This window comes from Tepidicaulis marinus (assembly GCF_000739695.1).
Classification (GTDB): domain Bacteria; phylum Pseudomonadota; class Alphaproteobacteria; order Parvibaculales; family Parvibaculaceae; genus Tepidicaulis; species Tepidicaulis marinus.
Window position 1 is genome coordinate 1 of record NZ_BBIO01000021.1, and the last position, 44,234, is coordinate 44,234.

Consider the following 44,234-nt stretch of genomic DNA (forward strand, 5'->3'; position numbering starts at 1 on the left):
TCATCGAGGACGGGGTTTACACGAGGCTCACCGAGCCTCAGCGCCCGCTTGCCGCTTTCACGCCGGAGCGCGCGCTTCTCGTTTCCAGCCTGTCGAAAACCGTGGCGCCGGGGCTGCGCTACGGCATGGTGCTCTGCCCGCCGCGCCTTGCAGAGCGCGCCCGCGCCGCCCAGCACGCGCTTGCCCAGGGCCTGCCCGCCATCACCATCGCCATGGGCACGCATCTTTTGCGCAGCGGCGAAGCCGCGCGCCTTGCGGGCCTTCAACAGAAAGAATGCCGCGCCCGCAATGCGCTCGCCCGCGAAACGCTGGGCGCTTATCTCACACGCCCACATCCCGACAGCCCCCATCTTTGGATCGAATTGCCGGAACCCTGGCAGCGCGAGGGCCATGCTTATGCCTTTGTGGAAGCGGCAAGAGAGCGCGGCGTCGCGCTTGCCGCCGATGCTGATTTTGCCATTGCCGCCCCGCCGCCCCGTGCGCATATCCGCTTGGCGCTCGGCGCGCCGGAAAGCCGGGCGCTTCTGGAAGAAGGCCTTGCCCGCATCAAAACCTTGCTGGAAGACGGGCCCCTTGCCCGCCGCGATTTGACGTAAAAGCGCCTCACTCGCCTTGCGAAAACGTAAAGCCGTGATTGAGCGGCCCATGCCCGCCGCCGAAACCGGGGGCAAGGGCAATCGCCTCATGCACATAATCGCGCGCCTGAAGAACGGCCTCCGTTAGATCGAGCCCGAAGGAAAGCCCCGCCGCAATGGCCGAGGCCAGCGTGCAGCCCGTGCCGTGGGTGTGGCGCGTGTCGATGCGCGGGCTTGTCATGACTTGAATGGTCTCGCCCGTCACGAGCACGTCCTGCACCGTCTCGCCCGTGCCATGGCCGCCTTTGACGAGGACGGCGAGCGCCCCCATTTCCAAAATCGCCTCGCCCGCGCGTTTTTGCTCTTCCACGCTTTCCACCTGAAGGCCCGTCAGCGCCGCCGCTTCGGGCATATTGGGCGTGACGATATCGGCAAAAGGAAAGAGCGCTTTTTTAAGCGCATCGATGGCGGAAGGTTCCAAAAGCGGGCTGCCGCCCTTCGCCACCATCACCGGATCGACGATGAGCGCGGCGGGCGCATCATAGGCATCGGCTTCTTCGGCCACCGCTTCGATCACCTCCGCCGTTGCCAGCATGCCGGTCTTGATCGCATCGGCGCCGATATCCCCCAGCACCGCCTTCATCTGAGCACGGATGATATGAACCGGCACGGGAAAGACGTCCTTGACGCCGTGCGTGTCCTGCACGGTCAGCGCCGTGATCGCGGTTGCCGCATAAGCGCCAAGCGCCGTGATGGTCTTGATATCGGCCTGAATGCCCGCGCCGCCGCCGCTATCGGACCCGGCCACCGCCAGCACCCTGCCTTTGAATTCATCGTTCATGAATGCCTGCTTTGCGAAGAGTTACCCGAGGCTAGACATAGCCGATTACGCAGGCATTGCAATGCGGCGCATTTGGAACAGAAGCGGGTGCCCTCAGACCGTCACCCTCGGGCTTACACACGCATCGTCATGCCCCGCTTTATGCGGGGCATCCACGGGCAGCTTGGAAAAGCGGTCAGTAAACAGTCATGGATGGCCCGGCCAAGCCGGGCCATGACAGTGTCTAAAAACCCGCCCTGCCTCACGCCGCCGCCGCATCCTCGATGGCGCTCACGATGTCGTTCACCACGGCCTTGACGAGTTTTTCGTCGTCGCCCTCACCCATCACGCGGATCAGCGGTTCGGTGCCCGATTTGCGGATCACGAGACGGCCCTGGCTTGCCAGCCGCCGCTCGCCCTCGGCGATGGCTTCTTTCACCAGTGCGTTTTCCAAAGGCTCGCAATTGCGGTAGCGCACATTGCGCAGGAACTGCGGCAAGGGTTCGAAGACGTTGCAAAGCTCGCTCATCGGCTTGTCGCCGGCGCGCAGCACGGCAAGCACCTGCAGCGCCGCGATCAGCCCGTCGCCGGTGGTGGAGAAATCGGAGAGCACGATATGGCCCGACTGCTCGCCGCCGAGATTGAAGCCGTTCTCGCGCATATGCTCGACCACATAGCGGTCGCCCACTTGCGTGCGCGCCAGATTAAGCCCGAGCCCTTTCAGATAACGCTCCAGCGCCAGGTTCGACATGATCGTCGCCACAATGCCGGGCGCGGAAAGCTGGCCTTCCTTGTGCCAGCTCTGGGCCACGAGCCCCATGATCTTGTCGCCGTCAATCACTTCGCCGTTTTCATCGCAAATGATCACGCGGTCCGCGTCCCCGTCGAGGGCGATACCGATATCCGCGCGCCGCTCGCGCACCAATTGGCCCATGCGCTCCGGCGCGGTCGAGCCGCAGCCATCATTGATGTTGAACCCGTTGGGATCGACGCCGAGCGTCACGACTTCCGCGCCAAGTTCCCAAAGCGCCGTGGGCGCCACTTTGTAGGCAGCGCCATTCGCGCAGTCGATCACGACGCGCACGCCTTCCAGGCTCAGCTGTTTGGGGAAAGTGCGCTTGGCAAATTCGATATAGCGGGCCTGGGCATCGTCGATGCGCTTTGCCCGGCCAAGCTCGCGCGGCCCGGCCAGATAATCGTTGAGCCCATTATCCATCATATGTTCGATCTCAAGCTCCACCTCATCGGAGAGCTTGTAACCGTCGGGCCCGAAAAGCTTGATGCCATTATCTTCGAAGGAATTATGCGAGGCGGAAATCATCACCCCGAGATCCGCCCGGAGCGAGCGCGTCAGCATCGCCACCGCAGGCGTCGGCACCGGGCCGAACTGGAAAACGTCCATACCCGCCGAGGTAAAGCCTGAGACCAGCGCCGATTCCAGCATATAGCCGGAAAGGCGCGTGTCCTTGCCGATCACCACCCGGTGGCGGTAATCGCCGCGCTTGAATTTACGCCCGGCGGCAAGCCCGACGCGCAGCGCCGTTTCAGCAGTCATCGGCTTTTCATTCGCCTTACCGCGGATTCCGTCTGTACCGAAATATTTGCGAGACATCCCCACTCAACTCGTTCTTACAATTTCCCCCCGGCCCGCTTTCACCGGCCGATTTGAGGCACAGTATACCCACGCAGCCATGAGCGCACACTTAACGTTTTATTGCTGAATATGTCTCAATCCGCCTTATTTTTGGCTGATTCCAACGCGTTTTGCACCAAAAGTCCGTCTTTGAGCGCACCTGCGTCATGGGTGCGGATGTAATCGGCCCCGGCGCGGGCGGCATATAGCTCGGCGGCCAGGCTCGCCGGGCCCGCCTCGCCCACGGCCCGGCCCGTCATGGCTCTGAGGAATGATTTCCGCGAGACGGAGACAAGCATCGGCAGGCCGAAGCGTTCTTTGAGCCGCCCCACCATGGCGAGCGCCCTGATCGACGGCTCGGGCGCATTGCCGAGGAAAAACCCCATGCCGGGGTCAAGGATGATTTGCCCGCGCGCCACCCCGCCTGCCTCCAACGCCTCCAGCCGCGCCTCGAAAAAACGGCAGATGTGATCGAGAATATCCCCTTCCGGCGCCGCTTCCCGCGTCGCTTTGCTTTTTACTTGCCCCTTTGCCTGGATCGCATGCATGAGAATGAGTTTGGCTTTCGAGGCGGCAAGCTCGGGATAAATCGCCTCATGGGCAAAGCCGTGAATATCGTTGAGAAAGGCCGCGCCCTTCGACAGCGCGAAAAGCTGTACCTCAGGATGGAACGTATCGACGGACAGCGTCGCCCCCGCCGCCGAAAGCGCCGCCATCACCGGCTCCAGGCGGCGGATTTCTTCCTCCGGCGAAACATCGCCTGCATCGGGATGGCTGGAAGCCGCGCCGAGATCGAGAATATCCGCCCCCGCCGCCATCAGCGCGCGCCCATGGGCGATGGCCTTTTCCGGATCGAGAAACTTGCCCCCGTCGGAAAAAGAATCCTCCGTGATATTGACGATGCCCAGTATCCCCGGGCGCTGCGCTGCCTTGCTCATGCCAAGGACCTAGCACGGCTCCCGATACGGCGCCATATGGCTGAGCACCCCCTCACCCAACCCTCTCCCCCAGGGGAGAGGGCTTTAGCAAACCCCCTCGCCCCCTTTAGGGGGAGAGGGAGGGGCCCATCGCGCCAAGCGATGGGAGGGTGAGGGGGCCCGCCACAACTTAAAGAGGGGGTCCAAAACAAAAAAGGCGGCGCCGAAGCACCGCCTTTCTCAATCACTCGATAGAACTTATGTCCGCTTACGTGCCCTGCGGCTCCGGCCCCATCGGCCCGTCCGTCACGGGTCCGCTGACCGGCACCGAGGAGGCGGGCGCGGGCGCGGAGGGCTTGTCGCTCGGGTCTTCCCGGTGCGGCGGCTCGCCTCTGAGCAGCGCTTTGATCTCGTCGCCCGAGAGCGTCTCATATTCGAGCAGGCCCTTGGCGATCGTATGCAGCTCGTCGATATGCGTGCGGATCACTTCCCGCGCTTTGTCATACCCGCTTTCCACGATGCTGCGCACTTCGGAATCGATCAGCCGCTGCGTGTCTTCGGACATATTCTGCTGGCGCGAGACCGAATGGCCGAGGAACACTTCTTCCTCGTTCTCGTGATAGGAGAGCGGGCCCAGTTTCTCGGACATGCCGTATTGCGTGACCATGGCTTTGGCCATGCTGGTTGCCATGCGGATGTCGGAAGAAGCGCCCGAGGTCACTTTGTCATGGCCGAAGATTTCTTCCTCCGCCACACGCCCGCCCATCGCAACGGCCAGGTCCGCATACATTTTAGCGCGCGTCACCGAAAGCTGATCGCGTTCGGGCAGGCGCATCACCATGCCGAGCGCGCGCCCGCGCGGAATGATCGTGGCTTTGTGGATCGGGTCGGAATGCTCCATATGAAGCGCGACCAGCGCGTGCCCGCCTTCGTGATAGGCGGTCAGTTTCTTTTCTTCCTCGGACATGACCATGGAGCGGCGCTCGGCGCCCATCATCACTTTGTCCTTGGCATCCTCGAACTCGTGCATCGTGACGAGGCGGCGTCCGCGCCGCGCCGCCAACAGCGCTGCCTCGTTGACGAGGTTCGCAAGGTCCGCGCCGGAAAAACCGGGCGTGCCGCGCGCAATCACTTTCGGCTCGACATCCGGGGCAAGCGGCACTTTTTTCATGTGCACTTTCAGGATTTTCTCGCGCCCGATGATGTCCGGGTTCGGCACCACGACCTGACGGTCGAAACGGCCGGGACGCAGCAGCGCCGGGTCGAGCACATCCGGGCGGTTCGTCGCCGCGATCAGGATGATGCCTTCATTGGCTTCAAAGCCGTCCATCTCCACAAGGAGCTGGTTGAGCGTCTGCTCGCGCTCATCATTGCCCCCGCCAAGGCCCGCGCCGCGATGCCGGCCCACGGCGTCGATCTCGTCGATGAAGATGATGCAGGGCGCGTTCTTCTTTGCCTGCTCGAACATGTCGCGCACACGGCTGGCGCCGACACCGACGAACATTTCAACGAAGTCGGAACCGGAAATCGTGAAGAACGGCACATTCGCCTCGCCCGCAATGGCGCGCGCCAGAAGCGTCTTACCGGTGCCCGGAGGGCCCACAAGCAAGGCGCCTTTGGGGATGCGCCCGCCAAGGCGCTGGAATTTCGCCGGGTCTTTCAGGAATTCCACGATCTCCTGCAGATCGTCTTTCGCCTCGTCGATACCGGCCACATCGTCGAACGTCACGCGGCCATGGCGTTCGGTCAGAAGCTTGGCTTTCGATTTGCCGAAGCCCATCGCCTTGCCGCCGCCGCCCTGCATCTGGCGCATGAAGAAAATCCAGACCGCAATTAAGAGCAGCATCGGGAACCAGGAAACCAGCACGCCCAAAATGGAAGGCACGCCGTCATCGGCAGGCTTGGCGGAAATCTGCACACCGCGCTCGCTCAGCTTGTCGGCGACATTCGTGTTGTCCGGCGCATAGGTGAAGAAGGAGCCGCCATCGGCATATTTGCCGGTGACTGTGTTCCCGGAAATCGTCACCTGAGCCACATTGCCGTTCGCCGCCTCTTCAAGCAGGCGCGAATAGGTGATTTCCGAGGAAGGGGTAGACTGACCGGGCCCTTGAAACAGGTTGAAAAGCGCCACCAGCAGAAGCGCGATTACCACCCAAAGAGCGAAATTTCTGAAATTCGACACCCGTTTGACCTTCCGATGTAAGCCCCGCGCGCCCGGCGGCGTTTGGAGGCTTTCTTAGAGTTCTTCTAACTACTGTAGAGAAGATAGGAACAGAAAGGCAATTTACCAGACTTGAGCCTCTACTTCATCTTCTCCCCCTGCCTGTATCTTCTCCCCCCACCAGTGCCCCATCTTAGCCAATTGAGGGCAAGCGGGGGTAAATCTCCCGTCAGATTTCCGTTCAGACGTCCATTTCGCGCGCCATGCGCAATCCCGCGTCCCAGATCGGCTCACAAAGGATGCCCGAGGCCCCCTTTGCCCGGACCCCGGCAAGAGGCGCAGCAAAAAACCTGCCAGCCCGCCGCATCATCGGCCCGGCCATCAGCGCCTTGCGCGCCGGGCCGGTGGGCAGCGCCGTCCCTGCCTCTTTCAGGGCTCTCAAACCTTCCTGGCCGAGCGGGCCGATTTCGAGCCCGGAGCGCAAGGCTTCCGCTTTGAGTAAAAAGCGCCCGTCCCACACCGCCTGTTTGCCCGGCAAAACGGCAATATCCGGGGCAATGGCCGCAAATTCGCGCCAGATCACCGCCCCGCCCTTTTTGCCGGCGCTGTTGTCCTCGGCAATGACACAGCCATGCAGCGTGCGCCCCTTGCCGAGCTTGCCGCGCAGGAAAGCATGATAGGCCGTTTCCAGCGCCTCCAAACGCGGCGGATAGACGCTGCCGCTGACCGCGCGCAAAAGCTGCGCAAAGGCGGAAAGACCGGTTTCCTCGAAGGGTTTTCCCCAGGCCGCCCGGTCGATCCGGCAAAACCCGTATGGATGACGCGTCACGGCGCGGGCGATAAGCGCATCGCGCTGCGCCTCCAGCACCTCCCCGGCGCGGGCCATATGCCGGGCCGTCGCCACAAGGCGCTCCGTGCCAAGCCCCAGCTCTTCCAAGAGCGGCAGGGCCTTGCGGACTTTCACCCGCAAAAAGCCGGCATCCTCATTGCTCGGATCGTCGATATAGGCCTGATCATGGGCTTTGAGCACCGCCTCGAGCCGGGCGCGCGGCACGCTGAGAAGCGGGCGCAGGAGCCGCATTCCCTCCCGCTCCGAAACGGGCTTCATCGCGGCAAGGCCCGCAACGCCGCTGCCACGCTGAAGGCGCATCAAAAAGGTCTCGGCCTGATCTTCCAGATGATGGGCAAGCAAAAGATCGCGGATGCCGCGCGAGGCCGCCCATTCGCCCATAAGCCTGTAACGGGCGGTCCGCGCCTCGGCCTGAATATCGGCGGAGGGTTTTTCACCTTCCCAGCGCAAGATCCGGTGCGCAAGGCCGAGGGCGCGCATCCAGCGGCCCACTTGCCGCGCCTCGCGTGCCGCTTCTTGGCGCAGGCCATGATCGACGCTGAGAACGAAGACCTGCGGTACAGGCAGTTTCTTCTCCTCCCGCCAGCGCAGCCATCCGGCCACCAGCACCGCAAGCGCCATGGAATCGCGCCCGCCCGAAACCCCGAGCGCCAATCGCGCGCCGGGCTCCAGCGGTTTCATCAGCCGGTCGAAAGCGGCAGGGGTGAGCGGACGGGCGCTCATGCCGGGCGCCAGCGCGGCATCAGCATCCTGCGCGCTGCTTTTCCAGCTCGGCGCGCTGAATGACCGATTGCGAGGCGGAGGGGAAACGGCGCTTCAGCTCGTTCATCGTCGCGCAGGCCGCATCTTTCTGGCCGAGCGCGGAAAGCGTGATGCCGAGCTTCAGCAAGCTGTCCGGCGCCTTGGGCGAGGCTTCGTAGGTCGTATAGCCTTTCAAAAAGGCGTCCGCCGCCTGCTTATAGTCGCCGCGCACATAATAGGTCTCGCCCAGCCAGTACTGCGCATTCCCGGCAAGCTGGTCGTTCGGATAAAGCTCGAGGAACTTGTCGAAATTGACCCGCGCCGCCTCGAACTCGCCGCGTTTGAGAAGATCGATGGAAGCGTCATAGGCATCCTTGGGCGAGGTCGCGCCGATAACGGCGGCGGCCGTTTGCGCCGGTCCGCCCGAAGCGGCCTCACCGCTTTCATTTTGCCCGCCCGTTGCACGTGCCGCAGCACCCGCCGCAGCACTGGCGCCGCCGGCCAGGGGATCGGCGGACTGGGACAGCGTGCCGAGCGTGCGCGGGCCTTGCGCGGCAGCGCTCGCATCGGCAGTGGCGCCATTGCCGTCCGGCGGCGTCAATTTCACCTGTCCGCCAGCCTGAGAACCGGCGGAAGCCTGAGCGCCGCCCCCGCCCTCAAGCTCCTGAAAACGGAACTCCACATCTTCCATGAAACGGGAGAGTTGCTCTTTGGTCTGACGAATATCGAAGGAAAGTTTTTCGATGCGTCCGTTCATCTCGCGCAGGCTCGTTTCCACTTCCTGCAGACGCAGCGTCACATCGCCCGCGCTTGCCGGATCGGAACTGTAAGAGGAAGAAGAGCCGCTCCCCGAGCCGCCGCGATAGGTCTGGCGCTGCAGGTCGAGCATATCCTGCTCGATTTTTTCCAGCCGGTTGTTGAGCCCGCGCAAATCGCTGCTCGGGTCGGCGGCAAGCGGGCCTGCAAAACTGGCGGCCAGAAGCAGGCTTGCACCTGCCGCAAGGCTCACCGACACGAATTTCCTGTCCCGCACCATCATCGATCCTTGCTCCGTCCCGCCAGAACTTAACTCAAGTCCCAGTTTAGTTAGGTTTTCGGCCAAATTGAGGCCGCTCATAAAGACGTCTCATTGCCCGCAAAATGCCGTCCGCGCCGCGCCCGCGCAAGATGCGATTTATCATGGCAGCGCCCCGAAGCGGCGCGCGCAGAAGCGCCGTGCGCTTACGAAAACGCCCCCGCATGCACCGGGCAGGCGGGGGCGGTTGCGTCGAGCCAAGAAAACTTAGCTGCCGGCGCGGTCGTTGACCACGGTCACGCCGCGGCGGTTCTGGCTCCAGCAGCTCTCATCCGAGCAAAGCGCGACGGGGCGTTCTTTGCCGTAAGAGATCGTGCGCACACGGGCCGGGTCGACACCCTGCGCCACCAGATAGTCTTTCACGGCATTGGCGCGGCGCCCGCCCAGGGCCAGGTTGTATTCACGCGTGCCGCGCTCGTCGGCATGGCCTTCGATCGTCACGGTCAGCGCGGGATACTGCTTCAGCCAGGCAGCCTGACGCTGCAGCGTCTGACGGGCTTCCGGCTTGATGTCGGAACGGTCGAGATCGAAGAACACGCGGTCGCCCACATTCACAACCAGATCCTGCTGAGTGCCCGGCGTTGCCCCGCCCGGAGCCGTTTCCGAGGAAACCGAAGACGGATTGGATGCAGCCGAGGCGTCTTCGTCCGGCGTCGAGCTACAAGCGGCAAGAGCCAAGAATGCAGCGGCAACAGCGGTTACGCGCAGGCCTGCTTTGAGGAACGTCATTTAGGTAGTCTCCTTAATTGCGCCATTGGCCTTTGCCGGGGCCGAATGGCTGTTCGTCACCATGACACGCCGGAAAATCCGGCAACAGCGGATTGAGTGGATCCGCTCATCCATCCCTTCAAGGCAAGCCCCGGCATTTCGGCCCAAGAGCCCTTCCTTGACATCCCGTTTAAACGTTAGCGGCCCGGGATAAGGTCCGCAACAAACGCACGGGAAATTTCATTTTTTACCTGAACCATGGTTCACAGAACCTTGGCCCGGCGTTACCTCAGGCGCGGCGACCAGGCCGGGTCAGAGGCAAAAGTGGGCGTTGAGACCGGCCGCTCGTTGTAACCGGTCAAATCGACCGACCAGAGGCTGGGCCCGCCCTGCTCCCCGCGGCTTTCGCGGAAAAACATCAAAACCCGCCCATTTGGCGACCAGGTCGGTGCTTCGTTGTGGAAGCCTTCGGTCAAAATCCGCTCGCCCGTACCGTCCGGCCGCATCACCCCGATAAGAAACCGTCCCTTATGCAGTTTTGTGAAGGCGATGAGATCGCCGCGCGGGCTCCAGACCGGGGTCGCATAGCGCCCGTCGCCGAAGCTGATCCGGTGGGCATTCGATCCATCCGCATTCATCACATAAATTTGCTGTGAACCGCCCCGGTCCGATTCGAAAGCGATCCGGTCGCCATCCGGCGCGTAAGACGGGCCGGTGTCGATCGCCGCCGTATTGGTCAGGCGCTGGGTGACGCGGGTGCGCAGATCCATCTCGTAAATATTGGAATTGCCGCCCCGCTGCAGGCTCATCACGATTTTCTGACCGTCCGGCGAAAAACGCGGCGAGAAGGTCATGCCCGGAAAATCGCCCACGACTTCCTGCTGCCCCGTTTCGAGATCGAGCAGATAGACGCGCGGATTGTTACCCGCATAGGACAGATAGGTGATTTCCTGGTTCGAGGGGCTGAAGCGCGGCGTCAGCACGATGGACGAGCCATTCGTGAGCATGCGCGGGTTGTGCCCGTCCTGATCCATGATGGCGAGGCGTTTGACGCGGCGGTTCTTCGGCCCGGACTCCGACACATAAACGATGCGCGTATCGAAATAGCCTTCCTCGCCCGTCAGCCGCTCGTAAACAGCATCCGAAATGATATGGGCGACACGGCGCCAATTGTCCGGCGTGGTGAAGAACTGAAAGCCGGTCATCTGCTGTTCGGCATAAACGTCCCAAAGGCGGAACTCCACCTTCAGCCGCCCGTCGCTTTCGATGGTCGAGCGGCCCGTCACTAGCGCCTGGGCATTGATGATGCGCCAATCGCCGAAACGCGGCTGCACATTGACGTCGGAAATTTTCTCGATGAACGAGCTTTTGGGCAGCGGGCGGAAAAGCCCCGAGCGGTCGAGATTGGCCGCGATGACACTCGCAATGTCGCTGCCGAGCCGCCGGTCCTCATCGCTCGCGCCCAAAAAGCCGGGAATGGCGATGGGCAGCGGATCGACATTGCCTTGGGTAATGTCGATCTGCAGCGCCGCGCGGGCAGGCAAAGCGCCAAGCACCAGCGCGGCGAAGGTGAAGGCCAGCGCACGCAGGCCGGCGCCAAACTTGACCCGCCGGACTTGCGCTCGAATGCCGGAAAAGCGGCGGGTCTGCGGGTGCACCTGCGATGCGGTATGTCTCGTCCCGGCTGATCTCATCAGTGTCATCATCGTCTTTCCTCAGGCCCTCTCGAGTTTCTATCCGCCCAGCATTTCACGCGGATCGAACCGTAAATCGAGTTCCTGCCAACTGGAATATTTATCCGCCGGCATCTTAAAAGGTTCACAGCGCCGGATCGCTCTGAGCGCGCTGTCGGCGGCGGCCCGGAAATAGGCATTCCCCGACAGAAGCGGTCCTTTGCTTATCAGCTCCGGCGCCCGCGCGAGCGAGCCGTCCGGATTGAGAAACACCTTGATCTCCACGATCAGCTTGTCCGCATTGGGCGCGCCCGCCGGCACGGACCAGCAGCGGCGCATCTGCAATTTGAACGCATCGATCTCAGAGACCGTCAGCTTCGTGTTCACCCCTTGCGGGGCTTGAGGCGCGGCATCCTTCTTCGTCTCGCGGGAAGGTTGACGCGTCTTCTTTTCTTCTTCGGGCAGCTTGTCGAGCAAGGCTGCAATCTTGGTCGGATCGAACGCCTCCTGCTTCTTGGCAGGTTTGGGCGGCGCCGGCTTTTGCGGCGCAGGCTTCGGCGGTTCGGGTTTCTTTTCCGGCTCCGCCTTCTTCTCTTCAGGCTCTGCTTCCGGTTCCGGCAAAGGCTCGGGCTCGCGCGCGGGCGGCGGCTCGACAGCGGCAGGCGCAGGCTGCGGCGCGGGCTTGGGCTCGGGGGCCGGTTCCGGCTCCGGCGCCTTCTCAGGCTCGGGCGCAGGTTCCGGCTCTTCCTCGATCTGCGGCGTCGGCTCGGCTTTCGCCACTTCCTCGCGCTTCAAATTCGTGAACTCGTCGATCGTGACAAGCTCCACCGGCAAGGCCTGATCGGGCACCGCCGGAAGCGGGTCGGCCGAGGGCAAGGCGATGAAAGCCGCCGCGATCACCGCTGCGTGGACGCCGAAGGATGCAACAAGGCTTGCGCGCATGTCACCTCTTCTGGGGGGCGCGTGTCGGGGTTTCCGTCACGAGCCCGACCCGGGCAAAACCGGCACTGGAAATCGTGCCCATTACGTCCATGACACGGCCGTAATTGATGTTCTGATCGGCGCGCACATAGATGCGCTGCTCATAGCCGTTCTCGCCGATGGCCAGAAGGCGCGGCACGAGGTCTTCCACCTGCACTTCCGTTTCCTGCAGGAAGATCGCGCCGTCGCCGTTCACCGTAATGGTCAAAGGCTCATCATCGCCCGAAAGCGGGGCGGAGCGCGTCTTGGGCAGATCGACCGGCACACCCACCGTCAAAAGCGGGGCGGCCACCATGAAAACGATGAGCAGCACGAGCATCACATCGACAAGCGGGGTGACGTTGATCTCGCTCATCGGCGCCATGCGCTGGCCGCGCCGGCGCTGGCCATTCTGCTTGCCGGGTTGCTGCGCGGACATGCCCATGACTATCTCCGCTCGTCGATCTGGCGGGAGACGATGGCCGAAAACTCGTCCGCAAAGTCTTCGAGCCGCGAACCGAAGCGGCCGATCTCGCTGGAAAATTTGTTATAGGCGATCACCGCGGGAATGGCGGCGACGAGGCCGAGCGCGGTCGCAAACAGCGCCTCGGCAATGCCCGGCGCCACGACGGCAAGGTTCGTATCGCGGCTGATGGCGATGGACTGGAAGGAATTCATGATCCCCCAAACCGTGCCGAAAAGGCCGATAAAGGGCGCCGTCGCGCCCACTGTCGCCAGGAAAAGCAGATTGGATTCCAGCGACATCATTTCGCGGTTGATGGTGATGGTCATCACCTTGTCCACCCGCTCGCGCAGGCCCGCGAAAGGCGCGCCGCTCTCATTGGAGCGCTTCCATTCGCGCATCGCCGCCACAAAGAGCGTGGAAAGGGGATGGCCCGGCCGGTGGCCCACATCGTCGTAAATCTCATCGAGCGAGCGGCCCGACCAGAAAAGGCGCTCGAACTGATCGGCGCGCTTGCGTAAGCGCGAGACCCGCCACCATTTGTCGAAAATGATCGCCCAGGACCAGACCGAGGCAAAGAATAGGCCGAGCATGACCATTTTTACGACCCAGTCGGCCCGCAAAAACAGCGACCAGAGGGAAAAGTCCAACGGCCCCGCATCGACGGTCACATCGGTCAGGACTTCATTTGCACGCGTGGGATCCATCTAAGGCCTCTTCAAAAACACCGCGACGTCATCATGCCCCGCCTTCTGAGCGGGCTCTCAATCGGGACGCATCGGAGTATGCAGCCAGTGTCCTCCACCCTGCCTTGAAGATCCAACTCCGGATCATGCTGGCGCGCCCGCCGCCCGGCGGCAAACGCAAACCCCCATCGAGCGCGGCAGATTAGCCGTTTAAATGTGTCAAAACTGCGGCACCTTGGCCCAGAAAACACGCGGAACGCTTGAGTTTTTCCCCTGTGGCGCTTTCGGCACACCGTCTGCGGCGGGGTCTTGGAAAAGCCGCGCGAAAACTCACACCGTGCGCAGGTAATAATCGAAATCGAGGGGGGTGGGCTCGGCGAAAAAGCGGTCCGCTTCCGCCTCCTTGATCGTGCAGAAGGTCTCGACCAGGAAATTGCCGAAATAATCGCGCGCGAAAGCCGACTGGCGCAGCACCTCATTGGCGCGGAACCAGTTGAGCGGGAAAGGCTCGCTCGGCAGATCGTAACCATTGCCTTCCACCGCCGGGCCCGGGTCCATCTTGCCGGTAATGCCGTGATGGATACCGGCCAGCACCCCGGCCAGCGCCAGATAAGGATTGGCATCGGCCCCGGCGATGCGGTGCTCGATATGGCGCGTCGGCGCCGCGCCCGCCGGAATGCGCAGCGAGACGGTACGGTTATTGACCCCCCAGGTGGCGGAGACGGGGGCATAGGATTTCGCCCGGAAGCGGCGGTAGGAATTGGCATTCGGCGCCCAGATGCCCATCATTTCGGCCATGGTCGCTTTGAGCCCGCCGACCGCATGGCGCATCAGCGCATTGCCCTTCGGGTTTTCATCGGCAAAAGCATTCGCCCCGTCTTCGCCTGCAAGCGAGACATGCACATGCATGCCCGAGCCCGAATAGGCCGAATAAGGCTTGGCCATGAAACAGGCCATCATCCCGTGCTTGAGCGCGGCAAGCTTGATGAGGCGCTTGAACATAATCGCCTGATCCGCCGCTTTCATCGCATCGGGCTGGTGCTGCAGAACGATTTCCATCTGCCCCGGCGCATATTCGCTGATCAGCGTGCGCGCAGGCAGGCCCTGAGCCTCCGCGCTTTCATAAACATCGCGGAAGAAGGGCGAAAAATCGGTGAGATCGGAAAGCTGATAGGCCTGGAAATGCTGCGCGCGGCCCGCGCCATTCAGCGCCAGAGGCGGCTGCGGCGCGCCTTTGGCCGCAGCATCCCGGTCGAAAAGATAAAATTCCAGCTCGATGGCGGCGACCGGCGTCAGCTTCAATTCCTCGAAACGCGCCACTACCCGCTCCAGCACATTGCGCGGATCGCAGACGGACGGCGTGCCGTCGGCCTCCGTCATGCGCACGATGAACTGACCGGCACGGGGCCCTTCGAGCGGGCTCGGCACCAGCGAGCCTGAAACGGGCCGCGCGATGCGGTCCGCATCCCCGTCTTCCCAGACAAGACCCGTTTCTTCCACATCCGTGCCCGTCACATCGAGGCTCATGATCGAGCCCGGCATGAAGCGCCCGTCCCGGAACGCCGCCTCGATTTCCGCCCGGCGCAGCACCTTGCCCCGCGCCACGCCGCACAGATCCGTAAAGACCAGCGTGAACTGATCGGCATCGGGATGGGCCGTCAAAAAGGCATTCAATTCATCGAGGGGCGGCAAGGCGTTCATTCGAAAAGCTCCGTCAGGAAGGCGGACACCGCCTGCGTGAGGCGATCTATATCCTCTTCCCGCGTTTCTGGCGAGACCAGCATCATATTATGGAAGGGCGTCAGCATCAGCCCCCGGTTGAGAAGGTAAAGATGAAGCGCGCGCTCGAGCGGATGGTTCATGCGCTCAGCCGATGCCGCCCCGCTGCGCACGGGGTTCGGCGTGAACCCGATTTCGGCCCGCGCCCCCACCCGCAGCACATGCCAGGAAACACCTTTCTCCTTGAAAACCCGTGTAAGCCCGGCTTCAAGGCGCGCGGCAAGCTGTTCCATATGCGTATAAGCCGCCTCGGTCATCACCTCGGCCAGCATGGCGCGGATCGCGGCAAGCTGGAGCGCGGAGCCTGAGAGCGTCGTGCCGATGCCCGAATGACCGGGCGCGCGGGTCTCATTGAAAGCGGCAATGCGCGCACCGACTTCCGCCGTGAACCCGTAAACCGCGGCAGGCACGCCGCCGCCGATGGGCTTGCCCGCCACCAGAAAATCCGGCCGGAGCCCATGCACGCGGCCCCAGCCGCCCAGGCCGGAGGAAAGCGTATGCGTTTCATCGAGCGCGAAAAATGCGCCCGCCTCCCGCGCCGCTTCCGCTAGAAATGCGATGAAGCCGGGATCGGAGGGCACCATGCCGATATTGGTGAGCAAGGGCTCGGTGAGCACCAGCGCGATATCGCCCTTGGCAAGCTCGGCCTTCACCGCCTCTTTGTCATTGAAGGGAACGACCGCCGTCGTCGCCGTGATATCCGCCACCTGGCCCACAAGGCCGGGACGCAGCTCCGTGCGCCCGCCCGCCCCGATGCGCACGAAAACATCATCCACGGCGCCGTGATAGGAACCGTCGAAAATCAGAATGCGGGGCCGGCCCGTCACCCCGCGCGCCCATCGGATGATGGCGCGGTTCGCATCCGACGCGCTGGCCGTCACCTGCCACTGATCGAGCCCGAAATGGTCCGAAAGAAGCCGGCCCACTTCAGGGGCAAGCTCCGAGGGCAGCATTGCCGTTGCCCCGCGCGCCATTTGTCCGGCCACCGCCTTGACCACAGGCTCCGGCCCGTGCCCGAACATGGCGCCCGTGTCCCCAAGGCAGAAGTCGGTATAAAGATTGCCGTCGGCATCCCAAAGCCGCGCGCCCTTCGCTTCTTTCAGAAAAAGCGCATGAGGCAACTCCCAATCGCTCATCCAGTGCAGCGGCACGCCTTTCAGCCAATGAGATGCGGCTTCTTCGGCAAGCACGGCCGATTTCGGCGTGCGCGCGGCATAGGCCGCTGCCTCTCGCTGCCAAAGGCTTTCGATTTTTTCGACGGACCCCGCCATGCCGCTCACCTGAAAATTCCCGCTCACGGCAAGTAAAGGTGGCCGGATGAAAGAACGCAAGCGGTGAGAAAAACCTCACCCGCCGCGCTTCATAAGATCTTCAACACCGTCGATGACGGCTTTCGGCAAGCGCGCGGGCCGTCCGTCTTGGTGAATGCAGGCGGCATGGACCATGGCCTGCCAGATCACGTCGCCGCCGCGCAGAATTTTCTGCTCCGCCTCGATGCGCGCGCCTTTCAGCGTCACATAACGGGTATGGACTTCCAGAAGATCGTCGATGCGGGCGGGCTTCAGAAATTCGATTTCCATTTTATGGATGGCAAAGGCAAGCGGCTTTTCGCCCTCGATCAATTCATGATGGTGAACGCCCGCCATGCGCAGGCAGTCCGAGCGCCCGCGCTCGGCAAAACGCAGATAACCCGCGTGATAGACGATGCCGGTAAAATCCGTGTCCTCGTAATAAACGCGGATGGGCAGCACATGGGCGCCCCCTTCGATGCGCCCGGCAAGGTCCGGCCATTTTTCGCTCATGCCCCCTCTCCCTCATCGAAGAGACCGCTCTGCCCCGCCCCGCTTCCCGAGGCGGGCGCGGGCAGGCCGAGATGGCGGAAGGCAAGCGCGGTGAGCACACGCCCGCGCGGCGTGCGGTTCACGAAGCCCTGCTGAATGAGATAAGGCTCGATGATTTCCTCGATCGCATCGCGCGGCTCGGAAAGCGCGGCGGCGATCGTTTCGATACCGACGGGCCCGCCGGAAAACTTCACCGCCACATTGCGCAAATAGCGGTGATCGAGCGCATCGAGCCCGCGCGCATCGACCTCAAGGCGCTCCAGCGCCTTGTCGGCCAGCGCGGCATCGATGGCGCCTTCCCCGTCCACCACCGCAAAATCGCGCACCCGGCGCAAAAGCCGCCCGGCAACGCGGGGCGTACCGCGCGCGCGCCGTGCAATTTCCTTGGCCCCGTCGCTCGTAATCGAGGTACCGAGGACACCCGCCCCGCGCGTGACGATCGCCTCTAGCTCGGCTTCTTCATAAAAATTAAGCCGCACGGGAATGCCGAACCGGTCGCGCAGCGGCGTCGTCAAAAGCCCCGTGCGCGTCGTCGCCCCCACCAGCGTGAAAGGCGCAAGTTCGATGCGCACCGAGCGCGCCGCCGGTCCTTCACCGATAATGAGATCGAGCTGAAAATCCTCCATCGCCGGATAAAGAATTTCTTCCACCGCGGGCGAAAGCCGGTGGATCTCGTCGATGAAAAGAACGTCCCGCTCTTCAAGATTGGTCAGCAGCGCGGCAAGGTCACCTGCCTTGGCAATGACGGGGCCCGAGGTTGCGCGGAAATTGACGCCAAGCTCGCGCGCCACGATCTGCGCCAATGTCGTTTTGCCGAGGCCGGGGGGGCCGGCAAAAAGCACATGATCGAGCGCTTCACCGCGCGTGCGGGCCGCCTCGATAAAGACGGAGAGGTTTTCGCGCGCCTTGCGCTGGCCGACAAATTCGGAAAGGCGCTGCGGGCGCAGCGCCACATCGAAATCTTCTTCCCGCTCCCCGGCGCCCACCAGTCTTTCACTCATCGGGCAAGCTCCTTAAGCCCAAGCCGGATCAAGGTTTCAGGCCCGGCCTCATCGTCGAGTTTCGCGCGCGCCTTGCGCACCGCTTCCGCCGCCTGCGCGGGCGCATAGCCCAGATTGGTCAGCGCTGAAATCGCATCGGCCTCGGCATCGGTCGGCTTCACCTCTTCCGCCCCGCCCTCCGATACGGCCATGGCGAACGCGCCCGCAGGCGCCTTGTCCTTCAGCTCCACCACAATGCGCTGAGCAAGTTTGGGACCGACGCCCGAGGTTTGCGCCACCGCCTTTTTATCCTGCGTCGCCACCGCCGATTGAAAGCCTTGCGGCCCGAGCGTGCCGATCACGGCAAGCGCAACGCGCGCGCCCACCCCTTGCACGCTTTGCAGGAGGCGGAACCAGTCCCGCTCCCCTTCGCTTGAAAAGCCGAAGAGCCGGATTTCCTGTTCGCGCACATGAGTGTGGATGAGAAGCGCCGCCGCCTCGCCCACGGCCGGCAAGCGGCGCAGCGTATAGGACGAGCATTCGACGAGATAGCCGACGCCGCCCACATCCAGGATCAGCCAGTCTTCGCCCAGCTCATCGACAATTCCCTTCAGCTTGCCGATCATGCGCGCGCCCTGGTGGAGGTGGTGGCTTTGAGAAGCGCCGCATCGATGCGCGCCTTTGCCCCGCGCATCTGCGCATGGCAAATGGCGGTTGCCAGTGCATCGGCCGAATGTTCGCTGTCGATCACGGCTTTGGGCAAAAGAATACCGACCATGGTGCGGATCTGGTGCTTGTCCGCATGGCCTGCCCCCGTCACCGTCTTCTTGATCTGATTGGGCGCATATTCGCCGATCTCGAGCCCGGCGCGCGCGGCAATGAGCAGCGGCACGGCCCGCGCCTGGCCGAGCTTCAACGCCGCCACTGCGTCTTTCGCCACGAAAGCGGTTTCGACGGCGACCGCCTGCGGCATAAATTCCTTCATGATGGTTTCAAGCGCCGCTTCGATTTCCGCCAGCCTGACCGGCACCGAGGCCTTGTCATTGGAAGCGATCGTCCCGTTCGCCACATGGGTAAGGCGCGAACCGGCAGCCTCCACCACCCCCCAGCCTGTACGCCGGAGGCCCGGATCGATGCCTAAAAGACGAAAGGCCCCGCTCATGAAACTGCCGCTCTCCTGATTCCGACTCGCGCCTTTATAACAGGAGGCTACACCCCAAGAGGCGAAAAAGAGAAGAAATCGGGAACAAAAAAGCCCCTTCCGCGCCGGAAGGGGCTTTTGCAAGGCCGTGACAGGCGGCCTTAACGCTCAGGCCGAGAGTTTCTCGAAGACGGCATCGGACATTTCATAGTTCGCGTAAACCTGCTGCACGTCGTCGCAATCATCCAGCGCGTCGAGCAGTTTGAGTAGAGTTTCGCCTTTTTCCTCATCCACTTCGATATTGTTCTGCGGCTTCCAGATCAGCCGGGCGGAGCGGGCCTCGCCGAATTTCTCTTCCAGGGTGCTCGCTACTTCATGCAGCGCGTCGGGGGCGCAGATCAGCACATGCCCGTCCTCATCGCTCTCGCAATCATCCGCCCCTGCCTCGATCGCCGCTTCCAGCATGGTTTCGGCATCGGCAACATCCGCGCCATATTCGATCGAGCCCACATGATCGAACATGAAGGAGACCGAGCCCGTCTCACCCAGGTTTCCGCCGTTTTTGGAGAAAATCGAACGCACCTCGCTCGCCGTGCGGTTCTTGTTATCGGTCAGCGCCTCGACGATCACGCCGATGCCCGCCGGGCCGAAGCCTTCATAGCGCATGTCGAAATAGTCGTCCCCGCCCTGATCCGTGCTCTTCTTGATGGCGCGGTCGATATTGTCCTTCGGCATGGACTGGGCGCGGGCGGCCAGAATGGCGGCGCGCAGGCGCGGATTGTGCTCGGGGTCCGGCAGGCCCATTTTCGCCGCCACGGTAATTTCCTTGGCGAGCTTGGAAAACAATTTGGCGCGCTTCTTATCCTGCGCGCCCTTGCGGTACATGATGTTCTTGAACTTGGAATGTCCGGCCATAGGCCCCTCCGACACCTGACTGTCACTCGCCGCGGGCCCGCAGCAATGCGGCCCTCCATCGAACGGCAATATCTGAAATCTCGCGCCCCTTATAGAAAGAGCCGGGCCCAAAATCCATAGGGCACGCAAATCCGGTTGGCCCGGCCTGTTTTCGGGAGAATTCCAGCCCTGTTCCCCAGGAAATTAGAGTAAATACTCTTATTTAGTGAATTAACTTTTTCATCATACTTCTAGGGTTTTACTGTGGATAAGACAACTATACCGGGCACGAAAACTTGAACTCATATTTCCGGTTGCGTTGTCAGAACCACGCTCATCGGAGGAACCCGCCCCACTCACCCTCTCCGATGCGCGGCGCTGCACAACTCCCGCAGCGTTAAGCCCCGTCTGGACCGGCAAAACGCCTCGGCTGGTCCGGGCGGGGTTTTTCTGAAGGCAACCGGACAGAAAATCAGGCCGGGCGCGCCGGTTTGAGCCGCCCGCCAAGGCGCAAGGGCTCCACGCGCTCGGCAAGCCCCCCCGCCCCCGTTTCCACGAAAACGCCGCAAACCGTGGCAGGTCCGAGCGCCGGGGTGAAACGCCCGCGCGGCATCTTCGTGATGAAGCGGTTGAGGGGTTCGTCCTTTTCCATGCCGATGACGGAATCATAATCCCCGCACATGCCGGCATCAGTCTGATAGGCGGTGCCGCCAGGCAGGATCTGCGCATCGGCCGTGGGGATATGGCTATGGGTGCCGACGACGAGGCTCGCCCGCCCGTCGCAGAAATGGCCCATCGCCATTTTCTCCGAGGTCGCCTCGCCGTGAAAATCCACCAGCGCCGCATCCGCCACATCGCCGAGCGGGCAGTCGCTTAGTGCCTCATCGACGGAGGCGAAGGGATCGTCCATCGCATCCATGAAGACCCGGCCCATGGCATTGATGACGAGCACGCGCGCACCGTTTTTGGCCTCATAAAGGCCGTTGCCGCGCCCCGGCGTGCCGGGCGGGAAGTTGCGCGGCCGGATCAGCCGGTCCTCGCGCTCCACATGCGCCAGCGCCTCGCGCTGGTCCCAGGCGTGATTGCCGAGCGTGATGGCATCGGCGCCGGCATCGTAAAGCTCATCGCAGATCGCCGCCGTAATGCCGAAACCGCCAGCGGCGTTTTCCCCGTTGATCACCACGAAATCGAGCGCCATTTCCTGGCGCAGGCGCGGCAGCAGGCTCACCACCGCCTCGCGCCCGGAGCGCCCTACAATATCGCCGAGAAAGAGCAGCCGCATGAAACACGAACCCTTGCGTTTGCGCGGCCTTACCTGAAGAACAAAACCGCCTTTTCCGTCACCACCGCATCCAATACTGCATCATGCGGCTCGCTGGGCAAGTTCTCGGCCTGTTGCGCCGAAAAGGCAAGCCCGACGGCCATCACTCTATGGCGCAGGCGCAGTTCTGCAAGCGTGCGGTCATAAAACCCGCCGCCATAGCCAAGCCGCCCGCCATCGCTATCGAAGGCAAGCAGCGGCACGATGAGGATACGCGGCACCACATGCGCCGCCTTGATGCTGGGCTCCTTCGTGCCGAAGGGGCCTTCGATCAAAGGGTCGCCGGGCGCCCAGGCATAAAAGCCGAGCGCGCCTTCGCGCGCCTCGATACGGGGCAGCGCCGTGGCAATGCCCTTTTCCCGCAAGGCGGCGAGTAATGGCAGAGGATCGGCCTCGTTGCGCATCGGCATATAACCGGCAACGGCCTCGCCGGGCTCGGGAGAAAAATGTGCCAGAAAAAGTTTGGCCATGGCAGGCCCCGCCGTCTCGCCCAGAAGGGCTGCGGCTGCTTTGCGTTTTTCCATGAACGCGGTGCGCAAGGCGCGCTTGTCGTTCGGAACTGCCATAATTTCGTCCGGCCTATCCGCCTGCGGCAGGCAAGGGGGATGCTACAACTTTTAAGACGTGAAAGATTGAAAAAGGATGAGGCGCCCCGCGGCCTTCCCCGGCCCTTATAGAGCCTGCGGGAAAAGAGAAGTGGGGAGCCGCCCTGGCCGTCGGAATCTGCTACCTCGGAGACCTACATAAGTAGGTGGGCGCCGTGTGCAGAAGGCCACGGCCAACCGCAGGGACAGCTCCCTCGAAGAGCGTAAGGCCCCGAGCGTGTTTATTCCTAACGCACCGGGCAGCACCCCGGCTCTCTTATCTGGTGAAGTATCGAGCCGCGTCAACTGGATAACGCGCCCGCGCACTTGCGCCGCGGGGCACGCCCTTCAAGACGCCTCGATGCGCTGCGCCATCGTATCGAGGCGCTGGGCGGCTTTTTCGAGGATTTCCGCCACCGCCGCTTCCGCTTCTTCCGTGCGCTCCAAAGCCACGGAGCGGGCATCGCGCACCGTCGCCACTTCTTCTTCCAGCTTCTTGATGCGCCCGCGCATGTCCCACAGCTCGTCCGCCAGAAGAAGCGAGGCCATCAGCATGAGCCGGGCATCCCCCACCTGGCCGACCTGGGCGGCAAGACCCGTCACCTGCTCGTCCACATAAGCGGCAAGTTCGGTCAGATGCTTTTCCTGACCGTCATCGCAGGCAATCGAATAGGCCCGCCCGTTGATCGATACCGAAACCTGTCCCATGAAACCCCTCAGCCTGCCGCCAGAATTTTGCGGATGCCGTCCACGGCGCTCGTAATGTCCTGGCTGGCGCGCTCGTTCATGGTGGAAAGGCGGCGCACTTCCGCCTTCATGACATTGAGCTCTTCTTCAAGCCGCGCCTTGTCGCCGCGAAGGCCCGCCAGATCCCCCGCCGCATCGCCGCCGCCGACCTTGCGGCCCTGCGCCATGCGCCGGTTGAGCAGCGCCTCCAGCCGGTCGACCGAGCCGGCGAAACGGTCCATAGCGGTATCGAGTTTACTCATCGCACGATCAGCCCGTCGAATGATCCCGGCGGCACAACGGCCCGCCGGATAATGGTGAACGGCCCCGTTCCCTGCCCGAACCTTCTCAAGGTTCTGAAGAGATGCCGGGAAGCCCCTGTTTTATAAGAGCATAGGCGCGCTGATCTGTCGCTGCAATAAGCCCGCCCCCGGCGGTCCCGGCGGCAGGCGCAGGGCAGCTTGAAGCCCCTTGCCCGGGCGGCTCCCGGACCATTTGCTAAATGCCGGCGCCAACCGGCCCCATGGCCCGGAATGGCGGGATTCCAGCATTGACTCTCTATAGGCAGATGGTCATTGTGGCGCCGCTTCCCGAGGGGTGCCAATTGCTGCAGGGAAGCGGCCATCGCGGGCAGCATTGGCCGCCCGCCCGGTGACTTCACAGCATGCTTTCGAGCGCCCGGCAAACGATTGTCCGGAGCCTCAGGCAGAGACCGGCCCCCCGGAACGCCGGCCCCCGGAGCAACCGTCTGCGGAGCCGTTTTAGGTATTTTAAAGAGATTGAGAGACATGACGCCATCTGATCCGTCGGCAGCCAAACCGGTTTCTTCCACCAGCCAGACCGAAGCGGCAAGCGGCGTCAATGCCGATCCTTCCTCTCACAAGATGATGGCGAATGCCATCCGCGCCCTTTCCATGGACGCCGTGCAGGCCGCCAATTCGGGCCATCCGGGCCTGCCGATGGGCGCCGCCGATATCGCGACGGTTCTCTTTTCGAAATTCATGAAGTTCGATCCGCGCAATCCCAATTGGCCGGACCGCGACCGCTTCATTCTGTCCGCCGGCCACGGCTCGATGCTGGTCTATTCGCTGCTCTATCTTCTGGGCTATGAAGATATGACCATCGACGAGATCAAGAACTTCCGCCAGATGGGCTCGAAAACCGCAGGCCACCCGGAAGTTTACCATACGCCGGGCGTGGAAACGACGACGGGCCCCCTCGGCCAGGGCATTTCCAACGCGGTCGGCATGGCCATGGCCGAACGGCTGATGGCGGCACGCTTCGGCGAGGATGTGGTCGATCACTATACTTATGTGCTCGCCTCCGACGGCGACCTGATGGAAGGCATCAGCCATGAGGCGATCAGCCTTGCCGGGCACCTGAAGCTGCGCAAGCTCATCGTGCTTTTCGACGATAATGGCATTTCTATCGACGGGCCGATCGAACTGGCCGAATCGGGCAACATGCTCGACCGTTTCCGTGCCGCAGGCTGGGAAGCCATGCGCATCGACGGCCATAACCCGGAAGAAATCGAAGCGGCCATCGCCAAGGCGCGCGAAAGCCGCGCCCCGACGCTGATTGCCTGCCGCACGACCATCGGTTTCGGCGCGCCCAACAAGCAGGGCACGGCCGGCGTCCACGGCGCCCCGCTCGGCCCCGACGAAATCAAACTCGCCCGCAAGGAACTGGGTTGGCCTTACGAGCCCTTCGAGGTTCCCTCCGAAGTGCTCGATGCCTGGCGCTGCACGGGCCTGCGCAGCGCCCGAGCGCGCGTTGCCTGGGAAGAACGCCTGGCGGGCCTCGATGCCGAAGCCCGCGCCGAATTCGAGCGGCGCATGGCCGGCGATCTGCCAAAGGGTCTGGCCAAAGCCATCAACGCTTTCAAAAAGCAGATTTCGGACGAAAAGCCGAAACTCGCCACCCGCCAGTCCTCGCAAAACGTGCTCGGCGTCATCAATGACGCGGTGCCCGAGACGATCGGCGGTTCCGCCGACCTGACCGGCTCCAACAATACCCGCTCCAAGGACATGCAGGCGGTGACGCCGGATGATTTCTCCGGCCGCTTCATCCATTACGGCGTGCGCGAGCACGGCATGGCTGCCGCCATGAACGGCATGGCGCTCCACCGCGGCGTGATCCCTTATTCGGGCACCTTCCTCGTCTTCACCGATTATTGCCGCCCCTCCATCCGCATGTCCGCGCTGATGGGCGAGCGCGTCATCTATGTCATGACCCATGACAGCATCGGTCTTGGCGAAGACGGCCCGACGCACCAGCCCATCGAGCATCTGGCCTCCTTGCGCGCCATGCCGAATGTGCATGTCTTCCGCCCCGCCGACAGCGTGGAAACGGCCGAATGCTGGCAGCTTGCGCTCGAAGCAAAGACGACGCCCAGCATCATCGCGCTGACCCGCCAGGGCCTACCGACGGTGCGCACCGAGCATACGGACGAGAATCTCTCGGCCCGCGGCGCCTATGAGCTCGCCGCAGCGGACGGGGAGGCGAAAGTCACTTTCCTTGCCACCGGCTCGGAAGTGGAAATTGCGCTGGATGCCCGCGCGCTTTTGCAAAAAGAAGGCATCGGCGCGCGCGTCGTCTCCATGCCCTGCACGGATCTCTTCGACCAGCAATCGGGCGAATATAAAAAGCAGATTCTGGGCGAAGGCACGGTGCGCGTTGCCATCGAAGCGGCAAGCGGCTTCGGCTGGGAACGCTATACGGGCCCGGACGGCGCCTTTATCGGCATGAATTCCTTCGGCGCCAGCGCGCCTTACAAGGAACTTTACGAGCATTTCGGCATTACGGCTGAAAAAGCGGCAGAGGCGGCGAAACAGCGCCTCGGCTAAAGACCAACTTTTGGAGAAGGTGAGAAAGAAGATGGCGGTTCGCGTTGCGATCAATGGTTTCGGACGGATCGGCCGGCACGTGTTGCGGGCGATTGTGGAATCGGGACGGAAAGACATCGAGGTTGTTGGCATCAACGATCTGGGTACGGTGGACGCCAATGCCCGCCTTCTGAAATTCGACAGCGTGCATGGCCGCTTCCCGAACGAGATCAAGACCACGGAAAATTCCATGGATGTCGGTCTCGGCCCGATCAAAGTAACCGCCGAGCGCGACCCCACGCAGCTTCCCTGGAAGGAACTGGGCGTCGATATCGCGCTGGAATGCACGGGCATCTTCGCCTCTAAGGAAAAAGCTTCCGCCCACATCACCGCCGGCGCCAAAAAAGTGCTGGTCTCCGCGCCCGCTTCCGGCGCCGACCTGACGGTGGTTTACGGCGTGAACCACGACAAGCTGGAAAAAGACCACACGGTCGTCTCCAACGCGTCCTGCACCACCAACTGCCTGGCCCCCGTCGCCCATGTGCTGCATCAGCTGTGCGGCATCGAGCAGGGCTACATGACGACGGTGCACGCTTATACGGGCGACCAGAGCACGGTCGACACGCTCCATTCCGACCCGCGCCGCGCACGCGCTGCCGCCGTTTCCATGATCCCGACCTCGACGGGCGCCGCCAAAGCCGTCGGCCTGGTGCTGCCGGAACTCGCCGGCAAGCTGGACGGCACTGCGATCCGCGTGCCGACCCCGAACGTCTCCATGATCGACCTCGTGATCAACGCCTCGCGCGACACGAGCGCGGAAGAAGTCAACGACGCCATCCGCAAAGCCGCCGACGGCCCGCTGAATGGCGTGCTGGGCTATGTGGACGAGCCGATGGTCTCCATCGACTTCAACCACAACCCCAATTCCTCCAGCTTCGACCTCACCCAGACCCAGGTCATCGACAAGCGTCTCGTGCGCATCCTGTCCTGGTACGACAACGAGTGGGGGTTTGCGAACCGCATGGGCGACACCGCCGTTGCCATGGGCAAACTGCTCTAAGCGGAGGACCGCAGGCTTATGGCCGCGCACAAAACGCTCGACGATCTTTATGCGTCAGGTCCGGTGGAGGGCAAAACAATCCTCCTCCGGGCCGATCTCAACGTTCCGGCGAAAGACGGCAAGGTTACGGACGCAACGCGTCTGGAACGGCTTTTGCCCACCATCAAGGAACTCGCCTCCAAAGGCGCCAAGGTGCTCATCCTCTCTCATTTCGGCCGCCCCAAGGGCGAGCGTGTGCCGGAGATGACGCTGGCGCCCGTCGCCGTGGCGCTGGGCGAGCTTCTAGGCCTCGATGTCGCCTTCGCCGTCGATTGCATCGGCGACAGCGCGAAGGCGGCCGCCGAGGCGCTGCCGAAAGGCGGCGTTCTGGTGCTGGAGAACACCCGCTATCATGCAGGCGAAGAAAAGAACGACCCGGCCTTCGCCAAGGCGCTGGCCGAGCTCGGCGACATTTACGTCAATGACGCTTTCTCCGCCGCGCACCGCGCCCATGCCTCGACCGAGGGCATTGCCCATCTCCTGCCCTCCTATGCGGGCCGGGCGATGGAAGCGGAACTGACCGCCCTCGACAAGGCGCTGGGCAACCCCGCGCGCCCCGTCGTCGCCATCGTGGGCGGCGCCAAGATTTCCACGAAGCTCGATCTTCTCGGCAATCTCGTCAGTAAAGTCGATGCGCTTATCATCGGCGGCGGCATGGCCAACACGTTCCTGGCCGCCAAGGGCATTGAAGTGGGCAAGTCGCTTTGCGAACATGACCTGAAAGAAACAGCCCGCGAGATCATGGCCAAGGCGGAAGCGGCAGGCTGCCGCGTTGTGCTGCCGGCGGACGTGGTGGTGGCGCCGGAATTCAAAGCCCATGCCCCGGCCACCACAGTGCCGGTGGACAAGGTGCCGGCGGATCAGATGATCCTCGATATCGGCCCTGATAGCCTTGCCGCGCTTGCCGGTCATTTCGAAACCGCCAAGACGGTGGTCTGGAACGGGCCTTTCGGGGCTTTTGAAATTCCGCCCTTCGACAATGGCACCAACGGCGCAGCCCGCCATGTGGCCATGCTGACGAAAATGGGCGAAATGATTTCGGTTGCAGGTGGCGGCGACACGGTTGCCGCGCTAAACAATGCCGGCGCTGCCGATGATTTTTCGTATGTATCGACCGCGGGCGGCGCGTTCCTGGAATGGCTGGAGGGCAAAACCCTTCCAGGTGTCGCCGCGTTGGAACATGCCTGAGAAAGCCTGAGCCGCTTGGGGCTCCCGTACCGTTTAGAGGGTGAGAGAATATGACCGAGACGCTTGAATCCATTGCACAGGCCATGGTGGCCCCGGGCAAGGGGATCCTGGCTGCCGATGAAAGCACCGGCACGATCAAGAAACGCTTCGATTCCATCGGGGTGGAATCGACCGAAGACAATCGCCGCGACTACCGCGAAATGCTTTTCCGCACGGAAAGCGCGATGAAGGAAAACATCTCCGGCGTCATTCTGTATGATGAAACGATCCGCCAGAAAGCCAAGGACGGCACGCCGCTCGTCGATCTGATCAAGGCGGCCGGCTCCATTCCGGGCATCAAGGTCGATGCGGGGGCAAAAGACCTGACCGGCGCGCCGGGTGAAAAGATCACCGAAGGCCTCGACGGTCTCGGCCAGCGCTTTGCCGAATATTACGATCTGGGCGCCCGCTTTGCGAAATGGCGCGCCGTGATCAATATCGGCGAGGACATTCCGAGCACCTATTGCATCAATGCCAATGCCCATGCGCTGGCCCGCTATGCGAAGCTCGCCCAGGCCGCCGGTATCGTGCCGATCGTCGAGCCGGAAGTGATCATGGATGGCGGCCATACCGCCGAGCGCTGCTTCGATGTGACCGAGGCCATGCTGAACGCGCTTTACGATGCGCTTTACGAGCAGCGCGTCCTCCTGGAAGGCACGATCCTGAAGCCGAACATGATCGTCTCCGGCACCGAATGCCCCACCCAGGCCGGTGTCGAGCAGGTCGCTGAAATGACGATCAAATGCTTCAAGCGCACCGTTCCCGCCGCCGTGCCCGGCATCGTCTTCCTGTCCGGCGGCCAGTCGGATGAAGACGCCACCGCGCATCTGAGCATGATGAACCAGATCGGCGGCTTCCCCTGGAAGATGAGCTTCTCCTACGGCCGCGCGCTGCAGGCAGCGCCGCTGAAAGCCTGGGGCGGCAAGGCGGAAAACGTCCCCGCCGCACAGGCCGCCTTCGCGCACCGCGCCCGCATGAACGGCCTTGCAACCACGGGCGAGTGGAAAGCGGACCTCGAAAAATCCGCCGCCTGACCGCGCGGAGCTTTCAAAGAAAACCGAAACGCCCCGGAGACATCCGGGGCGTTTTTCTTGGCCGCGCCCCCTCCGGCCTGACGCCTCAGTGGAACGCAGAGCCTCACACCACAAAAAACCGTCACCCCGGGCCCCGTCCCGGGGTCCACGCAGCCTTTCGCAATGGCGGAGAGGCCCTATGGATCCCGGCACAAAGGCCGGGATGACGGCTGAGCGGGAGGCGCGGCGAGTGCACCTAGCTGGTAGGCGGCACGAAAAAAGAGCCTAATACCCCTCCGCCGGCTGCCAGAGGGAGAAGCGGGTGCCTTGGTCATCAAGGCAGACGGCGGACAGGCCGCTGTCCGATTCCTGCACCTCGCCCGCCGAGCCGCCGAGGTCGTAGACCCGGTCGACCATGAAATCGATATCCTCGACCCGGAAATAGATATTGCCCGCATCCTGCGCGCCGTCTTCCACCAGGCCGAAGGGAAATTCGGTATTGGCGACATGGGCGTAGATCGCATCCTCCTCGCTTTCGAACTCCCAGCCGAAAAGCGCGCCGTAGAAATCCATCGCCTTATCCAGCGTTTCCACCGAAATCGTGAAATATCCCGGCTCGCACACTCCCGCTCCGCCTGCCATTACCGCCTCCTTGCTGACATCCCGCGTCAATTTACGCCCGCCCCGCCGATTGCGCAAAGGCGCGGTTGCTGGTACTTCCGCTTTCATGAGCACGAAAGACGAGCGCATTCCCACCCGCCTTTACCTGATCACGCCGCCAAGGCTGGATCCGGCCGGCTTTGCCGACACGCTAAAAGCCGCCCTCGATGCAGGCGATGTCGCCTCGCTGCAATTGCGGCTGAAGACGGAGGCGGGGGATACAGCGCCGGCGGATGAGCTGCGCCGGGCGGCGGAAATCCTGATGCCGCTCGCCCATGCCCGCAATGTCGCCTTCATCGTCAATGACAGCCCGGAAATCGCCCGGGAAATGGGCGCGGACGGGGTGCATATCGGCCAGGACGACACGCCCTATAAGGAGGCGCGCAAGATCGTCGGGCCCGACGCCGTTGTCGGCGTCACCTGCCACAATTCCCGCCACCTTGCCATGGAGGCGGGCGAGGCCGGCGCCGATTACGTGGCTTTCGGCGCCTTTCATCCAACTGACACAAAGGTGACCCATAGTCGCGCCGAGCCGGAAATCCTGACATGGTGGTCGGAGCTTTTCGAGCTGCCCTGCGTGGCGATCGGCGGCATCACGGTGGAAAACGCCCCGCCGCTGATCGAGGCCGGGGCCGACTTTCTGGCCGTTTCGGCCGGGGTCTGGGCCCATGAAAAGGGACCGGCGGAGGCCGTGCGCCTCTTTAACCTGTTGATGAACCCCTAAATGCAAAGGGTGCAAGAGTGTCCATGATGAACCGTCCGAGCCCCTTCACCCGCCCTCGCTTGTCCCAAGCCCCCCTCGCCGTCTTCCTGCTGGCTTTCGCACTCACGCTCGGCGCGCTGGAAAGCCCCGCCCATGCCGGGCCTTACGAAGAAGCGGTGAAGCTTTATCAGGCCGAAGATTACGAGATTGCCTTCGGCAAGGCGATGGAAGGCGCGCTCGCCGGTGACAGCCGGGCGAAGCTGCTGGTCGGCACCATGTATCTGAACGGCGAAGGCACGCAGGTGAGCCCGCAAGAGGCGATCCGCTGGCTGAACGAGGCCGCGGAACAAGGCGAGCCCACCGGCTATTATGCCCTCGCCGTGATTTACCGCGACGGGGTGGTGGTGCCTCAAGACCTCGCCAAAGCCCGCGCCAATCTCGAAGAAGCGGTGATCAAAAACCATACGGCGGCGAAATTCGTGCTCGCCCAGTTCCTTGCCGCAGGGCTTGGCGGGGAGGCGGATACGCCGCGCGCCAAGGCGCTTTTCGAGGAAGCGGCCAAGGAAGGCCATCCCGGCGCCCAGTTCAGCCTCGGCGCGCTTTATGCGAGCGGCAAGGACGTGCCCCAGTCGGACGCAAAAGCCGCCGAATGGTTCCGCAAGGCCGCCGAGCAGAACCAGCCCGACGCCGCCTTCAATCTCGGCCTCATGCTGCTGGAAGGCCAGGGCGTTCCCGCCTCCTCCACAGAGGCTGCAAAATGGTTCAAGGTCGCCGCCGATCAGGGCTTCCCGGATGCCCAGACCTATCTCGGCCAACTTTATCTCGCCGGTGAAGGGGTGGCTCAGGACGATGAAAAGGCTTTTGGCCTCTTCTGGAAGGCGGCGGAGGCGAACGAGCCCGTCGCCCAGGCCCGCCTTGCCCGGCTTTTTCTGATCGGGCGCGGCACCAGCCAGGATATCGCCACGGCCTATGCCTTCTATCTTCTTGCCCAGTCGAACGGCTTTGAAGATGCCGAATTCGCAGAGGCGATCGGCCCGCATCTCACCCCGGAGGTAAAAGCCGAGGCCCAGAAGAAACTGGCCGAATGGCGCGCTTCCCCCGCCAATTAAGGCGGAGGGCGGCGCGCTGCCCCGCTCCACCCGCTTCCGGGGCGCTTTTCTTTTGTTTTGAGCGCGAGACAATGCTATCAGAGCGGCCAATTCAAGGCGCCTGACGCAACCATTCCGGCCCGCGCGCGCCCTTCCGCGATCCCATAAGACGCAAACGGTTATTTCATGAAGATCAATGGCAACGAAATCCGCCCCGGCAACGTCATCACCCATAAGGGCGGCCTCTGGGCGGCGGTGAAAGTGCAGCACGTCAAGCCCGGCAAGGGCGGCGCTTTCGCCCAGGTGGAACTGAAGAACCTCGTGGACAACACCAAGCTGAACGAGCGCTTCCGCTCCGCCGAAACGGTGGAACGCGTGCGCCTTGAGCAGAAAGACTACCAGTTCCTTTTTGCCAATGGCGACATGCTCTCCTTCATGGACCTTGAAAGCTACGAGCAGATCGAACTGCCCACGGACTTTCTCGGCGACCGCGCCGCCTTCCTGCAGGACGGCATGCAGATCATCGTGGAAAGCCATGAAGGCAAGCCCATCGGCGTGCAGCTTCCCGACCAGGTGACGCTGGAAATCACCGAGACCGAGCCGGTCGTGAAAGGCCAGACGGCGGCTTCTTCCTATAAGCCCGCTATGCTGGAAAACGGCCTGCGCGTCATGGTGCCGCCCTTCGTTTCCACCGGCGACCGCATCGTCGTCGACACCGCCGAAGTCACCTACATCAAACGGGCCGAATAGGCCGGGTTCATGCAGCTTTCAGCCACACTCACCGTCATGGTTCAGGCCGCCCGCAAAGCGGCGCGGGGCCTGCAGCGCGATTTCGGCGAAGTCGAAAATCTTCAAGTCTCCCGCAAGGGGCCGGGGGACTTCGTCACCGCAGCCGATCTGAAAGCGGAAAAAGTCCTGCGCGAGGAGCTTGCCAAAGCCCGTCCCGGCTACTCCTTCCTTTTGGAAGAAGCGGGCGAGGTGAAAGGCAGCGACAAGAGCCACCGCTGGATCATCGATCCTTTGGACGGCACGACGAACTTCATGCACGGCATCCCCGTCTTTGCAATTTCCATTGCGCTGGAACGGGCGGGCGAAGTAGTGGCCGGGCTCGTCTATAACCCGGTTACGGACGAAATGTTCCTCGCCGAAAAAGGCCGGGGCGCGTTTCTCAACAACCGGCGCCTGCGCGTGGCCGCGCGCACGGAACTCACCGATGCGGTGATCTGCACGGGCATCCCGCATCTCGGCCGTCCCAGCCCGCTTTTCCTGCCCATGCTGAGCGAGCTGATGCCGCGCGTCGCCGGTATCCGGCGCACCGGCTCCGCCGCGCTCGATCTGGCCTATGTCGCCGCAGGGCGCTTCGACGGTTTTTGGGAAGCAGGCCTTGCGCCTTGGGACATGGCGGCGGGCCTTTGCCTCATCCGCGAGGCAGGCGGCACGGTCAGCGATCTCAGCGGCAAGGATAAAATTTTCGAGACGGGCGGCGTTCTGACCGCGAATGAGCGCCTGCATGGGCCCCTGCTCGATCTCCTGAAAAAAGCGCGCAAAAGCAGCGCCGCCAGCGACACCTAAGCTGCAACCGGTGCGGGAACCAGCGCAGGAGCCGCGTTCCACCAAGTCTCAGCCAAGTCTCAAATGTCTCAGACGGGCCAATTTTTGCCGGATTTCGCCCTTAAGGCTTGCCCTCGTGCCTCCGCAGGCGCGCCTTCTGTGGTAAAATGGCGCAAATCAGCGGGACGGGAGATGAAGGTTCAGAACATGGCGAAGTCCGGTCGCACAAACGTCACTCTTTCAATGTTCCTCGGCGCGGTCTTCTGCGCCGCCCTTCCGGCACAGGTGCAGGCCGATGACGTGACGGTCAATTGGGAAGCGCTCGGCCCTGCCCCGCAAAGCGAGGCGCCCATCGTGCTGCGCTATCCGGGCGCGAAGAAGAACCTGCCCGGCACCCTCAAACTCAAGGCACCGGAGGGGGCTGAGGCCCCGCAGCCCCGGCTGAAACCCCATATCATTCCCGATAACGGCCCCGAAACGCCGAAAGCCGCCGCGCTGCCGCCGCAAAAACCGGCGCAGAAGAATGAGGCCGAGACACCCCGTCAGGCCGAGCCGAAACCCAAGCCGCAAACCGCTGCGGTAAGCCCCGCACCCACCGCGCCCGCACCGAAAACCGCGGAGCCCAAACCTGCACAGGCTTCCGCACCGCAGGCGCCCGCCGCAGCTCCAGCGCCTGAGCCTGCCGAAGCGCCCCAGCAAAGCGCGCCGGAAAACAGGCCCGCGCCTGCCGCCCCGCAAGTGGCAAGCCTCGGCGATCCCAAGAAAGACGCCCCGGCAAAGAGCACGGAGAAACTCGGGCCGCCGGAACCTGCCTTTGCCCGCGTGCTGTTCGAGGCCGAGAGCACCTCCATCCTCTCTTCCGTGCGCGCCGGGCTCGATGAAACGGCGGAGCGGCTGAAGCAAAGCGCCGAGCGCATTCAGCTCAAGGCCTATGGCGGGGCGCGCGGCGATCTCTCATCGGATTCGCGCAAACTGTCGCTGAAACGCGCACTCGCCGTTTACAATTATTTGCGCGATCAGGGCGTGCTCACCAGCCGCATGGATGTGCGCGCCTTTGGCGGCGCACGCGATGACGGCCCGGAGAACCGTGTCGATATCGTCTTGCAAGGACGCTAAAAGCGTCTGAGGGGGTCCGGCTTATCCAGCCGGAAGACAGACAGCGGCGCACCGGCGCATGGCCGGATGCCGCATGAACGAGGGGACCGAGATGGCGAAAGATTTTTCCGACGGTATCAAACTTTCACAGCCCCGCCCCTACCTCACGCGGATGATGCTGTTTCTGGCGCTGGTCGGCTTTCTGCTGCTCATCCTCGCCCCGCGCATCATGGACGCCTTTCTTGCCAATCCCGGCCTTAACGGGCTGATCGTCGGCACGCTTTTCATCGGCATGCTCTATGCCTTCCGCCAGGTGCTGCAGCTTGGCCCGGAAGTAAAATGGGTAAACGCCTTCCGCCGCGCCGATCCGGGCCTCGCGCTGCCGCCCGCCCCGCAGCTTCTCGCGCCCATGGCAACGATGCTCGGCAACCGCAAGGGGCGCATGACGCTCTCGGCAGGCTCGATGCGCGCCATGCTCGATTCCATCGGCTCGCGGCTCGACGAGCAGCGCGAGATTTCCCGCTACATGATCGGGCTGTTGATCTTTCTGGGCCTGCTCGGCACGTTCTGGGGCCTGCTCATCACCGTTTCCTCCGTCGGCGATACGCTGCAGAGCCTGAATGTGGAGGCAACGGATTCCGCCTCCGTTTTCACCAGTCTGCGCGAGGGACTGCAAGCACCGCTGCGCGGCATGGGCACGGCGTTTTCTTCCTCGCTTTTCGGCCTGACGGGCTCGCTTATTCTCGGCTTTCTCGATCTGCAAGCAGGCCAGGCGCAGAACCGGTTTTACAACGAGCTGGAAGAATGGCTCTCCACGGTGACGAATGTCATCGACGTGCCGGCAACGGCCGGAGAAAACACGACGCCCGAACAGGCTTCGCTTCTCGCCCTTGCCGGGCAGATCGCCGCGCTCACCGAACAGCTTCATGCCGAACAGCGCCTGGTGCGCGAGCTTGCCGAAAACCAGGCGGCGATCCGGCCCGCGCTTGAAGAACTTGCCGGTTCCTTGAAAAAGCGCGGGAGCTAAGCCATGGCGGTTTCGCGGCGCATCAGAGGCCGCGCGCCGAGCGCGGATTACTGGCCGGGCTTTGTCGATGTCATGGCGACGCTGCTGCTTGTCCTGATCTTCCTGCTTTCGATCTTCATGCTGACGCAGTTCTTCCTCGCCAAATCCATTACCGGCAAGGATTCCGCGCTCGACCGGCTGCGCGCGCAAATCAGCGAGCTGACAGATCTTCTGGCGTTGGAACGGGCGGAAAAAGCCGAACTGCAAACCACCATTGCAGCCCTCAACGATGCGCTGGCCAGCGCGGAAAGCGAAAAGGCGGCCCTGCAAAGCGCGCTTTCGGAAGGCGGCAGCGAGCGGGTCGCCGCGCTTGAAAACGCGCTCGAGAAAGAAAAAGAAATTTCTTCCGACGCTTTGGCGCAGGTCGAGCTGGTCAACCAGCAGCTTGCCGCGCTCCGCCGTCAGCTCGCCTCGCTCCAGGCCGCGCTTGAAGCGGCGGAGGCAAAGGACCGCGAAGCCCAGGCGCAGATCGCCGATCTCGGCCGCCGCCTCAACGCCGCCCTTGCCCAGAAAGTGCAGGAGCTTGCCCGCTACCGCTCGGAATTTTTCGGCAAGCTGCGCGAGGCGCTCGGCAGCCGCAAGGACATCGAGATTGTCGGCGACCGTTTCGTCTTCCAGTCGGAAATTTTCTTTTCCTCCGGCTCCGCCGCCCTTTCGCGTGCCGGGCAAAGCGAGCTCGACAAGATCGCCGCGGCGGTAAAAGAAATCTCCCGCGACATTCCCGCCGACATCAACTGGATCCTGCGCGTCGATGGCCATTCCGATGCCGCGCCCATCGCCACGAAGGAGTTTCCTTCGAACTGGCATCTGTCGGCAGCGCGCGCCATTTCGGTCGTGCAATATCTGGCAGGCCAAGGCGTGCCGCGCAAAAGGCTGGTTGCCGCCGGTTTCGGCGAACACCAGCCCCTTGCAAAAGGCACCAGCCCGCAGGATTACCGGCGCAACCGGCGCATCGAGTTCAAGCTGACAGAGCGCTGATTCGGCTTATTCAGTTTCTTCGGCAGCGCTTTCCTGCGCGCAGACGAGGATCTTCGGCTCGAAGACACCGGAGGCGAGCATCAAGCCATTATAGCCTGCCGCCGTTGCAAGGCCGGAAAGCAGATCGCCCTTATCGAGAAGCAAAGTGCGCGCTTCCCCGCCGCCGCCGGCGCGCGGGGTCATTTCCACGATCTGGCTCGGCGAAAGCGCTGCCGGATCGTTTGCATGGGCGAGGAAATCGGTGAGCGAGGGATGCGCACCGATGAGAAGGCGCCCGTCTTCGAGCACATCGATATTGTCGACACCGGTGCCGAGATAGACCGTCTCGAAAGGCTCGAGCGCGCCGGTTTCGATATCGCGGCTAAAAATGCGCAGCGTCATGTCGAGCGTTTCGGCGACATAAAGCTTGGTGCCGTCGGGGCTGGAATTGACGCCATTTGCGTAAGTAAAACCGTCCGCGACAACGCGGCCCTCATCGCCTTCCCAGTAAACGAGATTGCCCCGGTCGGCGAGGAAGAAATCTTCCAGCAGCCGGCCGAAATTCGACGACGAGCCGTGATCGTTGGTCAGGTAAAACGCATCGGGGCCAACCGCATGCACATCGTTCGGGTGAATGAAAAGCTCCGAGCTCACCGTGCGCCGGTGCTCCAGAAGCCCGCCCTCCAGCACTTCGAAAATTTCCACATCATGCGTGCCATCGGAGGGATGATTGACGACGAAGAGAAAGCGCTGGCCTTCCTCGCTCACATAAAGATCGATCCCATGCGGGCGGAAGTCGGCAGGCTCGAGCGCCGTGACGGGGCGCAGCGCCCAGGTATCGGAGGCTTCGGAAAGATCGATCACGTAAATCCCGCCCCGGATTGCCTGAGACCCCGGACCGCCCGCCACGATCTTGCGCCGGTCGACGGCAGAGACGAAGGCAAGCGCGCGCTCCCGGTCGATCACGATATCTTCCGGTCCCGGCACCGCCTCGATGGCGCTGCAATCGGCGGTGATCTCTTCCCGGAAAGAAGTGAACATGCCCGCGGAAGTGAGAAAGCGGATGGTAAAGAAACTCCCCGCCGCCACAAGGATGACTGCTGCATAGATCGCCCAGCGCAAAGCCGCGCTCTTTTCTTTCATCCCGCTCATCCCCTCAACTCCCCTCTTGGCTTTCCCGGCCTGTGCCGGATGTTATTCGGCAATCTGGCGGACGGGCGCGACCCCGCCCTCGCCTTGCCCGAATTGCAGATCGGCGAGGCGCGCATAAAGCCCGCCTTCGGCCACCAGTTCCTCATGGGTGCCTGCGGCAACGACGCGGCCCCCATCCATTACCACGATCCGGTCCGCCTTGCGCACGGTGGCAAGACGGTGCGCGATGACGAGCGTCGTGCGCCCCGCCATCAGACGGTCGAGCGCCTTTTGCACCAGCTGCTCGCTTTCCGCATCGAGCGCGCTCGTCGCCTCGTCGAGAAGCAGCACCGGCGCATCGCGCAGCAGCGCGCGGGCAATGGCAATACGCTGGCGCTGGCCGCCGGAAAGCGTCACGCCGCGCTCGCCAAAGCGCGTTTCATACCCTTCGGGCAGGGACGAAAGAAAATCGTCGATCAGCGCCGCTTTCGCCGCCTCGCGCACCTCTTCATCGCTTGCCTCGGGCCGGCCATAGCGGATGTTCTCCGCCGCGCTCATGCCGAAGACCACAGGCTCTTGCGGCACCAGCGCAAAGCGGCGGCGCAAGGCCCGAGGGTCCGCCTTTTGAAGATCGACCCCGTCAAGGCGGATCGTGCCCGACTGGGGATCGTAAAAGCGCAGAAGAAGCTGGAAGACCGTGCTCTTGCCCGCGCCCGAAGGACCGACGATCGCCACGGTTTCACCCGGCTTGATATTGAGCGAGAAGCCTGACAGCGCGGAGACATCGGGCCGTGTGGGGTAGGAAAAGGAAACATCCTCGAACGCGATTTCCCCGCGCCCAGGTTCGCTCAAAGCGGCGGCATGGGACGGCGCCTTGATGGCAGGTTCCACATCGAGAAGCTCGTTGAGACGCTCGGTCGCCCCTGCCGCCATTTGCACATCGCCCCAGACTTCCGAAAGCGCGCCGAGCGCGCCCGCCGCAAAGACCGCATAAAGAATGAACTGCAAAAGTTCGCCGCCCGTCATGCGGTCGGCCAGCACCTGCTGCGCGCCGAACCAGAGCACGCCGACAACGGCGGAAAGACCGAGAAAGAAGGCAAGCGCGGTGAGCACGGCGCGCGCGCTGATGCGCCGGCGCGCCGCCGCGAAAGCCCCTTCTACCGTATCGGCGAAACGGCGGCCTTCCTCGTTTTCATGGTTGAAGGCCTGCACGGTCTGAATGGCATTGAGGCTTTCCCCGCCCACCGCGCTTGTATCGGCGATCTTGTCCTGGCTGTCGCGCGAAAGGCGGCGCACCCGGCGCCCGAAAATCACGAAAGGCAGCACGATCAGCGGCAGCGGCAGCAGCACGAGGCCGGACAGTGTCGGGCTGGTGATCGCCATCATCGTCGCCGCGCCGATGAGAAGGAAGATATTGCGCAGCGCAACGGACGCGCTCGACCCCACCACCGTCTTGATCAGCGTCGTGTCGGCGGTCAGCCGCGAGAGCACTTCGCCCGTGCGGGTGATTTCAAAGAAGGCCGGAGAGAGCGTCAGAATATGCTCATAGACCGCCTTGCGCAGATCGGCCACCACGCGCTCGCCGATCCAGCTGACAAAGAAGAACCGCGCGGCGCTCGAAATACCCAGCATCAGCGCCACGAAAATCAGCATGGCGAAATATTGATCGATAAAGGCGGCGTTTTCTTTCGAGAACCCTTCATCCAGCATCCGCCGCATGGCCATGGGAATGGCAAGCGTGGAGAGCGTTGCCATGATCAGCGCGAAGAACGCCGCCCAGACCATGGATTTGTACCGCGCCAGAAAAGGAACGAGCCGCATCAAGGGGCGCACATTGCGCGCGGGCTTGCGCCGCAAAGCTTCCTGCTCGATCGCCTCGGCAACGGGATTGGAATTATCGCTCATGAAATGGGGTACCGGTTCAACGAGAAAAGGTCAGAACTAGAAAAGGCCAAAACTGGAAAACGTCAGGGGCCACATATAGCAAGCCAGGCACGGGAGAACCACCGGCACGGGCCCGCCCGCCTGGGGCAAAAGGTCCCGCAAGCGGCCCGTTACGCCAAAAGCACGCTGAGATGCGCCTCGGTAAGGCGCTGCGCCGCTTCTTCCCCCTGCCAGCCCCGCTCGCCCGTCAAAAGATCCCATATCTGTACAGAAGAGGCCGCCCAAAGATAATCCGCCGCTTTGCCCGCCTGCCAGGACGGGGCAAGGCGGCCTTCCGCTTCCAGCGTTACCGCCAGATCCCGGAAGACGCCGTAAAGCTCGTCCATCCTGTCGTTCCAGGCGGCGGCGACCGCCTCATCCTGAGGTTTGAGGCGGATGAGCTCCCGCGCCACAGGCGCGATCAGCGGCACGAAGGCGAACCAGGCGGCGAGCACGGCGCGCAGTTTTGCCGCTGTCTCCGCCTCCCCCAGCGCCTTTTCCATCGCCTCCCAGATCGCAAAACGCTCATCGGCCCGCTGCACCAGCGCCATGAGCAGCCCGCCGCGCGAGCCGAAATGCACATAGACGGATTGGCGCGTCACCCCCGCTTCCTTGGCGATTTCCGCGAGCGAAACATCCGCGCCCTTTCGGGGAATGAGCGCCCAGGCGACATCGAGGATTTCTTCTCTTGTACGGGCGGATTTCTTATTTTTTGACATACGTAAAATTTCTGATTATATGTTTTTTACACGCGTAATATTTTTAAAGGATTCCCATGCAAAAAGCCATCCCGCAAAACCGCCTCGATGCCCTGATTGCCGCTTATGGAGAAGACCGGGCCGGAACCGGCGCCGTGCCGAGCCCGGCCCAATGGCAGGCACTCGCCGCGCTCGATCCCGCCAAACCCGTCACATTGATCAATTATTTCAAGCTCGCCCCGCAAGGAAACGAGGCGATGATGAATTACGCCGCCGTTTCCATGCCTGCCCTGGAAAAACTGGGCGGGCGCTTTCTTCTCACCGCGCCTTTTGCCGGCACGTTGATGGGCGGGGCGGAAGACTGGGACATGATCGCCATCGGCACCTACCCGGAAGCGCGGCTCGTTTTCGCGCTTTTCGAGGACCCGGCCTACCGGGAGGCCTATGCCCACCGCAAGGCGGCGTGCCTGCGCCAAAAGGTGCTGATCGCAGCCGGATAGCCCCCTTGCAATTCCCCCCTCCCTCCGCTATAAGCCCGCTTTCCAAGAGGTTTCCAGGGTCATCCGCCGCTTTGCCGGCTGCCCCGCAGAGAATGAGAAGACGGATGAAAAAAGACATCCATCCCGACTACCACATGATCAAAGTGGCCATGACGGACGGCACCGTGTACGAGACCCGCTCCACCTATGGTGCAGAGGGCGACACGATCACGCTCGACATCGACCCGACGACCCACCCGGCCTGGACCGGCGGCTCGTCGAACCTGATGGACCGCGGCGGCCGCGTGAGCCGCTTCAACGAGAAGTACAAAGGCTTTCTCGGCAAGAAATAAGTTTCTGCCGGTACCGCTTTGGGCCGGCGCCCTGCCCTGCTTGTGGCGCCGCCTGCCAAAAAGCCCCGCTTTTCAAAGCGGGGCTTTTGCCGTCTTCGGGCTTCAGCGTCTGAAACGGCTCAGTGCCGGTCCCAGCGCATCAGGCCTTTATCCATGGTTTCCTGGAAGAAGGCTTCCACCTGATCGAACTGGGCGGCGAGCGGCGAGCGCACCATATCCTCTTCTTCCTCGAAGACATCCGGCTCGTCGTTGAGTTGCTTGTCGAGCCGTTCGATCCGCTCATAGATCCGTACCGATTTTTCCATCAGCGCGCGCAGCTCGTCCGGCAAGTCTTCCGACCCGCTCATCGGCTTGGAGCGCGCAACGGACTGCCCGCCGAGACGGTATTTGTCCTGCGCGGCATCTTCCGGCGTCATCTCGCCTTCAAAGACGGCTTTTTGAACCAGCAGCCAGGCGGCCACCTGCATGAGGCGCGTGGTGACGCGCATGCTTTCGGCCGCATAAGCAAGAGCGGCCATGCGGGGCAGAAGCTTGGCCTGCTCGCGGCCCGGCCCGTCCAGATAAGAGGCCGCCTCTTCTACAAGGCCCATGCCTTCACGGTAGGTACGTTGAAAAAGTTCCGAGCCGCCGAAAAGTTTCGCCATTGCCGCGGCGCCCGCGCTTTGAGATTCCCCGCCATGATACGTCATCAGCCTTACTCCACTTGGCTTTAGCGGCCGCTGCCGGATTGTCCCAAAACGAAACGAGTATCCGGTGCGCGATTTCGACTCATCCCAGCCGGTTTTTCTATTCCGACTATAAACGAGGAATCGTCCCGCCGTCATACATCTGAGGACAGTTACATCAACAAACGTGCCAGGGAAGAAAGAGTTAGCAAAAGCCTAATGAAGTTTAGGGTGCGCACCCAAGCTAGGCTCAAAAAAGAGCCGCGGAAGCCGCGGCTCAAGTTCTAACAGGGAGGCGTCGAACAGAGTGGATAGGAGCCACTCAAATCCATATGACTGGATTACGCAACGCTACAGTACGATTCTAATACCTAATGAATCCCTAACGAAATGCCTAATTCGCAGTCAATGCGGTTCAATTTGCAACACTGCCTCTAAAAACCGCCGATTTCAGCGCTTTAATCCCCATAAACCGAAGGGAAAATAATCATCTATTTGCGGAAAAAAGCTTCCGCAGCGTCACGGGAATTTTGCTTTTTACCGATTTCGGTACTGATTCGTTCGATCTCGCCTTTCAAAACCTCGATCCGCTCGGTCAGTTCCTCGACGCTTTTCATCGAAAGATCCTCACGGATCAGCGCCTCCAGCGCTTCCGACCTCTTGCGCGGCTCCAAATCGTCCATATCCCGCTCCTCATTGTTCGCCCTTGAACGGGGCGCCGCTCGCGCTCATGTGGCCGGCATGTGACTGGTCACGCCCCCGATTGCCGCCTAGTCTGCCCCAACTGAGCCGCCCTGAGAATATGGCCAAAAGAAAACGAGGAGAGCCTTCATGCCCAAGGTGCCCGAAAAAATGATCCGCATCGCCATCGCCGAGCCGGGCGGGCCCGAGCAGCTCAAACCCGAAGAGATTGCCACCCCCACCCCTGCCGCCGATGAAGTGCTGATCAAAATCGCGGCCGCCGGGCTCAACCGGGGCGACATCGTCCAGCGCCAGGGCTTTTACCCCCCGCCCCCCGGCGCCCCCGACACACCGGGCCTCGAGGTTTCCGGCACCGTCGTTGCCACCGGCGAAAATGTCAGCCGCTGGAAAGAGGGCGACGAGGTCTGCGCGCTGCTGGCCGGCGGGGGTTATGCGGAATATTGCGCGGTGCATGAAGCTCATTGCCTGCCCGTTCCCAAAGGTGTGAGCCTGACCGAAGCCGCCGCCCTGCCGGAAGTCTATTTTACGGTCTGGACCAATGTTTTCGAGCGCGGCCAGCTCAAAGCGGGCGAAACGCTGCTCATCCATGGCGGCTCAAGCGGCATCGGCACGGCGGCCATTCAGCTTGCCTCGGCGCTTGGCACCCGGGTTTTCGTTACAGCGGGCACCGACGAAAAATGCCGGGTCTGCCAGACGCTTGGGGCGGAGCGCGCCATCAATTACAATGAAGAAGACTTCGTCCTCGTCACGAACGCGCTGACGGAGGGCAAAGGCGTCGACGTTATTTTCGACATGGTCGGCGGCCCTTACGTGCAGCGGAACATTTCCGCCGCCGCCCGCGACGGGCGCATCGTCAATATCGCCTATCAGGCAGGCTCCAAGGTCGAGCTCAACCTCCTGCCCATCATGCTCAAACGCCTGACCATGACGGGCTCGACCCTGCGCGCCCGCTCCGTGGGCGAAAAAGCAGCGCTCGCCGAGGCGGTAAAGGCCAATGTCTGGCCGCTGATCGAGGCAGGCCGCCTCAAACCCGTCATCCATGCCACCTTCCCCCTCGTCAAGGCGGGCGAGGCCCAGAAACTCATGGAAAGCTCCACCCATACGGGCAAAATCCTGCTTTTGCCGGAAGAAGCCTAGGGAGGAAGCGGCGGAATAAGCGCTGCCGCAGGAAGTGCTTTCCTTGGAAGGCCTTAGCCCCTATATAGGGGCTATTCCGCTCATTTTGACGAACAAAGGTTCATTCGGAGACGTCCGGATGGATCATAAGGAGAGACCATGTCACGGCCCCTTATGCCCAAGGCAACCGCCGTTTGGCTTGTAGACAACACCGCCCTTACCTTCGACCAGATTGCCGATTTCTGCGGCCTGCATGCGCTGGAAATCAAAGGCATCGCGGACGGGGACGTGGCGCAGGGGATTAAAGGCCTCGATCCTGTCGCCGCCGGTCAGCTCACGCGCGCGGAAATCGAGCGCTGCCAGAAAGACAGCAGCGCCCGGCTGAAACTGTCCGAGAGCCAGCACGACCTGCCGGAAGTCAAACCGCGCAAGGGCCCGCGCTATACGCCGGTCTCCCGCCGTCAGGACCGCCCGGACGCCATTGCCTGGCTGCTGCGCCACCACCCGGAACTGACGGATGCGCAAGTGACGAAGCTTGTCGGCACCACCAAGCCGACGATCCAGTCGATCCGTGACCGCAGCCACTGGAACTCGCCCAACATCAAGCCGGTCGATCCCGTGACGCTCGGTCTTTGCACACAGCTCGAACTTGACGCTGCCGTGCAGAAAGCCGCCCGCCGCGTCGAACGCGAGCATAAAAAGGCGGTGAAGGAAGGCCGTGCGGTCGAAACGCTGCTGCCCGCCGCCCAGACCACGGCGGAAGAGCCGGCCGAGGAAGAACGCGAGAAGCGCGCGCCGAGCGCCGCGGAAGCTTTCTCCCGCCTCAACAACCCGGTGCAGGAAGAAGAAGAGCCGTCCTATGACGCCGACAGCGTCTTTTCCAAATTGAAAGACCTGAAAAAAGACGATGAGGAGGAAGAAGACAAGGAGTGATCCTCTTCTTCTTTCGCACGAAGAAACAAAGCCGCCCCTCGGGGCGGCTTTTTTCTTAACTCTTCGGATAACCCGCCTGCTTAAGCGCGCCGCCGATCTCATCGAGGATCGCCGGGTCGTCGATGGTTGCCGGCAGGCTCCAGCTTTCCCCGTCCGCCATCTTGCGCATCGTGCCGCGCAGGATCTTGCCGGAGCGGGTCTTGGGCAGCCGCTCGACCACGAAAGCCTGTTTGAAGGAGGCGACGGGGCCGATCTTCTCACGCACCAGCGCCACCGCCTCGCGGATGATCTCTTCTTCAGGGCGGCTCACGCCCGCGTTCAGCACCAGAAAACCTGCGGGCACCTGCCCCTTCATCGCATCGGCAATGCCGATCACCGCGCATTCAGCGACGTCGGGATGGGCGGCAAGCACTTCTTCCATG

45 protein-coding genes and 1 other RNA gene are annotated in these 44,234 nt (G+C 62.7%); 16 read left to right on the forward strand and 30 right to left on the reverse strand.

Annotated features, from left to right (window positions below):
- Nucleotides 1-596: aminotransferase-like domain-containing protein (locus M2A_RS18235; RefSeq protein WP_500797411.1), on the forward strand; the 596-nt coding region annotated here is incomplete at its 5' end.
- A gap of 7 nt (nucleotides 597-603) precedes the next feature.
- On the opposite strand, the gene thiD is transcribed toward M2A_RS18235, so the two are convergent.
- The 23 genes from thiD to M2A_RS15350 all read right to left on the reverse strand — a co-directional run bounded on the left by thiD (nucleotide 604) and on the right by M2A_RS15350 (nucleotide 22,791).
- Nucleotides 604-1,416 carry a bifunctional hydroxymethylpyrimidine kinase/phosphomethylpyrimidine kinase gene (thiD, locus tag M2A_RS15245; RefSeq protein ID WP_045449274.1) on the reverse strand — a complete coding sequence of 271 codons (813 nt, stop codon included), beginning with the start codon at nucleotides 1,414-1,416 and terminating at the stop codon, nucleotides 604-606.
- Between the two features lie 241 nt (nucleotides 1,417-1,657).
- Complete coding sequence (gene glmM / locus M2A_RS15250) at nucleotides 1,658-3,007, reverse strand: phosphoglucosamine mutase (RefSeq protein ID WP_045449277.1); 1,350 nt, start codon at nucleotides 3,005-3,007, stop codon at nucleotides 1,658-1,660.
- A gap of 116 nt (nucleotides 3,008-3,123) precedes the next feature.
- Complete coding sequence (folP, locus tag M2A_RS15255; RefSeq protein ID WP_045449279.1) at nucleotides 3,124-3,966, reverse strand: dihydropteroate synthase; 843 nt, start codon at nucleotides 3,964-3,966, stop codon at nucleotides 3,124-3,126.
- A gap of 247 nt (nucleotides 3,967-4,213) precedes the next feature.
- Nucleotides 4,214-6,127 (reverse strand): ATP-dependent zinc metalloprotease FtsH, encoded by a 1,914-nt coding sequence (gene ftsH, locus M2A_RS15260; protein ID WP_045449281.1) that lies wholly within the window; start codon nucleotides 6,125-6,127, stop codon nucleotides 4,214-4,216.
- 220 nt (nucleotides 6,128-6,347) lie between these two features.
- Nucleotides 6,348-7,679 carry a tRNA lysidine(34) synthetase TilS gene (gene tilS / locus M2A_RS15265; RefSeq protein WP_052379540.1) on the reverse strand — a complete coding sequence of 444 codons (1,332 nt, stop codon included), beginning with the start codon at nucleotides 7,677-7,679 and terminating at the stop codon, nucleotides 6,348-6,350.
- A gap of 19 nt (nucleotides 7,680-7,698) precedes the next feature.
- Entirely contained in the window at nucleotides 7,699-8,736 is a 1,038-nt protein-coding gene (ybgF, locus tag M2A_RS17590) for a tol-pal system protein YbgF (protein ID WP_052379541.1), read from the reverse strand.
- A gap of 243 nt (nucleotides 8,737-8,979) precedes the next feature.
- The gene (gene pal, locus M2A_RS15275) at nucleotides 8,980-9,501 is read right to left on the reverse strand and encodes a peptidoglycan-associated lipoprotein Pal (RefSeq protein ID WP_045449283.1); all 522 of its coding nucleotides are present in this window, start codon (nucleotides 9,499-9,501) and stop codon (nucleotides 8,980-8,982) included.
- Nucleotides 9,502-9,764: 263 nt separating this feature from the next.
- Entirely contained in the window at nucleotides 9,765-11,174 is a 1,410-nt protein-coding gene (tolB, locus tag M2A_RS15280; RefSeq protein ID WP_081875681.1) for a Tol-Pal system beta propeller repeat protein TolB, read from the reverse strand.
- 39 nt (nucleotides 11,175-11,213) lie between these two features.
- Entirely contained in the window at nucleotides 11,214-12,095 is an 882-nt protein-coding gene (gene tolA, locus M2A_RS15285) for a cell envelope integrity protein TolA (protein WP_045449285.1), read from the reverse strand.
- Nucleotide 12,096: 1 nt separating this feature from the next.
- Nucleotides 12,097-12,558 (reverse strand): protein TolR, encoded by a 462-nt coding sequence (gene tolR, locus M2A_RS15290; RefSeq protein WP_045449288.1) that lies wholly within the window; start codon nucleotides 12,556-12,558, stop codon nucleotides 12,097-12,099.
- Nucleotides 12,559-12,560: 2 nt separating this feature from the next.
- A complete protein-coding gene (gene tolQ, locus M2A_RS15295) occupies nucleotides 12,561-13,283 on the reverse strand; it encodes a protein TolQ (protein WP_045449290.1) in 723 nt (240 codons plus the stop codon).
- A gap of 309 nt (nucleotides 13,284-13,592) precedes the next feature.
- Nucleotides 13,593-14,963: a glutamine synthetase family protein gene (locus M2A_RS15300; protein WP_045449294.1), complete on the reverse strand. Its 1,371-nt coding sequence runs from the start codon at nucleotides 14,961-14,963 to the stop codon at nucleotides 13,593-13,595.
- A complete protein-coding gene (locus tag M2A_RS15305; protein ID WP_045449296.1) occupies nucleotides 14,960-16,312 on the reverse strand; it encodes an aspartate aminotransferase family protein in 1,353 nt (450 codons plus the stop codon). Before M2A_RS15305 ends, M2A_RS15300 begins: the two co-directional genes overlap by 4 nt.
- Before the next feature lie 75 nt (nucleotides 16,313-16,387).
- Nucleotides 16,388-16,843, reverse strand: a complete 456-nt coding sequence (gene ybgC / locus M2A_RS15310) for a tol-pal system-associated acyl-CoA thioesterase (RefSeq protein ID WP_045449299.1) — start codon at nucleotides 16,841-16,843, stop codon at nucleotides 16,388-16,390.
- Complete coding sequence (ruvB, locus tag M2A_RS15315) at nucleotides 16,840-17,883, reverse strand: Holliday junction branch migration DNA helicase RuvB (RefSeq protein WP_045449301.1); 1,044 nt, start codon at nucleotides 17,881-17,883, stop codon at nucleotides 16,840-16,842. The genes ybgC and ruvB overlap by 4 nt, the downstream gene beginning before the upstream one ends.
- Nucleotides 17,880-18,488 carry a Holliday junction branch migration protein RuvA gene (ruvA, locus tag M2A_RS15320; RefSeq protein WP_045449304.1) on the reverse strand — a complete coding sequence of 203 codons (609 nt, stop codon included), beginning with the start codon at nucleotides 18,486-18,488 and terminating at the stop codon, nucleotides 17,880-17,882. Before ruvA ends, ruvB begins: the two co-directional genes overlap by 4 nt.
- On the reverse strand, nucleotides 18,485-19,024 hold the full coding sequence (gene ruvC / locus M2A_RS15325) for a crossover junction endodeoxyribonuclease RuvC (protein WP_045449306.1): 540 nt from the start codon (nucleotides 19,022-19,024) through the stop codon (nucleotides 18,485-18,487). Before ruvC ends, ruvA begins: the two co-directional genes overlap by 4 nt.
- A 147-nt stretch (nucleotides 19,025-19,171) precedes the next feature.
- Nucleotides 19,172-19,918 (reverse strand): YebC/PmpR family DNA-binding transcriptional regulator, encoded by a 747-nt coding sequence (locus M2A_RS15330; RefSeq protein WP_045449307.1) that lies wholly within the window; start codon nucleotides 19,916-19,918, stop codon nucleotides 19,172-19,174.
- Between the two features lie 451 nt (nucleotides 19,919-20,369).
- On the reverse strand, nucleotides 20,370-21,179 hold the full coding sequence (locus tag M2A_RS15335; RefSeq protein ID WP_045449309.1) for a TIGR00282 family metallophosphoesterase: 810 nt from the start codon (nucleotides 21,177-21,179) through the stop codon (nucleotides 20,370-20,372).
- Between the two features lie 29 nt (nucleotides 21,180-21,208).
- A complete protein-coding gene (locus M2A_RS15340) occupies nucleotides 21,209-21,784 on the reverse strand; it encodes a 5-formyltetrahydrofolate cyclo-ligase (RefSeq protein ID WP_052379542.1) in 576 nt (191 codons plus the stop codon).
- 131 nt (nucleotides 21,785-21,915) lie between these two features.
- Nucleotides 21,916-22,072: non-coding RNA, 6S RNA (gene ssrS / locus M2A_RS17875), on the reverse strand.
- Between the two features lie 78 nt (nucleotides 22,073-22,150).
- Entirely contained in the window at nucleotides 22,151-22,510 is a 360-nt protein-coding gene (locus M2A_RS15345; protein WP_045449311.1) for a cell division protein ZapA, read from the reverse strand.
- Between the two features lie 8 nt (nucleotides 22,511-22,518).
- Complete coding sequence (locus M2A_RS15350; RefSeq protein WP_081875677.1) at nucleotides 22,519-22,791, reverse strand: DUF4164 family protein; 273 nt, start codon at nucleotides 22,789-22,791, stop codon at nucleotides 22,519-22,521.
- 621 nt (nucleotides 22,792-23,412) lie between these two features.
- Between M2A_RS15350 and tkt the strand changes: the two genes are divergently transcribed.
- The 4 genes from tkt to M2A_RS15370 are packed head-to-tail and all read left to right on the forward strand — an operon-like array spanning nucleotide 23,413 to nucleotide 28,713.
- On the forward strand, nucleotides 23,413-25,374 hold the full coding sequence (gene tkt / locus M2A_RS15355; RefSeq protein WP_045449356.1) for a transketolase: 1,962 nt from the start codon (nucleotides 23,413-23,415) through the stop codon (nucleotides 25,372-25,374).
- Nucleotides 25,375-25,405: 31 nt separating this feature from the next.
- Complete coding sequence (gene gap / locus M2A_RS15360; protein ID WP_045449317.1) at nucleotides 25,406-26,413, forward strand: type I glyceraldehyde-3-phosphate dehydrogenase; 1,008 nt, start codon at nucleotides 25,406-25,408, stop codon at nucleotides 26,411-26,413.
- An 18-nt stretch (nucleotides 26,414-26,431) separates the two neighbouring features.
- Nucleotides 26,432-27,640 carry a phosphoglycerate kinase gene (locus M2A_RS15365; protein WP_045449319.1) on the forward strand — a complete coding sequence of 403 codons (1,209 nt, stop codon included), beginning with the start codon at nucleotides 26,432-26,434 and terminating at the stop codon, nucleotides 27,638-27,640.
- Between the two features lie 50 nt (nucleotides 27,641-27,690).
- The gene (locus M2A_RS15370; protein WP_045449322.1) at nucleotides 27,691-28,713 is read left to right on the forward strand and encodes a class I fructose-bisphosphate aldolase; all 1,023 of its coding nucleotides are present in this window, start codon (nucleotides 27,691-27,693) and stop codon (nucleotides 28,711-28,713) included.
- A gap of 264 nt (nucleotides 28,714-28,977) precedes the next feature.
- On the opposite strand, the gene M2A_RS15375 is transcribed toward M2A_RS15370, so the two are convergent.
- A complete protein-coding gene (locus M2A_RS15375; RefSeq protein WP_052379543.1) occupies nucleotides 28,978-29,334 on the reverse strand; it encodes a VOC family protein in 357 nt (118 codons plus the stop codon).
- Nucleotides 29,335-29,419: 85 nt separating this feature from the next.
- Between M2A_RS15375 and thiE the strand changes: the two genes are divergently transcribed.
- The 7 genes from thiE (at nucleotide 29,420) to M2A_RS15410 (ending at nucleotide 35,833) form a co-directional block, all read left to right on the forward strand.
- Entirely contained in the window at nucleotides 29,420-30,076 is a 657-nt protein-coding gene (gene thiE / locus M2A_RS15380; protein ID WP_045449324.1) for a thiamine phosphate synthase, read from the forward strand.
- A 23-nt stretch (nucleotides 30,077-30,099) separates the two neighbouring features.
- A complete protein-coding gene (locus tag M2A_RS15385) occupies nucleotides 30,100-31,164 on the forward strand; it encodes a tetratricopeptide repeat protein (RefSeq protein WP_081875679.1) in 1,065 nt (354 codons plus the stop codon).
- Nucleotides 31,165-31,329: 165 nt separating this feature from the next.
- On the forward strand, nucleotides 31,330-31,893 hold the full coding sequence (gene efp, locus M2A_RS15390) for an elongation factor P (RefSeq protein ID WP_045449326.1): 564 nt from the start codon (nucleotides 31,330-31,332) through the stop codon (nucleotides 31,891-31,893).
- Between the two features lie 9 nt (nucleotides 31,894-31,902).
- Nucleotides 31,903-32,715 (forward strand): inositol monophosphatase family protein, encoded by an 813-nt coding sequence (locus tag M2A_RS15395; protein WP_045449328.1) that lies wholly within the window; start codon nucleotides 31,903-31,905, stop codon nucleotides 32,713-32,715.
- Nucleotides 32,716-32,901: 186 nt separating this feature from the next.
- Nucleotides 32,902-33,810, forward strand: coding sequence for an OmpA family protein (locus tag M2A_RS15400; RefSeq protein ID WP_156101784.1), 909 nt, complete (start codon nucleotides 32,902-32,904; stop codon nucleotides 33,808-33,810).
- A gap of 73 nt (nucleotides 33,811-33,883) precedes the next feature.
- The gene (locus tag M2A_RS15405; protein WP_244444474.1) at nucleotides 33,884-34,816 is read left to right on the forward strand and encodes a flagellar motor protein MotA; all 933 of its coding nucleotides are present in this window, start codon (nucleotides 33,884-33,886) and stop codon (nucleotides 34,814-34,816) included.
- A 3-nt stretch (nucleotides 34,817-34,819) separates the two neighbouring features.
- On the forward strand, nucleotides 34,820-35,833 hold the full coding sequence (locus tag M2A_RS15410) for a peptidoglycan -binding protein (protein WP_045449332.1): 1,014 nt from the start codon (nucleotides 34,820-34,822) through the stop codon (nucleotides 35,831-35,833).
- Between the two features lie 6 nt (nucleotides 35,834-35,839).
- Here the strand turns inward: M2A_RS15410 and M2A_RS15415 are convergent, their stop codons facing one another.
- From M2A_RS15415 to M2A_RS15425, 3 genes are all read right to left on the reverse strand, one after another.
- Nucleotides 35,840-36,964, reverse strand: a complete 1,125-nt coding sequence (locus tag M2A_RS15415; RefSeq protein ID WP_081875680.1) for a strictosidine synthase family protein — start codon at nucleotides 36,962-36,964, stop codon at nucleotides 35,840-35,842.
- Between the two features lie 42 nt (nucleotides 36,965-37,006).
- A complete protein-coding gene (locus tag M2A_RS15420) occupies nucleotides 37,007-38,848 on the reverse strand; it encodes an ABC transporter transmembrane domain-containing protein (RefSeq protein ID WP_052379544.1) in 1,842 nt (613 codons plus the stop codon).
- Between the two features lie 149 nt (nucleotides 38,849-38,997).
- Nucleotides 38,998-39,585, reverse strand: a complete 588-nt coding sequence (locus tag M2A_RS15425; RefSeq protein WP_052379545.1) for a TetR/AcrR family transcriptional regulator — start codon at nucleotides 39,583-39,585, stop codon at nucleotides 38,998-39,000.
- Nucleotides 39,586-39,641: 56 nt separating this feature from the next.
- Between M2A_RS15425 and M2A_RS17595 the strand changes: the two genes are divergently transcribed.
- On the forward strand, nucleotides 39,642-40,064 hold the full coding sequence (locus M2A_RS17595) for a DUF1330 domain-containing protein (protein ID WP_052379546.1): 423 nt from the start codon (nucleotides 39,642-39,644) through the stop codon (nucleotides 40,062-40,064).
- A 104-nt stretch (nucleotides 40,065-40,168) separates the two neighbouring features.
- Nucleotides 40,169-40,396 carry a 50S ribosomal protein L31 gene (rpmE, locus tag M2A_RS15435; RefSeq protein ID WP_045449336.1) on the forward strand — a complete coding sequence of 76 codons (228 nt, stop codon included), beginning with the start codon at nucleotides 40,169-40,171 and terminating at the stop codon, nucleotides 40,394-40,396.
- A 119-nt stretch (nucleotides 40,397-40,515) separates the two neighbouring features.
- Here the strand turns inward: rpmE and rcdA are convergent, their stop codons facing one another.
- Nucleotides 40,516-41,040 carry a protease adaptor protein RcdA gene (gene rcdA / locus M2A_RS15440; protein WP_280113610.1) on the reverse strand — a complete coding sequence of 175 codons (525 nt, stop codon included), beginning with the start codon at nucleotides 41,038-41,040 and terminating at the stop codon, nucleotides 40,516-40,518.
- Between the two features lie 512 nt (nucleotides 41,041-41,552).
- On the reverse strand, nucleotides 41,553-41,744 hold the full coding sequence (locus M2A_RS15445) for a DUF1192 domain-containing protein (protein WP_045449340.1): 192 nt from the start codon (nucleotides 41,742-41,744) through the stop codon (nucleotides 41,553-41,555).
- A 148-nt stretch (nucleotides 41,745-41,892) separates the two neighbouring features.
- Between M2A_RS15445 and M2A_RS15450 the strand changes: the two genes are divergently transcribed.
- Nucleotides 41,893-42,900 carry an NAD(P)H-quinone oxidoreductase gene (locus tag M2A_RS15450; protein WP_045449342.1) on the forward strand — a complete coding sequence of 336 codons (1,008 nt, stop codon included), beginning with the start codon at nucleotides 41,893-41,895 and terminating at the stop codon, nucleotides 42,898-42,900.
- Nucleotides 42,901-43,038: 138 nt separating this feature from the next.
- Nucleotides 43,039-43,812, forward strand: coding sequence for a DUF1013 domain-containing protein (locus M2A_RS15455; protein ID WP_045449345.1), 774 nt, complete (start codon nucleotides 43,039-43,041; stop codon nucleotides 43,810-43,812).
- A 55-nt stretch (nucleotides 43,813-43,867) separates the two neighbouring features.
- On the opposite strand, the gene M2A_RS15460 is transcribed toward M2A_RS15455, so the two are convergent.
- Nucleotides 43,868-44,234 (reverse strand): AMP-binding enzyme (locus M2A_RS15460; protein WP_045449346.1); only part of this gene is annotated, 367 nt, incomplete at its 5' end.

What these genes read in the sequence shown, in the direction of transcription:
- thiD (WP_045449274.1), bottom strand. Translation starts at nt 1,416, where the DNA reads ATGAACGATGAATTCAAAGGCAGGGTGCTGGCGGTGGCCGGGTCCGAT.
- glmM (WP_045449277.1), bottom strand. Translation starts at nt 3,007, where the DNA reads ATGTCTCGCAAATATTTCGGTACAGACGGAATCCGCGGTAAGGCGAAT.
- folP (WP_045449279.1), bottom strand. Translation starts at nt 3,966, where the DNA reads ATGAGCAAGGCAGCGCAGCGCCCGGGGATACTGGGCATCGTCAATATC.
- tilS (WP_052379540.1), bottom strand. Translation starts at nt 7,679, where the DNA reads ATGAGCGCCCGTCCGCTCACCCCTGCCGCTTTCGACCGGCTGATGAAA.
- ybgF (WP_052379541.1), bottom strand. Translation starts at nt 8,736, where the DNA reads ATGATGGTGCGGGACAGGAAATTCGTGTCGGTGAGCCTTGCGGCAGGT.
- pal (WP_045449283.1), bottom strand. Translation starts at nt 9,501, where the DNA reads ATGACGTTCCTCAAAGCAGGCCTGCGCGTAACCGCTGTTGCCGCTGCA.
- tolB (WP_081875681.1), bottom strand. Translation starts at nt 11,174, where the DNA reads ATGAGATCAGCCGGGACGAGACATACCGCATCGCAGGTGCACCCGCAG.
- tolA (WP_045449285.1), bottom strand. Translation starts at nt 12,095, where the DNA reads ATGCGCGCAAGCCTTGTTGCATCCTTCGGCGTCCACGCAGCGGTGATC.
- tolR (WP_045449288.1), bottom strand. Translation starts at nt 12,558, where the DNA reads ATGGGCATGTCCGCGCAGCAACCCGGCAAGCAGAATGGCCAGCGCCGG.
- tolQ (WP_045449290.1), bottom strand. Translation starts at nt 13,283, where the DNA reads ATGGATCCCACGCGTGCAAATGAAGTCCTGACCGATGTGACCGTCGAT.
- M2A_RS15300 (WP_045449294.1), bottom strand. Translation starts at nt 14,963, where the DNA reads ATGAACGCCTTGCCGCCCCTCGATGAATTGAATGCCTTTTTGACGGCC.
- M2A_RS15305 (WP_045449296.1), bottom strand. Translation starts at nt 16,312, where the DNA reads ATGGCGGGGTCCGTCGAAAAAATCGAAAGCCTTTGGCAGCGAGAGGCA.
- ybgC (WP_045449299.1), bottom strand. Translation starts at nt 16,843, where the DNA reads ATGAGCGAAAAATGGCCGGACCTTGCCGGGCGCATCGAAGGGGGCGCC.
- ruvB (WP_045449301.1), bottom strand. Translation starts at nt 17,883, where the DNA reads ATGAGTGAAAGACTGGTGGGCGCCGGGGAGCGGGAAGAAGATTTCGAT.
- ruvA (WP_045449304.1), bottom strand. Translation starts at nt 18,488, where the DNA reads ATGATCGGCAAGCTGAAGGGAATTGTCGATGAGCTGGGCGAAGACTGG.
- ruvC (WP_045449306.1), bottom strand. Translation starts at nt 19,024, where the DNA reads ATGAGCGGGGCCTTTCGTCTTTTAGGCATCGATCCGGGCCTCCGGCGT.
- M2A_RS15330 (WP_045449307.1), bottom strand. Translation starts at nt 19,918, where the DNA reads ATGGCCGGACATTCCAAGTTCAAGAACATCATGTACCGCAAGGGCGCG.
- M2A_RS15335 (WP_045449309.1), bottom strand. Translation starts at nt 21,179, where the DNA reads ATGCGGCTGCTCTTTCTCGGCGATATTGTAGGGCGCTCCGGGCGCGAG.
- M2A_RS15340 (WP_052379542.1), bottom strand. Translation starts at nt 21,784, where the DNA reads ATGGCAGTTCCGAACGACAAGCGCGCCTTGCGCACCGCGTTCATGGAA.
- M2A_RS15345 (WP_045449311.1), bottom strand. Translation starts at nt 22,510, where the DNA reads ATGGGACAGGTTTCGGTATCGATCAACGGGCGGGCCTATTCGATTGCC.
- M2A_RS15350 (WP_081875677.1), bottom strand. Translation starts at nt 22,791, where the DNA reads ATGAGTAAACTCGATACCGCTATGGACCGTTTCGCCGGCTCGGTCGAC.
- tkt (WP_045449356.1), top strand. Translation starts at nt 23,413, where the DNA reads ATGATGGCGAATGCCATCCGCGCCCTTTCCATGGACGCCGTGCAGGCC.
- gap (WP_045449317.1), top strand. Translation starts at nt 25,406, where the DNA reads ATGGCGGTTCGCGTTGCGATCAATGGTTTCGGACGGATCGGCCGGCAC.
- M2A_RS15365 (WP_045449319.1), top strand. Translation starts at nt 26,432, where the DNA reads ATGGCCGCGCACAAAACGCTCGACGATCTTTATGCGTCAGGTCCGGTG.
- M2A_RS15370 (WP_045449322.1), top strand. Translation starts at nt 27,691, where the DNA reads ATGACCGAGACGCTTGAATCCATTGCACAGGCCATGGTGGCCCCGGGC.
- M2A_RS15375 (WP_052379543.1), bottom strand. Translation starts at nt 29,334, where the DNA reads ATGGCAGGCGGAGCGGGAGTGTGCGAGCCGGGATATTTCACGATTTCG.
- thiE (WP_045449324.1), top strand. Translation starts at nt 29,420, where the DNA reads ATGAGCACGAAAGACGAGCGCATTCCCACCCGCCTTTACCTGATCACG.
- M2A_RS15385 (WP_081875679.1), top strand. Translation starts at nt 30,100, where the DNA reads ATGATGAACCGTCCGAGCCCCTTCACCCGCCCTCGCTTGTCCCAAGCC.
- efp (WP_045449326.1), top strand. Translation starts at nt 31,330, where the DNA reads ATGAAGATCAATGGCAACGAAATCCGCCCCGGCAACGTCATCACCCAT.
- M2A_RS15395 (WP_045449328.1), top strand. Translation starts at nt 31,903, where the DNA reads ATGCAGCTTTCAGCCACACTCACCGTCATGGTTCAGGCCGCCCGCAAA.
- M2A_RS15400 (WP_156101784.1), top strand. Translation starts at nt 32,902, where the DNA reads ATGGCGAAGTCCGGTCGCACAAACGTCACTCTTTCAATGTTCCTCGGC.
- M2A_RS15405 (WP_244444474.1), top strand. Translation starts at nt 33,884, where the DNA reads ATGAACGAGGGGACCGAGATGGCGAAAGATTTTTCCGACGGTATCAAA.
- M2A_RS15410 (WP_045449332.1), top strand. Translation starts at nt 34,820, where the DNA reads ATGGCGGTTTCGCGGCGCATCAGAGGCCGCGCGCCGAGCGCGGATTAC.
- M2A_RS15415 (WP_081875680.1), bottom strand. Translation starts at nt 36,964, where the DNA reads ATGAGCGGGATGAAAGAAAAGAGCGCGGCTTTGCGCTGGGCGATCTAT.
- M2A_RS15420 (WP_052379544.1), bottom strand. Translation starts at nt 38,848, where the DNA reads ATGAGCGATAATTCCAATCCCGTTGCCGAGGCGATCGAGCAGGAAGCT.
- M2A_RS15425 (WP_052379545.1), bottom strand. Translation starts at nt 39,585, where the DNA reads ATGTCAAAAAATAAGAAATCCGCCCGTACAAGAGAAGAAATCCTCGAT.
- M2A_RS17595 (WP_052379546.1), top strand. Translation starts at nt 39,642, where the DNA reads ATGCAAAAAGCCATCCCGCAAAACCGCCTCGATGCCCTGATTGCCGCT.
- rpmE (WP_045449336.1), top strand. Translation starts at nt 40,169, where the DNA reads ATGAAAAAAGACATCCATCCCGACTACCACATGATCAAAGTGGCCATG.
- rcdA (WP_280113610.1), bottom strand. Translation starts at nt 41,040, where the DNA reads ATGGCGAAACTTTTCGGCGGCTCGGAACTTTTTCAACGTACCTACCGT.
- M2A_RS15445 (WP_045449340.1), bottom strand. Translation starts at nt 41,744, where the DNA reads ATGGACGATTTGGAGCCGCGCAAGAGGTCGGAAGCGCTGGAGGCGCTG.
- M2A_RS15450 (WP_045449342.1), top strand. Translation starts at nt 41,893, where the DNA reads ATGCCCAAGGTGCCCGAAAAAATGATCCGCATCGCCATCGCCGAGCCG.
- M2A_RS15455 (WP_045449345.1), top strand. Translation starts at nt 43,039, where the DNA reads ATGTCACGGCCCCTTATGCCCAAGGCAACCGCCGTTTGGCTTGTAGAC.